The organism is Streptomyces sp. NPDC005931, assembly GCF_042871235.1.
GTDB lineage: Bacteria > Actinomycetota > Actinomycetes > Streptomycetales > Streptomycetaceae > Streptomyces.
The window spans coordinates 1-57,441 of sequence record NZ_JBIAIG010000018.1; the positions used below are offsets into that span (position 1 = coordinate 1).

Below are 57,441 nucleotides of genomic sequence, written 5' to 3' on the forward strand. Positions count from 1 at the left end.
GCTCCTTCATCCCGGTACCCCATGCCGAGCCGGTCACTGATGGGGAGGGCTGGGTGGTCGGCTTCGACGGCGCGCATGGTCTGGTGCCCTTTCTTTCCCACGACGGGGCCGTGGCCTACGCAGGGCGGGACGGTAGGACATCTGCCGGGTCGAGACCGCTGCCGAGGGCAGCGCGATCGTCCTGCGCAACGCGGCAGGCAGCGACGTGTGGCACGCCACTGCCCAGCCGGGACGCGCGAGCCGGCCCTGCCCTTCCTCGCGCCCGAGGCGGCCTATACATCGTCCACGGCCCTGTCTGGGAAGGCGGTGCGGCCGATGTCGCGCAGGGACTGCGCAGCCAACCGGCTCGGCCGTTTCGCCCGCCTTCGCTCGTCTTCGACGCCGTGCAGGACCCTTGCGACCAGCTGCCGGGGGACGACGGTGACGACGAGGCATGACTGGGAGCAATGTACGTCCTGGCCAGCGACCTCATCGACGCCGAGACACGGGCCGAGTATCCGCTTCTTCAGAAGTGGGCCGTCGCCCGCTTCCGCGGCATCGCCGCAACCCTCATCAGCCGCATATCGGGGAGGTTCGGCCGGCCGCTGCCACTCGAGGAGTCCCTGGCTTTGAGTTCCGGTGACAGCGAACGCTCCTCGACCTGGCTCGTGAGCAGCCGCCTCCTTGGCCTCCAGGAGTACGCGCTGCTGGGCGACGCAGACCTGGAGCTTCAACTCCGGCTTGCCGCCGTCGAACTGTCGTGACTGCCCTGCTCCCGCCATCGCATCCCAGCCCGCGGACTACCCGGCAGGCAGGGCTCCGGCTGGAGGCTGCTGGCCCTGCTTCAGCAGAAGATCCCCATAAGGCCGTTTCCTCCCTCCGTAGACGCGAGCGTGCCTGAACAGCACTCCTCCCACCCGATGGGTGCTCCGAGCAGTAGGTCCCGGCAGGACGGACACGACGTCCTGAGCTGGCTGCCCGAACAGGTCAGCGCCGTCCCACACCGCCGGAACCGCTGCCTGCCTGCCCGCACAGGTGCCGACGTCGATGCCGATACGACTGAGGCGGTCCGCACGGCCGAGCCCACCTCTGGCGACGGTCACCACCACGTCATCGAAGGTGGCGATGGTGGCCCACGCGCGATCGAAGAGGAGCCCCGAGAGCCACGCGTCGTGGGCGTGACGGAGTTCTGCGTAGTCGTCGCGTGTCAACGACATGCACTGCATGCCCTGGTGACTCCTGAATGCCGCGGCCAGCAGCACGTGGGCTTCATCAGGCGTCATCCCGAACCGTTCCAGCGCCGGCCGGCAGGGCCGGGCCAATCCCGGCAACAGCTCCAACGATCACCCCAGTGTGCCGCGTTCACTGAACGGCCAGAGGCGGACGGCGCTGCCGGAGTCATGGCGCTCCTACCGGGGCGGCGGTGAACGGCTCCTCATCACGCAGCATGCCCACAACATGTCGACCGACTGGTGGGTAGCCCTTCGGCGCGCCTCCCCGTGCCTGGGCCTGTCGGCTGCGAGCCGTCGACGCCGGCGTGGGGAAGCCAGACGCGCGGGTGCTGTCCGGGCTCCGTCGGGGTAGGTTCCCGCATGTACGTGAATGAGCGACAGACCAGCTGGTGGGTGGGCGATCCCGGGGGCGGCGCCGATGATGTTCGGGTACTCGGACGGATGGTGGCTGTTGCTGCTGTACCCGGCGTTGTTGTGGGTGCCGTTCGGGCCGTTCGCCATGGTCTCTCTGGGGGTGTGGTGCGCCTCCGCGCCCGGTCGTCGGCCTCGGCTGTGGTCCGTGTTGGTCCCGCTGATCCCGGTGGTCACCTCGGCGATCTTCATGGTCTTTCCGCTGAGCCAGTGGGACCGGCCGGTGCGGGTGGACGGCGCCAAAGATCCACCTGCTCAGTTGGACGACTTCCTCGGCTACCTGGCCGTATATGTCGGGGGCATCACCGTGCTGCCCTGGCTGCTCGGTTACGGGGGCACCCGCTTGATGCGCTTCATACGGAACCTCCGACGTGGCCCGGGGAAGGCTCGCCGGGCACGGAACACAGCGACGGAGGCAGACACGGTGTAGCGGCACGCGGCGACGGATGGTTGGGGAGCCGCCTGCGACGCCGCCATCGGGTCGGTCATGGCCGTCGTCGGTCTGGTGCTGGCGATCTGGTCGGCGTCTGACTATGGGGCGGCGTGCATCCGCACCTCCAACGCCGTCCACGACATGCCCGAGGGCCGCCCGGTGTGGAAGGTCCTGCCGGTGCGGATCGCAGTCACGGTGGTGCCTGATGGTGCTGGCCGTGGTCATTGCGCTGACCGTCGTCTTCGCCGGCGGCCTGGCCCGCCAGGCGCTCGACGTCGGGGGCACCGCGCTGACCGAGTGTCGTCCGCCAAGTGGCCGGTGCTCACCTATGTGCGGAGCTCCCCCTGCTTTTGTCCATGACGCGAGGCGGATGTCTGGACCTGAGTCGGAGTGATTCATGCGGCGTGCCGGTTGGCCCTGGCCAGCGTCGGACTGGAGCCCCACCGCATCCGACACGTGGCCGTTCATGCCTGCTTGGCTTGTCATGCGGCTTTTCGTCACTAGAGTCATTGTTGATGATCTCGGCAAGGCGAACACGACTGGCCGCTCTACACGTCATGGTGATCGACAACGGCAGCGATGCCAGCGTCTCGTCGCAGCGGCATCTGTCTGCTGAGCCGACAGGTGACGGTGACAGCAACGGGTGAGCAGGGCTTGAAGGAGGTGTTCGTCCAACCGCCGCAGAGCGTGATCAGAGGCATCCTCTTCCGGGCGTCGGCGGACGCGAGGTGGTGCGTCGAGCCGCACCAGGGGACCCGCACGTGTGCGAGGCCGATCAGACTGGCCTCGATGATCCGGCTTGTCGACTCCTGGCCCCGAAGACCCGCGTCGCCCTTGAAAGGCTGACCGTGCACGGTGACGAGCAGGCTGCCGGACCCGCTTCCGGCCACACCCGGGGCGCCCAAGCCCGTCTTCCCGGGAGCATCACCCAAAAGAAGAACACATGGTGGTGGCTGCTGGCCACCGGCGCTGGCGTGATCGCCGCCTACGTCGCGGTCAATGCTCCCCTGCGCCACTTGTTCTCCCCAGTGCTGGCGGCCTGCGCCACGGTCGCGATCGTGGCCGGTGTCCGGTGGCACCGGCCGCTACCGGGCCGGCCCTGGTATCTGTTCGCTGCCGGCATGGCGCTGTTCGCGGTGGCGGACGTCATCTTCGGCGCCTACCAGTTCGCGGGCACGCTGGTGCCGTTCCCTTCTCCGGCCGATGTCCTGTATCTGGCGGCCTACCCGTGCTTTGCCGCTGGGTTGGTCAGCCTGATGGCTGCATGGGGCAGCGGCGTGCGCTGGGGAGCCGTGCTGGATGCGGGGATCATCACTTTGGGGATGTCCACCCTGGCATGGGCGTTCATCGTCATGCCCTACCTGCGCGGCCATCTGTCGGCGTTGCCGCTGACGGTCTCCCTGGCCTATCCGCTGGCGGATCTACTGGTGCTCGGCGTGGCCGCCAAACTGGTGTTCGTCTCGGGAGTCCGTCTGCCGGCCTTCGGCCTGTTCGTCCTGTGGGTGGGGGCCACGCTGGTCGCCGACGCCCTGTACTACTCCACGCTCGCCGCGACCGGAGCCCCGGTCGGCGCCGATGTCTCCGCTGTCCTGTGGATGACCTCATACCTGTTCCTGGCTGCCGGCGCCCTGCACCCGTCCATGGCCAGGACAACCCGACAGGTGCCGCGCAGCCAGGAAAGGCTGTCACGCGCCCGCATGACCGTCCTGACCCTGCCCGCCCTCCTCGGACCTGCCTTGCTGATCGCAGACGTCGGCGGCCTGCGCCAGCAGCCCATGCACGCCGCCGCCGTCGCCAGCATCGTGGCCGCTTTGACCGTGCTGCTGGTCGTGCGCATCATGCTCCTGGCACGGTTCGCCGAAGCCCAGGCCGACCACGCCCAAGCCCGCGCCCGTACGGCCGAGGACGCCCTGCGCCGGCAGACGACGCTGCAGTCGCAGCTCACCCACCAGGCCTTCCACGACGCACTGACCGGGCTGGCCAACCGGGCACTGATGTTCGAGCAGCTGGAAGACGTCCTCAGCCGCCCCCAAGCGCCCCGGAACACCGCCCTGCTGCTGATCGACCTCGACCATTTCAAGGACATCAACGACAGCCTCGGCCACCCCGTCGGCGACGAGCTCCTCATCACCGTCGGCCACCGGCTCCTGGGTACGGCGCGCCGCAACGACACCGTTGCCCGCCTGGGCGGGGACGAGTTCGCCGTCCTGGCCGAGGACCTCAAAGAAACCTCGGCCGAAACCTACGCACAACGGTTCCTGGACCGTTTCAAGCAGCCATTCGGCGTCTCCGGCCATCGCAGCGTCTTCATCACCGCCAGCATCGGCGTCGTCGCCGTCACCGAACCGGCTACGGCCAACGACGCCCTGCGTGACGCGGACATCGCCCTCTATGCGGCCAAGGAACGCGGCCGCAGCCGTGTGGAGCTCTTCGAACCGGCCATGGGCCTGGCGCAGCAAGCCCGGGCCCGTATCGCGCAGGACTTGCGCTACGCCCTGCCCCGCGACGAACTCACCGTGCACTACCAGCCGGTCATCCACCTACCCACCGGAGAGGTCACCAGCGTCGAGGCCCTGCTGCGCTGGCAGCGCGGCGGCCGCTCCCCCACCCCGCCCGAGGTGTTCGTGCCCGTCGCCGAGGAGACAGACCTGATCCGTCCCATCGGCGCCTGGGTGCTGCGCGAAGCCTGCCGCCACGGTCGGCGCTGGCACGACACCGTTCCGAAGGCCGAGGCCCTTAACGTGGCCGTCAACGTCTCCGGCCGACAGCTCAAGGACCACCGCTTCCCAGACATCATCCAACAAGTCCTGCGGGAAACCGGGTTTCCCCCGACCTCACTGGTCTTGGAGATCACCGAAAGCACCCTCGTCACCGACGCCGAAACCACCTCCACCCACATCCGCGCACTGCGTGACCTCGGCGTACGCATCTCCATCGACGACTTCGGCACCGGATACTCCTCCCTCGCCTACCTGCGCGACCTCCCGGCCGACATCATCAAAATCGACCAGCGCTTCGTCCTGCGAGGCGGCAGCAATGCCGACAACAGCCTCATCCAGGCCATCCTCCACGTCGGACACGCCCTCGACCTGGACGTGATCGCAGAAGGCATCGAAACCCCCCACCAGGCCGAGCGGCTGCGCTCACTCGGCTGCCCCCACGGCCAGGGCTTCTACTACTCACCACCCCTGGCCCCCAAAGCACTGGAGGCCTACCTCACCACCCAAGCCATCCTCACACCCACCAACCCACAGCCATGACCATGGCATACGGCACACACGACCACGGGGCCCGTGTCGACCGAGCGACGTACCGGCACCCGACAGCACGCCAGCCACTACGCCGCATCACGGTTGCCGCTCGGCGGGCGCAAGCGGGGTCGGGCAGGTCACACCTGCCGGGCCGCCGGCCCTCGGCTTCGGCCGCTGCCGTCGGACAGCAGGCTTCCGTCGGCCGGGAAGCGGCCGCCGCTGCCCGGCCGAACAGGCTTCTGGCACACGCCGCCACCGAGGTGTGCGAAGTCGACCACTTTCTACGATCGTGCCGGCCAGACCAGCGCCTGGGCGACGATGACGCTCTCACCGTTGAAGGTGACGGCGGGACCTTCGTGCAGTTCGTAGCCGAGACCAATCGCTTCACTCACGCGCTGGCAGAACGTGGCGTCGTCGGCACCGGTCAGGACTCGGTAGATGGGCAATCCGTCTGGTGGTGTGCTCATGGGGAGAAGGATCGCAGAGGGACCCGCTCATTGAGCCACCTGCTTTGGCGGCACGGACAGAGCGGGATTTGGGCATGCTGGCCGCCAAGGCACGGCTCGCGTGAGGCATACAAGCAGGGCCCGCGGCCCCTGTCGTCGTCCCGGCACGCACCGCGGACACATGATCATACGCCAGACCATCTCGGGCGGCCCGCAGCCGGTTCAGCGAAAGCAACCACGAACCAGACCTCGGCCGGCCAGTGTGGCCTGAGAATGGCCGATGTGGAAGGCGCCCAGATCAGCCAGTTGAAGATCGCATGCGCCGCGAGCTGCCTTTGCGGATCCCCGCCACGATGGGCAGCGCCCCCCGTGCTGGGCCGCCCAAGCGTAGCGGCCCCGGCGCCCCTTCGCGCTCAGCGGTGGAGGTAGATGCGGATCGTGGTGCCGCTTGAGCTGGTGTGCAGGCGTACCAAGTCGGCGAGGTGGTTGACCATCAGCAGGCCGCGCCCGCCTGGCTTCCCGGGCTCGGCGGGGCGCCGCCCTGCCAGCGGATCGGTGAGCTGGCCTGTGTCATGGACCTCGCAGACGATGTGTTCGTCCTCGGTCCAGAGCCTCAGTGTTCCTGATCCGGCGCCGTGGACGACGCTGTTCGTGGTCAGCTCCGCCACCGCCAGCGCCAGATCCTCCAGCAGCAGCCCGGACAGGCCCAGCTGCCGGCCCTGCTCCACCGCGAAGTGCCGCGCCTGCGGCAGCGTTGCGGGGGCGAACTGGTAGTGCGCAGCGCCTGGCGGCTGCGGCAACGGCTGGTTGTAGCGGGCGACGATCTCCTCGGGACGGTAGTACTGGGAGGCGGCCTCGCCGTGCTCGTCGATGACCAGGGGGTGGGTCGCCCACGCGTCGGCGAGCACCCGTTGATCGAGTTTGTCGGCGTCGTACGGGCACAGGATGCTCACCTCGCGCCCTGCGAATGCCTGGTTGATCAGCGCCTCGTGCTGCACGCATGCCGGATACTCCGCAGCTGTGCGGCCCGACCAGATCGGCTCGCCGATGATCCGCACACGCCCGGTGGAACCAGCAGGATGTGCATCGGAGAAGGCGCGCAGCACCCAGGGGATGATCCGCCCGGGGTTGCGGCCGGCCTGGGTCATGTCGGTGAAGTGGACCTTTTCGGCGTGCTCGTCCAGCCCATCGCGGATCAGCTGTAGGCGATCCGGCGGTGCGGCTACCGCGACAGGTTCTCCGGCGGCCAGGCCGTCCAGAAGGAATGGCACCGTGCCGGCGACGTACTGGTCGTCGCCCCGGTAGAACAGTGCCGGGTGAACAAATGGATCGAGGGTGGCTGTGTTTGTCACTGTGCTACCTCGATCGCGTCCAGTCCGGGCCAGAGTGTGCCCAGTATGCGTGGCAGCTGCTGCGGCGCCTGGTGCACCACGATCCGCAGTCCGGTAGGGAGGGCCTGGGCTCACATCAGGCCCGCGTCGCGCAGCGCCGTGAGGTGCTGGGACACCGCGGCAGCCGAGAGCCCCGCACGGCTGGCCAGTTCGGTGGTGAAGGTCGGAGTCCCCAGTCCCGTGCCGCGCGCCGGGTAGGGCAGCTGTGGCGGCTCCGGCGGCGCCACACGGGTGAACGGGCTAGGTCCGGTGAAGACCTAGGGGATCAGCAGCAACCCCGCGCCTGCCGTCTCACGGGACAGGGACCGCGGTCGGCGAGCGAGTCGCAACGCGTTGTCGTCCCAGCTCACAGACGGATGCAGATCGTTGAAGAGGTGACCCGCGCCGTACTCGGCGACTTGCCGGCTCCGGTGGAAGATGTCGGCGTCGAGCGTGGCCCGGATCCGTGCCCAGTAGGGCGCAAGCGCCAGTTCCCAGTAGTTCTCGATCTCCTCCGCGACCCGAGACAGGCGGGCCTGCGGGTCGGAGTACAGGCTCAGCGCCCGGGGGCCGAGACGTCCCTGCTCATGCCTCAGCCGGTCGAGGTCCTGGCGTACCTGGGTGCCGGAAACGGCCTGGATCCTGGCCAGTTCCTCCGGCAGCGTGGGGGCCGGCCGGTCGGGTGCCGGGGTGAGGAAATTGGGAACATAGCCCGTGGGCGGGACGAGTTCCGCGAGCCAGCCCCGCTCAAGCCCGACGGCCGCCAGTCGTGGCTCTACCTGCTCGGCCCAGGTCCGGTGCACGGGATGCGCGGAGCCGGACCGCAGCAGCCGAAAACTCGGCCCGACCTCCCACATCGGCGACACGGCAAACCGCATCCGCGCCAGATCACCTACCGAAAGGGCCAGCTCCGCCCGCACAGCCCCTCCCCCGGGAATTCACGTACGCCTTAATCAATGGCCCGGCAGCCTACTTGGTGGACATCATCCCAGGCATGACTTCTCAGACAATCACCGCAGCCGCTTCAGGTACCTGGACGCTTGGCGACCTGCCGGTGCACCGGATCGGCTTCGGCGCCATGCGCCTGACGCAGAACGGCGAGGCGTTCGCGGCCGACGCCGCCCCGAGCGATTGCGGCCGGGTGATCAGCCTGCTGCGCCGCGCAGTTGAGCTCGGGGTGAATCACATCGACACCGCCGCGTTCTACTTCTCCCGCCTGCGCTCGGCCAACGAACTGATCAACCGTGCACTCTCCCCCTACCCGGACGATCTCGTGATCACCACCAAGGTCGGACCCGGCCGGGACCCGTCCGGTCAGTGGCAGCCGCATGCCACCCCCGGGCAACTGCGCGGGCAAGTCGAGGAGAACCTGCGCCAGCTCGGCCGAGACCACCTCGACGTGGTGAACCTGCGCATCATCGGCACCGGCTCCATCGCCGAGCGGTTCGACGCGCTGGCCCGACTCCGCGACGCCGGGCTCATCCGCCACCTGGGACTCTCCAACATCACCCCCGAACAACTCGCCGAGGCCCAGTCCATCGCACCCGTGGTCTGCGTACAGAACCAGTACGGCATCGGCGTGCGTCCCGAGCAGGACCAGTTCGTAAGCGCCTGCAGGGAGCAGGGCGTCGCCTTCGTGCCGTTCTACGCGATCGCCGGCGCCGGACGCGAAGCGGGCGCAACCGGCACCGACACCGCCGAAGTGCTCGCCGTCGCCCAGGCGCACGGGGCAAGCGCGGCACAAGTGCGGCTGGCGTGGACGCTGCACCGCGGCCCACATGTACTGGCCATCCCCGGAACCGGCAACCCCGACCACCTGGCCGCGAACGTGGCCGCCGGCGCACTGCGCCTTTCCGATGATGACATGGCCGTCCTGAACTCCGTTCATCTGAACGGCGCGTGAGCTGCTCGATCCTCGTTCCCGGCATGACGCCGTCGGTTCCAAGCGCGTGCCCCGTTGTCTTCTTCGCGGTCCTGCAAGAGGGCCGCCGGCCTCCGGGCCTGGCATGACTGTTGCTCCTTGTCGGTTGGACGACCTGAGGGGTGCCACCGGGCACGAAGGTGCCGTCGGAGTCGCTGATCAGAGGTTCGACCACTGCCCGGCCGGGCGCAATGCCCGGCCGTAAGCGGGCGGCAGGTCCGAACGTGGATGCGCGCGAACGGCCCCGACCGCCAGGCCAGCACTGCATCGACGCATGCGGGGGAATGGTGAGCGACATCGACGGGGGGTCTCCCTCTGTTCTGGCACGTCCACCAGCCTGTCGATGCTGGAGGCGAGGGACTGCCGGTAGGTCATCCATTCGAGGAACTGTTGCTGGGGCGGGACTGTTTCGGGGGTGGCCAGGAGCGGGGAGGGCGTGGTGTCGACCGTGCTCCAGTGTCTCAATGGCGGTCAGGACCCTGCCCGGGAGGGCAGCAAGGCGCGGTTGCGTTCAGTCCGGGTGGGTCCGGGCCTGTTGCTCGATCAGTTCGCGGCTGGACGCGCACTTCGTCGCCCCTATCGCCCCCCGATGGGGGTCAGGCAGGTGGAGAGCAGATACGTGAAGATGGCCCGCTGCCGGCTCTCATCGGGCTGCCGATCGCTCGAGGTCCGCCATCGGTCCTTAGGGTCGATGAGGCGACTGGCCTGTTCCAGCGCACCGAACATGCGCTCGCGCACCGTGTCTGCGGCCGTGCGGCCCGTTCGCTCGAGGTGGGTAGGTACGTCACCGACTCCCAAGACGAGCAGGGTGGCGAGGGCTTGCTGGACGGTGCCCACCGGCTCGGGGTCATCGTGGTAGTCACGGTCAAGGCCCAGGAAGCATCTGCGGCACGAGCGCGCCCGCCACGTCCACGTGTGTGAATGCCAGCGCCCGCACGGCGGCTGCGGCCGCACGCCGATCGGTCTCAGACGCTCTTCCTGTCCGGGAGGCGGGCCGCACTCCGGCAGGCACCACAAGCGACTCGGGAGGTGGCCGAGCCGGCAGCCTGCCGGTGAGCACGGCGCCCACGGATTGAGGGGACGCTCCAGCCGCCACACGAAGAGCGCTGGCATCCCCGCTTCCGCCTTCCTGGCCCGAAGCGCCGGATTTGCGGCTCAGCCAGATACACCAGGGACCGGATCACCGTCTCATCAAGCTGGTCTGCGTCGCCGGGAGTCAGCAGGTCGGTCAGGCAGCGACCGGCGTCCTCAAGAGGGCCGTGTTTCAAGGTGTTCACGGCCGCTCGCAGGACATCCGCGGCGCACTCGCTGCGGCTCCGGGCCACATGCCGCAGCGGCGTCAGCAACTCCAAGACGTGCACGTCGGCAACCAGGCCCAGAGCCAGTGCCCAGTGGAGCCGGGACCGGATGTGGGCCCGGCTCCACGGCGTGATCCTCGATGAGCTCGGGGCCCGTGGAGAGCTGGACTGGTCCAGGTGTGCGATCGACTCCGACAGCCTCCGGGCGGCAAAGAGCGGCCGTGGACGGGACCCCGGATCCGACCGATCGCGGCAAGCCGGGATCGGAAATCCAGCTGATCGTCGCCCGGAACGGACTGCCCTGTTACTGGGAATCTCCGGCGCGAACATGCACGACAGTCTTGGCCTGGAACCGCTCGTGCGTGGCATCCCGCCCATCCGGTCCCCCGCGGCCCACGCCGCCGACGGCCCGCCACACTGCACGCAGTCAAAGGCTACGACTACGACCACCTGCGTCGCTTGCTACGCCAGCGCGGCATTCGCCACCGCATCGCCCGCAAGGGTATCGAGTCCTCCACACGGCTGTGCCGCCACCGCTGGGTGGTGGAAAGGACCATGTCCTGGCTCGCTGGCTGCCGACGCCTGCACCGCCGATACGAACGCAAGGCAGAGCACTTCCTCGCCTTTGTCGGCATAGCCGCGGCCCTCATCGGCTTCCGCCAACTCACCAAGTGAAAACAACGTCTTAGCTCCCCGAACCGTCCCGGGTAGGGGCGGCCACCGACTCGACGGCTTCGACGAGAGCATCGGCGCCTTCCCAGTTGATCATGTGGCCCGCGCCGGGCACGGTAACCAACCGCGCACCGCGTATGCCCCCGGCCATCCGTTGCGCGTGGAGGGGCGGAGTCGAACGGTCGTCGGCGCCGACCACGACGACGGTGGGCACGGTGATCTCGCCGAGGCGCGGATAGCGGTCCTCAGAGGCGAAGGCCCGCACCACCGGCAGCAACGGGGGGTGGTCCTGCCGTAGGAAGACATCGCGGTAGACAGAGATCATCGCCGGGGACGGCCGACTGCCGCACTGGGCGGCACCGAAGAGGAGCGCGCCGGTTCGCGTGCGCATCCAGCGCTGGATGATGCCGGCTCTGATCAGCGGGATCTGCAGCCGGTTCTGCGGCGCTCCGTCGTAGATCCGGCCCGCCCAGGTAGCGACGAGCACCAGGCCGCGCAGACGCCGGACGACCTCGCGGTGGTCCAGCACCGCACGGATCGCGAGGAAGCCGCCCATGGAGTGGCCCACCAGCACACCGTCCGTGACGTCGAAGTGCTCCAGCACGGCGGCGTAGTCCGCCGACATGGGCCCGGAGCCAACGCCGTCACGGCCGAGTGTGGACCGCTCGTGGCCCCGCTGGTCGAAGGCTATGACACGGTGGCCGGCCGATCGCAGTTCCTCCCAGATCAGATTCCACTCCAGCAGTGAGGCGCCGTAGCCGTGGGCGAGCACGACCGCTGGTCCCTCCCCGGCCACGAGAGCCCGCAGCACCGTCCCGTCCGGCCGTGGAATGAACACCTCTTCGCCTTCGGGCTCCCGCGCGAGCCGGTCCAGCGCATACGGATCGGGGTTCCGCGCGATCCGATCGGCGGCCGCCCGTGCCGCCGCCACACCGACGGCGCCCAGAACGGCGAGGGCGGTGCCGCCCGCTCGTATGCCCCTCATCCCATGCCCCTCCCCGAGCGGATGACTACGGGGAGTCTACGCAGCGTGCCCTGAAGGGAACCGGGAATCGCCCCCCTTCCATCTTCGTTTCCGTTATCGAGGATCCGCCGGTCCGCCGTATCGACCGGGTGTTCACCGTCATGACGCCGACCACGATCACCGACCTCAGCATCACTCGAGCGGGCGGCCACCATTGGCCCGCGCATCCCCTTGGACCAGGCCGTATCCGCCTGTAACCCCCATGCAGGTCCAGTGCGCGGTGGGGTGCGGTGCGCTACCGGCTGCCCGCCACATCGGCGGAGACACCGGTGCAGCTCGGTGAACAGCACCCGTGTCCCGTCGGCCACCAAAGTGATCCCACCTGTCGACATGAGCATGAAGCGCCCATCGCATCCGGCCCGATAGGGAGCGGTCAGCAGCCCGTGGTGGCGTGAAGCGCCCTCTCGAACCTTGGCAATACCCCTGCGGGAGGACCGCTTACATGTTGCCTCCGATGTTCAGCCAGCAGCGGATGGCCCCACCGTCATAGATGACGAGGTAGTCGGCCCTGCCGTCGCCGCTGATGTCCCGGAATGTTGACTTGCTGCCTGGATAACCCGTCTCATGCACGAAATTGAGATGCTCTTCGAAGCCTCCGGCCCCGCGTCCGCCGTTGTTCATGTAGGCGTGGACGGCCCCCTTGGCACCGACCATCAGATAGTCGGCTCGGCGATCGCCGTTCACGTCGGCAAGGCGGAGCTTGTCCCTGGAACCGTAGGAGACGCCGGGCGCCCAGTTCAGCCACTCGACCCACCGGACCTGATACATGTCGCCCGAAGGCAGATTGAGGTAAGCGTGGACAGCGCCTGCGTCGCTGGTGCGCAGGAAATCGTCGCGGCCGTCACCGTTGACGTCCGCATAGCGGATCGCCTCGCGTGGCACACCGGTGACGGGCAGCTTGACCGGCAGGACATACCAACGCATCCGGCCGTCCTCCACTCCCCGGTTCTCGTAGAAGTACAGCTGTCCGTCGACGGGACCCTCCCGCAGCAGATCATCACGGCCGTCACCGTTCAGGTCCGCGAAGTGTGTGCGCTCGCCTCCCCCGGCCACTCCTGCGGTGATGTCGCTGTCGATGTCGACCCAGTCAGGTCTGCCGGGCTCGCCAGGGGTGTTCAACGCGGCGCGCACCGCGCCATCGGAAGTGATCCGGACGTAGTCGCCGCGGTCGTCACCGTTGAGTTCGACGATGTCAGTGCGGCCGTCCGGCGAGCTCATGCCAGGGGCGATCACGCCGAGAGAACGCCAGCCGGCGCCCGCCCTGCTGACGGTCTCGGCGCCATCGGCACACGATGCCGCGGTGCCCGGGACGGGAGGCTTCAGCCAGCCGTCAGCTGCTGCGCGGGCGATGCCCGCCCGGAAGGAGCGGGCCATCTTGCGGTAGCCCTCGTCGTTGGGATGGGAACCGTCGACGTCGGCCGTGGTCACGGCACTCATATCGACCAGGCGGACCGCTTTGCCCTGGGCTCGGCGCTCCGCGACGACCTGCGGGAGCGCGGCGTTGTAGCGGTCGATCCGCTCCTGAAGACCTTCCTTCGTGGACGGTACGAGCGTGGCGACAAGAACGGTCGCCTCGGGCGCGTCCACGAGGATCTGGTCGATCAGGTCGCCCAACCGCTCGGGTGCGGCGCCAAGGTGGTAGTTCTGGTTGATGTCGTTCGTACCGATGTGGAGCGTCACGATGTTGGGCCGGTAAGCCGGGACCGCGCACTCCACCTTGCGGGCTACCTCATCGATCCGCTTGCCCCGGTAGCCCTCGTGATCGGGGTCGTGCATGTCTCCCGACCGTTGGGACCCGACGATGTCCCTCTTCCACAGCAACGAGTCGTCGAGCAGCAGCTCATGCCACAGTGGTTCGCGGTACCCGTTGTTGGCGGAGCTGTTCTGCCCGTCGGTGATCGAGTCACCCACCGGCATCAGCTTGACGTCCAGGTCCAGGTTCAGGGGTGGCGGCTCGGCGCCTGCCCGCATCGCACCGATCGCGACAGCGTAGTGGTCGGGCGCGGCCCCGTTGAGGCGATTCACCGGATGACCCGGAATTCGTGTCGACGACACGGCGAAGTCCAACTCTCCCCCGCTTTGATGAGTAGGCAAGTGCGTCCGGTAGGTCTGGGTCCCCGGAGGGGTGGCAAAGGTTCCCGGCTCCAGGTTGAAGTCAGCCATCACCGTCCATTGCTCACCCCTGCCTCGCCCGTTCACCCAGTTGGCCACCCGCTGCAACATGTCGGCCGAGTCATTGGGGCGACCACCCATCGACTGCGCATGAAAGGTGAAATACCAGTCATTGCCGAACCGCACACCAAGTGCAGGACGCCCGTTCGGGTTCGGTACGGCGTAGACCTCGTCCGCGGGGCGCTGCGTCACCAGGGCAATGTTGTTACGACCGCCCTCGAACGTACCCCCATTTGCATCGGTCTGCAGGAAGTAGACGTCATATGCCTCGCGCCACGGGGTCCACAGATGGTGCTGAACATAGCCCCGCCGGCCCACCTGGGGCAGTTGCGGCTGCACAATCGTCGCCTGCCGCACCCCGGGCGGCTGAGGGCCCACCTCCTGAAGCGCGACGATCTCGGCCATACGGGCGTATCCGGACACTGTCGTCGACCACTTGCTGTCCGCCCCGGATGTGGCGCCCTGGATGTTCTCCTGCACCAGCGGCGTACTGGACAGTGGAGCAGCCACGGCAGGCACAGCGGCCAGCAAGGCGCCGGCAAGCAGTCCCGCAAGCGTGATCAACGCTAAGAAGGTGGCCTGCAGGCGCCTGATTGCACCACCGCCTTTTCTTCTCATGCCCCGCCTTGCCGGGAAGACGGCTGCCCGGATGCCGTCTCGACGCTGCTTGCTTCTTCGTGGCATAGGGCCGGCGAGCTGGCTGTTCCCGGTCAAAGCAGATCAACTCCTGTTGGTCACGGTGGCATGAATCGAGCGCACAACGGCAGCAACTCGAACGGCAGTTCCGGTATTCCAACCACGCCCTCGGCACCCGTGTCATCTGCTGCGCGGAGTTCACCGAATCGCGCCATCGCACCCGCAACGCATGCGAGCGGTCTTCAGCCCGGGCTGCCAACTGCGCAGCACCTTGAGGCCTTGCCCCCTCCACAGACACAACAGCAGTCCCATGACGGCGGGATCACCGCAGTCCAGCCGCTGCCGCCGAGGATCTGCAGGGCGCGTTCTGTGGTGCGGAGGGCGACCTCGCCGGGCCTTGAGCTTGGCCATCGCGCCCTCGGCACGGGGGAGGGACCTGCCGACGCATCATGATGTGGCTGGCGCACCAGGCAAGCCTCGTCATAGCTCAGAAATGCACTGAGGCCCCGTCAAGCGACGGCTGTTAGCCCGCTCTCCGGGAGCAGCTCGAGCATCCGTTCCACCAGCACCACGACGCCGACCACCTCGCCGGCCTCGGACCGGCCGACCCAGACGGGATAAGTGCCGTCCCCTGTCGTCGCGAACGCCACCAGCTCGCCGCCGGAAGTCCGGTCCCGGGTGCGCAGCAGGTACATGGAGTCGTTGTGGTTGATGTCCTCGTACTCGTCCGGGTCCAGATCCGGGTCTCCCTGGACCAGCCCTCTTTCGAAGAGCTCGAGGAGCGGCTCCCAGGCCCCGGCGTCAGCGAAGCAGCCCGTGGCACCGTCGGTGTCGAAGCCGAAGATCCCGTCCTGCCGGAGGAGGCGGGGGTCGTCGTCGGGCCGGAAGGCCATCTTCCAGGTCAGGGCGGGAGTGTCGCTGACGAGCACGCGGACGGCCATGGTGTCCGTACGCGTGACCTGGCTCCCCGCCCATTCGCAGTGGTAGGTGTGACGGGCTTGTGCCTCCTCCAGTGTGTACTCCCCGGGCGGGACCGGGACCGTGAGGCCCCTTGCCGTCGTTGCTGTCCGGGCCGGAAACGGCCAGCAGCCCGCTGGGCACGCGCAGAGTCCCGCTCCGACGCGGCTCCACGACCGTCATCTCGGGGTGGTACCCGTCGGTCACACGGACGCCGGGCCGGAACAGCTCAGTGATCGGCCCAGCTTGCGCGGGGCGGGGCGGACGCCAGCAGGTGGCAGGTGCGAGCCCGCCACTGTTGTCGGTCGTCTCGGCGATCTCGAAGACCGGCGGTTCCGTGAGCCCGTGGACCTGGGCCGAGAGCAGTGGCCACTTCCCGAAGGCAGGCCGGTCCATCCAGCGCTCGTCGTCGCGGACCCCGGGCACGGTGACGTATGAACCCCCGCCCTTGCCCCGGGACTCTTCCGTCCGCCGGCCCGTCCCGTCGGGGAGGAGCTCCACAATGATGCGCGGACACGCCTCGTCGAACTCCGCCATTTCCGGGCCCGTGTAGCTCCAGCCGACGCTGTACCGACGGAGCAGCCGCGCCGGATCGTCCAGCAGCCGCATGTCGAGCTCATAGGTACGACGGCCCTGAGCGTCGTAGACCCACACCCCCACATAGTTGTCCCGCCAGGAAACGAGCCGTACCTCCAGCGGAACCTCCCGGCCCGCCGCCCGGTACACCACCACGTACGGAAGCCCGGCGGCATCCCGCTCACGCGCCTCCCCCACTGATATCGGCCGCCAGAGCAAGCGGGCTTCCAGATCCCACGCTTGCGCGTACTCCACCTCGACCACCATTGCAGTGCCCCGCTCCCGCTCGCTTGCGTGGTGAGATGCAACGTAGCCGCCTGCTGTGACATCGGGTCCACCGGGCCCGGCGGCAGCGTCCCGGGCGCAGCGGGACGAGCCTGCGGTCGGCTTGCAGCACCGACGCACCGCAGCGCCTGCGAGCGGCGTAAGCCGCGACCTGGCGAGAAGCAATCCAGCCCGACAGCCCAGGGCCGGACGACGACATGCCGGCCTGCTGAATCCCGCGCAGCGGTCCCGTCGAAGATGCCGAAGGCGTGCGACACATCGGCTGGAAGGCCGTCCCCGACGGCCCTCTCCTTACGGATCTCCACGGGCAAGTACGGCGGCCGCGAGACGTCCAACCACTCACCATCCACATGGGTGCGGCATGGCACCAGGAACAGGACCAGATCTCCTGTTCCCGCACCGGCGGCAATCGCCACATCGCCCGTCCACACACATCGCACTCCCCAAGCGGATCATCACACGCCTCCGCGCATCACCCCAATCCCGCCACTGGGCGATTGCCCCGCCAGGACAGAACGCTCTGTCAGGCTGGCCCCCACGACTGGGTCGTTGGTGCGTCAGGTCAGGGTCTGGGTGCCGATGGTGCCGAGCAGGGTGAACTGGTCGGCTGTGGTGGTTGCCGGTGGTGCGGAGCAGATGGCGATGCGCAGGTCGTTGCCGGGGACGGTGAGGGTGTCGCAGTCGACGGTGACGGAGCCGAGGTCGGGGTGGTTCACGGTCTTGGTGTCGGTGGTGTGGAACCCGACGGCGTGCGAGGCCCACAAATCATCAAAGCGCTCGCTGGTGCTGCGCAGGCTGGTGATCAGCGCTGCGAGGTGGGCGTCGTTCGGGTAGCGGGCGGAGGAGGAGCGCAGGTCGCAGACGAAGGCGGTTTCGAGCCGGGTCTGCTGTTCGGGGGTGTGGGTGACGCGGGTGGGCAGGTGGGTGAAGTACCGCCAGGCAATGTTGCGTTCCTTGCCGCGCCAGCCTGAGGGGTCGCCCATGAGGGCGGCCCACAACCGGTTGCAGGCGATGAGGTTCCAGGCGGCGTCGTGCACGCTGAGCGGGTTGCTCTGGAGCTGGTCGAGGAGACGCTGGACGCTGGGCGGGACGTGTCGGGAGACCCGGCCCGTGGTGGGGGGTGCCTGGCCGGCGAGCAGGTAGAGGTGGTCTCGTTCGGTCTCGGTCAGCCGCAGGGCTCGGGCCAGGGAGGCCACGACCTGCGCCGAGGGTGAGGTGGAGCGGCCTCGTTTTAGACGGACGACGTAGTCGACGGAAAGGCCGGCGAGTTGGGCGAGCTCTTCACGCCGCAGCCCGGGAGCCCGGCGGACCCGCCGACAGGCAGGCCCAGGTCTTTGGGGCTGATGCGGTCACGCCATGCGCGCAGAACTCGGCCGAGGGCTACGGAATCGTCGCTCACGCCTCCATTGTCGCCCGGCACGGTGCAAACAGCCTGGTACTGGACGACCCCCCGCTCCACAGGGCTCTCCCTGTCCGCCTTGGGGAACCGCAGGCTGAGTCGCATGACAACAGTCACTGTGATCACCGGGGCCAACAAGGGCCTCGGGTTCGAAGCGGCCCGCCAACTCATCGAGCGGGGCCACACCGTCTACGCCGGTGCCCGCGACGCCCACCGCGGCGAGCAGGCCGCCAAGGCCCTCGGGGCCCGTCCACTACTGATCGACATCACCGACGAGGTGTCGGTGACCGCCGCCGCACAGACGGTGCGCGCCGAGGCCGGCTCCGTGGACGTGCTGATCAACAATGCGGGTATCGCCGAGCCGGCGGTGCCGGCCGCTGAGCTGACCGCCGTCCAGATGCAGCAGGTCTTCGACACCAACGTCTTTGGGGCTGTGCGCACCATCCGAGCCTTCCTGCCCCTGCTGCAGGCCGCGTCCCGTCCCGCGATCGTGAACGTCTCCAGCAGTCTGGGCTCGCTGACGATCAACGCCGATCCGGCGGCCCACACCGACATCCTTGCGGCCTGGGCGCCGCTGCTGGCCTACAACTCCTCCAAGGCCGCACTAAGACGTCATCTCATTTGGATCGGTAGCCTGTTGGTCGTGGTTTCGATCGTTGAGCGGCTGGTGCCGGATGAGTTGTGGGAGCTGTTCCAGCGGGTGGTCCCGGAGGCTCCGTCGCGGCCTCAGGGCGGCGGCCGGCGCAGGCATGGTGACCGGGAGGTGCTGGCGGCAATCGTGTTCGTGGCCACGTCGGGCTGCACGTGGCAGCAGCTGCCGTCCGCGTCGTTCGGGCCGTCGGGAGCGACGGCTCACCGGCGCTTTGCCGAGTGGTCGAAGGCTCGAGTTTGGGCAAAGCTCCACCGCCTGGTCCTCGACGAGCTCGGCGCCCGCGGCGAGCTGGACTGGTCCCGCTGCGCGATCGACTCGGTGAACATGCGGGCCCTGAAAAGGGGGAGCTGACAGGCCCGAACCCTGTCGACCGGGGCAAGTACGGCTCGAAGGTCCACCTGATCACCGAGCGGACCGGTCTGCCCCTGTCCGTCGGAATCTCGGGAGCGAACCTGCACGACAGTCAGGCGCTGATCCCGCTGGTGAAGGGGATACCGCCGATCCGCTCCCGGCGCGGACGCCGGCGGCGCAGACCGGGAAAGCTCCACGCCGACAAGGGGTACGACTACGACCACCTGCGGCGATGGTTACGCGGCCGCGGCATCAGGCACCGCATCGCCCGCAAGGGCATCGAGTCCTCGACTCGCCTGGGCCGCCACCGCTGGACCATAGAACGCACGATGTCCTGGCTCGCCGGATGTCGCAGACTGCACCGCCGCTACGAGCGCAAAGCCGAGCACTTCCTGGCCTTCACCAGCATCGCCTGCACCCTCATCTGTTACCGCCGACTCACCAAATGAGATGACGTCTAAACATGCTGACCGCCGTCTACGCGCAGGCGCTCCCGCACATCGGCGTGGTCTCGGTCGACCCCGGCTTCACCGCGACCGACCTCAACGGCCACCGCGGCACCCAGAGCGTCGGGGAAGGCGCGGCGGTGATCGTCGCAGCCGCCACGACCTGCCCCGTCGCGCCCGGCCCCGCCTTCCTCGGAGCCACCGGCCCTGTGCCCTGGTAGCCCCTGCCGCCCTGCTCATGCTGTACGGAACAGGTGTCGCCGACGAACTGCCGGCCCGCAGGCGGAGTTGGTCGACGGCCTCGGCCTGGACCTTCTCACCGTCCAGGACCACCCCTACCAGAAGTCGTTCCACGACTCCCGGATGCTGCTGTCCTGACCGCACGGACGAGGCACGTCAGCCTGATCCCGACGGTCAGCTCATTGCCCCTGTGGCCACCCGCCATGCTGGCCGAGGCCGCCGCGACCCCGAATCGGCTGTCTGCGGCCCGTGTCCGGCTCGGGCTCGGGCACCGGCACTTTCTGGGAGCCATCGAAGCCGTGGGCGACCCCCGCCGCAGTCCGAAAGGGGCCGTCGACGCCTTGGAGGAGGCCCTCACGTCGGGTGGGCGATTGGAGCGGTGAGCCCAGCGCCCGTGTGCGCGGCACACACTCTCGGCTCAGCAGCGTCCGGCCCGGCCACGCACCGAGCCCGCATGGGGTAGTCCGGCTGGGCGTCCACGGTGCGAGGACGCTGTTCCTGATGGGGGCCAGGGCCGACGGCGGGCCCCCTCCCAGGCCCACCTCGGACTCGACGCGATGCCCCGCTGCGGTGAGCCGCATCGACGTCGCCGCCACGGCGCCGGATGCGGTCCAGTGGCGATCCACAAGGTCACAGCATCGCGGGCATGATCCCGCCCGGCTCGGACGGCCCGTTCCGCGGACCCGCCACCCAGTCGACCGAGCACCGCGCAGGCTCAGGTGCACACCGTGGGCATGAAGGTTTCGTCCTGCGGCCCGAACACAACACGAACGGCCCCGCGCCTTCGCCATCGAGGTCGTCCGCGCGGCGCTGGGCTGACTCGGCCACGCAATACTTGGCTAGCCACAGAATGAGTGATAGCTTTTATGTGTCCAGCCACATAAAGAGTGGCGGCACGAGAGGAGTCGTCATGAAGGCGATTGTGTTCGACCGTTTCGGCGGCACTGAAGTCCTGCACGAGGCGGATGTCGAGGTCCCTCAGCCCCGCCCAGGGCAGGTCCGCGTCCGCGTCAGGGCTTCCGGGGTGAACGCGTTGGACGGCAAGATCCGCTCCGGGGCGCTGGAGCACGTGTTCCCGACCCCGCTGCCCGCCGTCCCAGGTCTTGAGGTCGCCGGCGTGATCGACGCCTTGGGCGAGGGCGTGACGGACCTGCAGGTGGGTGATGAGGTGCTGGGCTGGTCGGACACCGGCTCCTACGCCGAGTACGCGCTGGCTACCACCGTGGCCGCCAAGCCCGCGGGTCTCGCTTGGGAGAACGCGGTTGCGCTGCCGGTGGCGGGTGAGACGGCCGAGCGGGCCTTGAACCTGCTGGGCGTCGCCGCCGGGGAAACCCTACTGATCCACGGAGCGGCCGGAGCGGTCGGGACCCTGGCCGTCCAGCTGGCCACCGCCCGCGGAGCACACGTCATCGGCACCGCTGGCGAGGCCAATCAGGAGTACCTCGCCTCGCTGGGGGCCACCGCCACCCGCTACGGCGAGGGCCTGATCGAGCGGGTCCGGGCGCTGGCGCCCGCCGGCGTGGACGCCGTGCTCGACGTCGCCGGCAAGGGTGCCCTGGAAGACTCCATAACCTTGCGCGGCGGCACCGAACGCATCGTCACGCTCGCCGACTTCCACGCCCATCAGCTCGGCATCACGTTCGCCGACGGTCCCCAGGAGCGCTCGGCCGACCGTCTGGCAGCCCTGGCCCAGGCCGCCGCCACCGGGAAGATCGTCACCGCCGTGGCCGCAGCCCACCCGCTCAGCCGGGCCGCCACGGCCCAACAAGTCAGCGACGGCGGGCACGTGCGCGGCAAGCTCGTCCTCACCCTCGACTGACGGTGCCCGCACTCCACGCGACACGCATCTTTCCGATCACCACCCCTCCAACACCGCACCGAAAGACCAACCATGCTGAATTCCCTGTGGACGCCCACCATTCTCGGTGGCACCTCTCTGCCGCATCGCCTGGTCATGGCCCCCATGACCCGGGACCGCTCCACACCCGAAGGCGTGCCCACCGAGCTCAACGCCGAGTACTACGCCCAGCGGGCCTCGCACGCGCTGATCATCACGGAGGGCACCCAGCCATCCCCCGACGGGCAGGGCTACCTTCTCACCCCGGGCATCCACAACGACGAGCAGATCGCCGGCTGGCGCAAGGTCACGGACGCCGTTCACGCGGCCGACGGCCGGATCTTCATCCAGCTGATGCACGTGGGCCGCATCGCCCACCCCGACAACACCCCCCACGGGCGCCAGCCGGTCGCCCCGTCGGCGATCCTGCCCGAGGGCACGATGTTCACCGCGTCCGGCCCCCGAGAGATGCCCACCCCACGCGCACTGTCCACGCAGGAAGTCGCGGCCACCGTCGACGACTTCCGCCGTGCCGCTGCGGCCGCCGTGGCCGCCGGCGCCGACGGCGTGGAGATCCACGCCGCCAACGGCTACCTGATCCACCAGTTCCTGTCCGACAACACCAACCAGCGCACCGACCGCTACGGCGGGTCGATCGACAACCGCATCCGTTTCGCCTTCGAGGTCGCCGCGGCAGTGGCCGACGAGATCGGCGCCCACCGCACCGGACTGCGCATCTCCCCCGGCAATCCGTTCAACGGCATCGCCGAGTCCGACACTGCAGAGCTGTACCCGGCCCTCGTCCGCGCCCTCGCCCCACTCGACCTCGCCTACCTGCACATCATGCACGCGGGCGACGAAGGTCTGTTGCACGCGCTGCGCGCGCTGTGGCCCACCGCGCTGATACTCAACCGCGCCGGCACCGACATGCCCACCCGCGCCAAGGACGTCGACCACGGCACCGCCGACCTCGTGTCCGTCGGAGCCCTCGCACTCGCCAACCCTGACCTGGTCGCTCGGCTACGCTCCAACGCGCCGCTCAACACCCCCGACCCGGCGACCTTCTACGGAGGGGGTGCGGCCGGCTACACCGACTACCCGACCCACACCATCTGAGGAACTGCACCATGCCCGGGCCCACTCCCCATGTTCCCACCACCGCCAGCGGAGGGCAGATGAGTTACGCCATCTTCCAGCTCGCCCGCGCCCACCGCGGCTACGCCGCCGCCATGCTCCGCGAGATGGGCCTGCACCCCGGGCAGGAATTGCTGCTGATGCAGCTGCTCGACCGGGACGGCCAGACCCAGTCCGAACTCCTCGAGAGCGTCGGGCTGGACCACTCCACCGTGTCCAAGTCCCTACGCCGCATGCAGGACGCAGGCCTGCTCACCCGCGAGCCGGCCGCATACGACCGGCGCGTCATGGTCGTCCGCCTCACCGACAAAGGTCGTGCCATGCGCGCACCGATCCGGGCCATGTGGCAGGACCTGGAGAAGACGTCCGCGCGTAACCTGTCGGCGCAGCAGGCCGAGGACTTCGTCCGCACCGCGTACGCCATCGCCGAGGCGATCAACTCCCGTGGCCTCTCCCCCATCGACGACAGCAAGTAGGCACCTGCCCACTTTCGTGCCCCCGGACCCCTGGCCGGGGGCACGCACCCGCCTCCAGTCGGCCATGTGAGGCAGACGGGAACGGCCCCGTCGGTGTCGTTCCGGCGGCTCAGCCACGCCCTCTCTGGTCAAAATACTCGTAACGGTCGGCTCCACACGACGCGAGCCCTGACGTCCTACCGAACATAGGCGTTGAAGCTGGCGTCTTGGGTGCCCGTGGGGGTCTCGCGCCCGTCGTCAAGGACGGCAGCACTGTCCACACCTTCCTGCGCGGGAGCCTTGGCTGGTTCACGCCACTTCCCAGGCTTCTGCCTCAAGGCGCTCCCTTCCCGCCTTAAGGACGCCACGGGAGACGCTGCCGTATAAGCAGGCGCGTTTAAAGCATATGTTCGTCTTCATGACACCACTAGCGTGAGCGCCAGGCGAGGCGCTGCCCGCCGTTCCATCACCTTGTCAGGGGAAGTATTCATGGCGCAGACCATCACGCTGGGCGATGTGACCATCACTCGAATCGTCGAGTGGGAGGGTGACATTGCTCCCGCGCTCGACGTGGTGCCCGACAGCACGCCGGAGCTGTGGGAAGAGAACCGGTCCTGGCTGGCACCCGACTTCTGGGACCCCGAGACCGGTCTGTACCGCGCCCACATGCAGACCTGGGTGGTGCGCAGCGAGGGCAAGACCGTCCTCGTCGACACGGGCGCCGGCAACGACAAGGAGCGCCCCTACCTCCCGATCCTCAGCAGGCTCAACACCGGATTCCTCGACGACCTCGCCCAGGCAGGGGTGCGTCCGGAGGACGTGGACTACGTCATCAACACGCACGTCCACGCCGACCACGTCGGTTGGAACACCGTACTGGCCGACCGGGAATGGGTGCCGACCTTCCCCAACGCCAAGTACCTGATCAACAAGACCGACTTCGACTTCTGGAACCCGATCAACGGCACCGACCGCAAGGCCGTCGCCTTCGGTCTGCCCGCCCATCTGGGAAACCAGAACATGTTCGAGGACAGCGTCGCGCCGGTCCACCAGGCCGGCCAGGCGGTGCTCTGGGAGGACAGCTACGTCATCGACGCGAACCTGCGCCTGGACATGGCGTCCGGCCACACGCCCGGCTCGGGGATCGTCACGCTGCGGTCGGGCACCGACTCGGCGGTCTTCGTCGGCGACGTGATGCACAGCCCGGTACAGATCCTCGACTCGGACCTGCACACCTGCTTCGACGAAGAGCCGAAGGAGGCCAGCGCCACCCGGCGCCGCGTCCTGGAGTGGGCGGCCGACCACAACGCCCTGATCCTGCCTGCCCACTTTCCCGGTTCCGGCGCCGCCGAGGTGCAGCGCACGGGCAGCCGCTTCGAGATCAAGGAATGGGCTGCCTTCAGTCCGGAGGCGAATGCGGCCGTCTGAGCGGCTGCTGCCCCTCCGGGGAACTGGGGCCGGTGTCCTGGCCTGATCACCCGGCGGTCTGTTCGGTGCCGGTCAGTTGCAGTTCGTCGCGTCGGCCCTTGCGGTAACCCCCCGGCGCCTGACCGAATTGGCGTTTGAAGGCGTTGGCGAAGGCGAACTGTGACGAATAGCCCACGCGCGATGCGATGACGGCGAGAGGTGCCTCGCTCTCGCGCAGCATGCGGGCCGCCGTGGCCAGCCGCCACCACGTCAGGTAAGCCAGAGGCGGTTGCCCCACCATTGAGGTGAACCGGCGGGCGAAGGCCGCGCGCGAAAGCCCCGCCTGGGCGCCGAGTTCCTGGACCGTCCAGGGTCTGGCGGGGTCCTGGTGCATGCTGTGCAGCACGGTGGCGATTCCCGTGTCGGCCAGCGCGACCGGCCAGCCCCAACCTCCCGGCCGGTCGGCACTGTCCTCGGTGTAAGCGCGCATGATGTAGATCAGAAGAAGGTCGAGCAGGGCGGTGAGAGCGGCGCTGCTCCCGGGACGGGCCTGTTCCAGATCCGCGCCGAGGAGGTCGACTGCGCTGCGCAGCCCAGGCCGGCTGCCCACCGTGGCCGGCAGGTGCACGATGTCGGGCATCTCGGCCAGGAGCGGATGGGTACGGTCCTGGTCGAGCTGGTAGGCGCCGCACAGCAGGTCCACCGACACGCCGTCCGTTCGCCCGAGTGGCACCACCTCGGCATCGGCCCGTGGCGAAACCTCCAGCGGAGCGTGGTCAGCCCGGGGGATACCGGCGTAGGGCAGGTCCGGGGAGTAGGCCAGGGCATGCTCCGTCCCCCGGGGGAGCAGTACGACATCCCCCGTGCCGAGCGCGATGGGCCCTCCCTCGTGCGGAATCAACCAGCATCCGCCCCGCAGGACGACATGGAAGCCGGCGCCGGGAAAGGGGCCGTGCCGCTCACTCCACGGGCCGCACTTGCGCTCCCGAGCGGTCAGCGGCCGCCCGGTGCGCATCAAAGTGATCACATCGCTCAGCACGTCCATGGACGTATACCACCTCCGCGACAGTCGAGACGCCTGAGTATAGAGGCACGCTTCCCAAGCATGGATCGTCCAACGTTCCGAGCTCTACGGTCAGACGGAAGCGGCCATTCGACTGGTTCCGGTCCGTGACATCGATACATCGAGGGAGACGACAACCCCATGCGCCACCACGCACAGGTCACCACAGCGCAGGGCACGGTCTGCGGCGTGCAGCACGACCGCGTCCATGTCTTCCGGGGCATTCCCTACGCAGCGCCGCTCACCGGGGCCTCGAGGTTCGCAGCTCCTGAGCCGCCCCGATCGTGGAGCGGTGTGCGCAAGGCGGCCGTCGGCCCCACCGCACCGACGCCGCCGGGCAGCCGCGTCAACGGGCTGGACCTGACCGCCCTTACCGGCGATGCATGGATCGAGGGAGCGGAGTACTTGACCCTGAACGTCTGGACACCCGAACCGGCCGCCGCAGGCCTGCCAGTGATGCTGTTCGTCCACGGCGGCGGCTTCCTGGCCGGGACCGGGCAGGCGCCCCTGTACGACGGCATGAGCTTCGCGCGCAACGGTGTCGTCCTCGCGACGTGCAACTACCGGCTGGGCGCTCCCGGTTGGCTCCATCTGCCTGGCCAGCCGGACAACCGCGGGACGCTGGATGTCATCGCCGCACTGTCCTGGATCCAGGACAACATCGGCGCCTTTGGCGGCGATCCCGGCAACGTGACCGTCTTCGGCCAGTCCGCCGGGGCCACGCTCATCGCCACGGTCCTGGCCCATCGGAGTGCACCCACCCTGCTGCGCCGCGCGATCAGCCAGAGCGGTAACGCCATGGGCGCCCTCACCCCCGAGCAGGCAACCCGGGTCACCCACGCCGTCGCCCGCCACCTGGGGGTGCGTCCCACGATCGAGGACTTCGCCGACATCCCCGACGTCCGTCTTGTCTCCGCCCTCACCGGCATCGCCGGCCTCGACCTGACGACCGAGGAGCAACCGGACCCGTTGCTGGGACTGACTCCTCTCGCACCCGTTCTGACAGCCGGAACGCTGGAGCAGCAGCCCGCCGAAGCAGTGGCCTCCGGAACCGCCGCCGACATCGACCTGCTGGTCGGCACCAACACCGACGAGGCCGCCCTGTACCTTGCGCCCACCGGTGCACTGGCCGTCACCAGCGAACAGGACCTGCTTGCGCTCGCCGCCCGCATCCACCCCGAACCGCACAGCCTGCTGCACGCCTACCGGTCGCAGCACCCGCAGGCCTCCACGGCGCAACTGCGCATGGCGATCATGACGGACCACCTGTTCGCCTCCGGCAGCCGGCGCCTGGCCCACGCCCACTCCCAGCACTCGGGCTCCCGTACCTACCGCTACGAGTTCTCCTGGCGGTCGGCCGCCTTCGACGGAAGCCTCGGAGCCTGCCACTGCATTGAACTGCCCTTCGTCTTCAACCGCGCGGACCTGCCCTCCCTGTCGGGCCCTCAGGCACTGCTCGGCCCCGACCCAGCCCCCCTGGAGGAGGCTGCGGGCGTGCACGCCGCATGGGTGCGCTTCGCCTCCACCGGCGATCTCGACGACCACGACAGCGACGGCTCCACGCACGCGCTGCGCATCGAGCCGCTGACAGCCACGGCAGTCGCCCCCGTCGCCCCCTGGCAGCCGTACCGGCGGCGCACCCACGCCGGTGCGCGGTGACGTCCGCGCTCCGTCGGTCCCCGCGCCGCCTGAAACCGGCTCGCAAGCCAACCCGCGCAGGACTGTGGCGTTTTTCCGGCGTCGAGGTTGCCCGGTGTGGTCAGGGCCCTGCGCTGCCTCCGTCAGCAGTCACCGGCACGGCCCTTGCGGCTGAGCTCGTTGGCACGGTCGATCTCGGCCATGTGCTGCTCGGCCCATTCCCGGATCATGGCGAGCGGGACCTCGAGCGACAGGCCCAGTTCGGTGAGCCCGTAGTGCACGCGAGGCGGCACCGTCGGCTCCACCCGGCGGGCGACGAGGCCGTCTCGGGCAAGGCTCTGCAGCGTCGCGGACAGCATCTTGTGCGAGATGCCGGGCATCCGGCGCTGGAGATCCCCGAAGCGCACTTCCCCCGGAAACGCCTCGGCCAATACCTTGACCGCCATCGACGTCCACTTCGTACCGATACGGTCCAGAAGCCGACGCGTCGGGCACTGTGGATCGAACAGGTCGCCACGGGTGCTCCTCGCTCTGCGGTAGGTCACCTGGAGCTCACCACCTTTGGGGAAAGTGCGGTCTTGGAGCCACGACTCTAGTCTCCTACGGTTCCCTCGTAACTAATCGTTACTGCTCCGGGAGATCCGCGTGTCCGTCACCGAAAACATGCCCTCCGCCCGTCATCCCGCCGACGTCGAACTACGCCGTGTCGCAACCAACGGTGTGGAGCTCAACGTGGCAACAGCCGGCAAGGGTCCGGCCGTTCTGTTGCTGCACGGATTCCCGCACACTTGGCAGCTCTGGACCCACGTGATGGACGAGCTTGCCGGGCGCCACCGGGTGATCGCACCGGACCTTCGAGGGCTCGGCGCCAGTTCACGGGCGGCGGACGGTTACGACGCCGGCCACCTCGCCGCCGACGTCGAAGGCCTTCTGAGTGCGCTCGGGGAGACGTCCACTGCGGTGGTCGGCATCGACGCGGGCACGCCGCCCGCCTTCCTGCTCGCCATGCGACGGCCCAGCCTCGTCCGACGACTAGTGGTCATGGAGTCGTTGCTGGGCAGACTCCCCGGCGCCGAAGAATTCCTTGAGGGCGGGGCGCCGTGGTGGTTCGAATTCCATGCCGAGCCTGGCCTCGCCGAGTCGGTACTGACCGGACACGAGGCGCAGTACATCGGCTGGTTCCTCACCTCCGGCACGTCAGGCCGCAGCATGCGCCCCGACATCCGCGAGGCCTTCGTTCGGGCATACACCGGAAGCGAAGCCCTGCGCTGCGCCTTCTCCTATTACCGCGCCCTGCCAACCAGCGCACAGCAGATCCAGGACGCCGTCCGCTCCGGGCGGCTCACGGTGCCCACGATGGCGGTCGGTGCCCATCCCGTCGGCACCGCACTCGAACGGCAGCTGCGACCTGTCGCCGATGACCTCGTCGGCCACGTCATCGAGGACTGCGGCCACATCATCCCCCTCGACCGTCCCGAGGCACTGCTCGCTCTGCTCAGGCCGTTCCTCGCCGCGGATCTGCCCGCGTGACCGGAGCGGGAGGGAAGCCGAATGCCGTCGCGGTCCGAGAACCACCGCCGACCGCGGTGACGACCACGACAAGTTCCGGCGACTGCTCCGGCGCCGAGGCATCCGCCCCGTCATGCCACCTCGGTCAGGGTGCCACCGAGCTGCAGCCGCTGCCGCCGGACTGAGCCGCGCAGTTCCTCAGGCGGCCTGGTGAGCCTGCGTCTGAGTGAGCGCGGACAGGTACGACTGCACGCCTATGGCCATGGTGGGGACGTGTTCGCGCATCAGCCGCTGGAAGTGTGGCGCGGTGGGGCGGCGGTGGTCGACCTGGAACTCGCCGGCCAAGGAGAACCAGGTGACCGGGACGGCGCCTGCCTGGACCATGCGCTGCACAGCGACAGCGTGGGTCTCGACCGTGACACTGGCCGAGGCATCGACGACCACGTACACCTCGTAGTCCTCGCGCAGTGCGCCGAGCACGGTCTGGAGCACGCAGCCTTCGGTCGACACTCCCGCGATGGCGAGCTTGCGCCGTCCGGTGTCCCGGACGGCTCGGGCAAAGCCCTCGTCGAGGAAGCCGTTGAAGTTGCCGGCCCGCTCGATCACCGGGTGATCACCGAGGACCTCCTGGAGTTGCGTGTACAGCGGCCCCGACGGCTTGTCGGGCAGACCATTGGTCACGACCAGGCCGCTCTCGTACCAGAGGGCGGTCTTTGCCAGCCCTACGACGTTGCTGACGTGCTGGGCGGTGTCGTGCGAACGCAAGACGTTGGCGAAGCCGACGGCATGGTCCACCAGGACGATCGTCGTGTTCAACGGGGTCAGCGGTTCGAGCGTCACGGTGCCCTCCGAAATCACTAATGACCAGTTGGTCATTAGTGACAATAGCATTCCTAATGACCAGGCGTACACTTACGTGCGTGCCCAGCGAGACCAGAAAGAAGCGCAGGCGCGACCCGGAGGCCAGCCGGGCCGCGATCCTCGAAGCCGCCCGCGCGGCCTTCGCCGAACGCGGCTACGCTCGCGCGACCATCCGGGACATCGCCCAGCGCGCCGGCATCACCCACGGCCTCGTCATGCGGCACTTCGCGTCGAAGGAGCAGCTCTTCGTGGCGGCGATGCCTGGAGCTCAGGACCTGAGTGACGTGGTGCCAGGCACCCCGGAGACCCTCCCCGAACGCATCGCCCAGGCCTTCGTCGACCGCATGGAACGCGCCGACGGCAACGACCCGTTCATCGCCGTCCTGCGCAGCGCAGCCTCCGACGAGCAGACCGCGACCAGCCTCTATCTCGCGATGCGCCAGCGGAGCACTGACTTCTACCGCACGATCGTCACAGGAGACGACGCCGAGGAACGCATCGACCTCCTCGGCGCCCACCTGATCGGCATCACGTTCAGCCGCTACGTCATCAAGCACGGCCCCCTGGCCGAGATGAGCCCCGCAGCCCTCGTGCGCCACCTGACGCGGTCACTGCGCGCCATCCTCCTCACCGAATCCTGAAGTACGCCCATTCGGGACGCGCGGCTGAACGGGGCGCTGGGCATGATCCGCCCACCCACAGAACGGGTGGCTGCCGCGCACGGACCACTGGCCCCTGGCGCCCGTGCATGGCCGACGCCGTCCCCTGCCGCCCCGGCCGACCAGGGCTACGGCACGGGGCCGAGGCTGCCCTCCAGGGTGGTGCGGGTGATCAGGGGGGGTTCCAGCGGGCGAGGATCTCGTTGGCGAGGTCCGCGACCGCCAGGGGCCGACGTCGTTGCGCACCTCGATGCCGGCGGCCAGCAGGCTGTGCGGGACAGCGTCGGCGTCCAGGAGCACGCGCCAGTCCTGCGGGCAGAGCTCCAGGAACTCCAGGCCGGTGAGCCGGGAGATCTCCAACGGGTCGGCGACCCCGACCCCCTGGTCCGCAGCACCGCCGACCACTCGCTCCGGCGCAGGTCCCAGAAGTCGAACTCGGGGAGCCCGGTGACATCGCGCCGTGTACGGGGACCGTCCCTGCAGGGCGAGTCTTCGATCGATCCAAAAGTCGGCGAAACCGTCCCGTGCCCAGGCGAAATCCCTAGCATCTGACAATGCGCACAACTCCTACGCTGCTGCGGGCCTTTCGTCCTTCTGTCCAAGAGCGTCTCTACGACTTCTACGACGAACTGCGAAGTGCCGACGAACTCTTCTTCGACCGCCATCTGGACGCCTGGATCGCGACCTCGCACGCGCTGGTCGGCAGCGCCGCGGCCGATCCGAGGCTGTCGTCGGTGCGCTACCCTGACATCGGTTCCGTCTGCGAGGAACTGCGACCGCTGGTGAGAGTCCTGAGCCGGCAGATGCTCTACAGCGACGCTCCCGACCACACCCGGCTGCGCTCCCTGATCGGCAAGTCGTTCACAGCCCGGGCGGTGGCGTCGCTGCGCCCCCGGATCGAGGAAGCAGTCGACCGGCTCCTCCTGCAGGCCGCGCCCACCGGCCGGATGGACGTCATGGCAGACCTGGCCCGCCCTCTGCCTCTCACCGTGATCTGCGACCTGATCGGCGTGCCTGAGCAGGACCGCCCCGCCCTCGCCGCGTGGTCGGCCCCGATCGCCGAGGCCATCGGCAACTCCCGCCTCGACGCCGACGCCCATCGCACGGCCTCGCAGAGCATGGCGTCCACACTCGACTACCTCCGCACCCTCCTCACACACCAGGACACCTCCACTCCGCACACCCTGGGCCAACTGCTGACCGCACAGGCGCAGCACACCGACCAGGACCTCGACGAGCTCCTCGCCAACTGCGCCCTGCTCCTCATCGCAGGCCATGAGACCACCACCCACTTCATCGGCAACTCGACCCTCGCTCTGCTGCGCCACCCGCACGCCGCCGACCGGTTGCGCACGCGCCCCGACCTGATGCCCGCCGCCGTCGAGGAACTTCTGCGCTACGACGCCCCCGTGCATCTGCTGCTCCGACGGGCACGCCATGACCTCGAGCTGGCGGGACGCACCATCGCTGCGGGGCAGACCGTGCTCCTTGTGTGCGGCGCCGCCAACCGCGACCCCGCCGCCTTTCCGGACCCTCACGTACTGGATCTCGAACGGTCCGGCACACGGCACATCGCGTTCGGACACGGCCCTCACTTCTGCCTCGGCGCGGCGCTGGCCCGGCTCGAAGGTGAGGTCGCTCTCGGCGCACTGCTCACCCGGTTCCCCGACCTGCGCCTCGACGGCCCGGAACCGCAGTGGCAGCGCAGTCTCAACTTCCGTGGCCTCACGCGCCTGGACGTCAGCTTCACCCCGGCAGGTGGATGAGCGCAGCACCGGCCGCACGACCGGCCCGCCGAGGCGCCTGCGCACGTCCCGTGACCACGCGGCGCAATCCAGCAGCCGTCCCGCCGGGACCCAGCTGCCCCTGCCGTCCGCCGCAGCGCTGGGTTGTCCAGCCTCTGCCTCCCTCCGGCGTGCCTGGAGGCGCAGCGGCCCACGTGCAGCCTTCGGCGGCGGTGCGCCGGTCGGCGGGAGGGGCACCACACCAATGATCACCGGAGTCACCAGGGGACCGCAGCATGACCGGCGCCCACGGAGGCCCTCAGCGGGTCGGCTGCCGTCGACCATGCAGCACGGGGTGTCACGCGCTCGTTCCACGTGTGCGCGGTGCTCTCCAACTCGCTTTTTCAGCGCGGCGTGTTCGTCATCTTCCGTCAGCAGCGAGGCTTCTACGCCGGGCAGGTGGCCCTGCTGCAGACACTGCTCTACCTGGTGAGCGGGCTCGCTGAGGTCGCGACGGGAGTCATCGCCGACCGGATCGACAGGCGTGCGAGCATCGTGATCGGCCAGGGCTGGAACTAGCTGGTCGTCGTTCTGCCGCTTCCCATGATTGTCGTGCGCATGAACGCAAAGGAGGTACAAAATCAACATGATCGGGCCCAAACGGGCAAAAAGTGGGCTAAAGTGGGCGTCGATCGGAAGTCCCGAGGCCAGGAGAACCAGCATGTTCGATGGAGCGACCGCCACTCCCGGTCCCGCCCCCCGCGCCAACGCCGCTTTGGCTGCCGACTGCGAGGAATGCAATGGTTGGGGAACCGTGATCACCCGGGGTCGCCACATACTCTGCCGCGTATGTCAGTCCGACGCTGACCGAAAAGACCGTGCCGGTGAGGACGACGGATAACGTTCCGTCGTCCCCCCGGCTGGTGCCCGGATCAGGCGATCGGATACGAGGCGGTGACCGTGATGATCTCCGACTCGGTAGCCCCCAAGCGGGCCTGCGCAGCGGATCTCTGCCGTCAGCGAGGCAATCGACGGCCACCTCAGCGAGCTCCCGATAGACGAGCAGCTCGGTGACCGGCTTGCCATGTCCGGAGGACGAGCAGGATGTCGACAATTTCCGCCCTGGGAGCCCAGGCCAGGCACATGTGCCCTTGACGCTGATGCGTAGCAGCCATGGCCAGAGCTGCACTCGCACATGCCGCAGGCTGTCTGAAAGGAGCAGGTGGGCGCCGACGCTCATCGCCTGGCGCAGTAGCTGGGACGTTGATGATCTGGATCAAGGCCCCACCAGAATGACCCGATGATCACGACTCGATATGCCCCCAGGTGACGCGCTGAGGTGCCGGACGCCAAGGGCGGGCAGGAGTTGAGTCAACGGTCAACCAGCCGTGGACGCGGGGCCTCACCCGTGGATTCCGCGTCGGTGTCGTCGGTGCCGACCGGGCCACGGGGAAGCATCCAGTCCAGCCACTTCGGCAGCCACCAGTTGGACCGGCCGAGGAGTGTCATGGTCGCCGGTACCAGCATCATGCGTACGACCGTGGCGTCGATGAAGATCGCGGTGGCCAGGCCGAGCCCGAACATTTTGGTGGAGGGGTCCTCGGAGACGGCGAAGGACAGGAAGACCGCCACCATGATGAGGGCGGCCGAGGTGATGATCCGGGCGGTGCGCGAGACGCCCTCAACAATCGCCGTGCCGTTGTCGCCGGTGCGCAGGTACTCCTCGCGTACGCGGGAGAGGAGGAACACCTCGTAGTCCATCGACAGGCCGAACAGGATGGCGAAGAGGAACATCGGGATGAACGACACGATCGGAACCGTCGCTTCCAGCCCGATGAGTGCGCCTCCCCAGCCCCACTGGAAGACCGCGACCATGATGCCGTAGGCCGCGCCGATGCTCAGCAGATTCAACAGGACCGCCTTGAGCGGTACGAGTATCGAGCGGAAGACCAGCATCAGCAGCAGGAACGACATCGCCAGCACGGCGGCGACGAACACCGGCAGGCGTTGGCTGGTGCGTTGGCCCACATCGGACAGGCTCGCGGCGGCGCCGCCGACGTGGGCCCTGGCCGGGCCGTGCCCGATCGCCGTGGGCAGCACGTCGGTGCGCAGCCGGGCGATGGTGTCGGCCGTGGCCTTGTCCTGAGGGCTGGTGGTCGGGAACACCACGAGGGTCGCGATGCCGGTGGCCCGATCGATGTGCGTCGGCGCGACGGATGCGATGCCCGGATCCGCCGCGACCGCCCCGACGAGCCGGTCCAGCACTCCCGGATCACCGGTGGGCTCCGCGGCGATGACGAGGGGACCGTTGGTGCCCGGGCCGAACCCCTCGGCGACGAGGTCGTAGGCTCGGCGCTCGGTACGGCTGTGGGGCAGTGAGCCGTCGTCGGGCAGGCCGACGCGCAGGCCGAGCACGGGCAGCGTCGCCGTCAGCAGCAGCCCCGCCGCGCCGACCGCGTACGGCACCGGGTGCCGGCTGACGTGCCCGATCCAGCGACGCCACCCGGCGGCGTGGGCGGCGCCTGCCGCCGGATCCCGCCGCCGTGCGAGTCGGCCCAGCTTCCTGGTCTGCAGAGCCCGGCCGATCCGGCCGACCCGGGCCAGGCGCGGGCCCGCCGCGCCGAGGAAGGCCGGCAGCAGCGTCACCGACGCGAGCACCATCGTCAGGACGACGATCGAGACGGCAACCCCGCCCACCGTCATGAACGGCACGTTCGCGACCGCCAGGCCGAGGATCGACACGACGACGGTGCCGCCGGCGAAGACCACCGGCCGCCCCGCCGTTGCCACCGCTCGTCCGGCTGCCGCCTGCGGATCGAGCCCGCACCCTAGGTACTCCCGGTGCCTGGCGAGCACGAACAGCGCGTAGTCGATTCCCACTCCGAGCCCGACCATGCTGCCCAGGACCGGTGCGAAGGTGGGGACCTCTGTCACCCCCGCCAGTACCGTCATCGTGGCGACCCCGACGGTCAGCCCGAAGACCGCCATGCCGATCGGCAGCGCGGCGGCGACGAGCGAGCCGAACGCCAGGAACAGGATCGCGGCCGCGGCGAGGAGGCCGATCAGCTCGCTCGCGCCGCCGTCGGGGTCGGAGAAGACGTAGAAGAGGTTCCCGCCCATCTCGATGCGCAGCGGCAGCTCCGCGCGCAGCCGGTCGCCGAGATCGACGAGGGCGTCGAGGTCTTCGGCCGACAGCCGGCTCTGGTCGGGGTACTGCACCCGGACGACCGCGATCCGCCCGTCGGCCGAAACGAGGCCGTCGCGCACGGCGGTGTCCCCGCCCCCGTCGAGCGCCCCCGCCGGGTCGCTCGTGCCGAGCACGTGCGGCAGCCGCTTCACCTCGGCCCGCAGCCGCGTGAGAGCGGTGCGCGCGCCGTCGTCGTCGAAGAACGTCGCACCGTCGTCGAGGGGGGTGACGACCACTTGGGCGGTCATCCCCTCCTGGCCGGTGCCTGCCCGCTCGATCAGTTCCGCGGCCTGTTGGGAGTCCAGTCCCGGAGCGGTCATCGAGTCCGCGGTCCGCCCGCCGAAGGCGACGGCGGCGAGGACGGCGAGCGTGGTGGTGATCAGCCATGCCGCGGTCACCCGCCAGGGATGGCGGGCGGCGCTTGCGCCCAGGCGCAACAGGGCTTTCGAGAGCATCGGGTCCTCCAACCATCTCGTCGGCCGTCCTTGTACGGCCGCCGATGCCGAGGCTGGTCGCCACGGCGCTCCGCGGCATCGGCCCGCGGGTCGCGGATCCATCGGCCCCGGGGCGGAGTGACGACCCGTCCTTTCGGCTGATGCGCGGCACACCGCGGTCCCTAGGCTGAGAACCATGCTCCGAGACGACTTGCGAACCCTGTGGACCGAACCCCGGCCGCCCGACGCGCCCGCCCGGGTGCGGCGGGACTGGGCGCTGCTCGCCGCGGGCCTTGCCGGTGTGGCGCTGGAGGCCACCCTGCGCGAGAACGTCGTGTGGCGGCCGGTGGCGGTGGTGTTCGCCGTATGGCTGTGCCTGCTCCCCCTGTGGCGCCGGATCCGCCCGCTGACGACGGTGACGCTGGCGTTCGGCTCGGTGATCCTGCTTCAGGTGGCCTCGCTCGTCGCCGAACCGCGCGAGCCCGTCGGCCTGTACACCGGCGCGGTCGTGCTCGTGCTGGTGTACGCGCTGCCCCGGTGGGGATCGGGACGCGAGATCGTGCTGGGCGGCGCGGTGATCCTCGCGGCCGGCGCGCTGTGTTCCGTCACGGACGAGACCCCGGTCGTCGAAAATGTCGTGGGCTTCGTCTTCCTGCTGATGCCCGGCGTGGTCGGGGCCGCCGTGCGGTTCCGGGTGACCGCTCGCGAGCGGCAGTTGGAGCAGGTGCGCTCCCGCGAGCGCGAGCAGCTCGCCCGGGAACTGCACGACACGGTGGCCCACCACGTGTCGGCCATGGTGATCATCGCCCAGGCGGGCCGGGTGCTCGCGGGCACCGACCCGTCCGCCGCCGCCGAGGCGCTGGAGGGGGTCGAGGAGGAAGGGGCGCGCACGCTGGAGGAAATGCGTGCCATGGTCGCCGCGCTGCGCGACCGCGGGGTCGGCGCCGAGCTGGCGCCCCCTGCCGGAGTCGCGGATCTGGAGCGCCTGGTGCGCACCCCGGGTGGTCGCCTCAGGGTCGACCTGGGGCTCGACGGCGAACTTGGCGCGCTGCCCCCGGCCGTGGACGCGGCCGTCTACCGGATCGTGCAGGAGTCGGTGACCAACGCGCTGCGCCATGCGGTCGACGCGACCGAGCTCGTCGTTCGGGTCGCCGCGGAACGGCACACGGTACGGGTGAGCGTGCGCGACAACGGCCGGCGCACCGGGCGGGGTCGCGACGGATACGGACTTACCGGACTGCGCGAGCGCGCGACTCTGCTCGGCGGCACACTACGAGCCGGCCCGGGTACCGACCGGGGCTGGCATGTCGCAGCCGAACTGCCGAGAGCGAGGAGCGAGAGCGGTGTCCATTCGCGTCCTCGTCGCTGACGACCAGACGATCATCCGCACCGGGTTGCGGATCATGCTGAACGCCCAGCCCGCCATCGAGGTGGTCGGCGAGGCCGCCGACGGGCGGGAAGCCGTACGTCTGGCCCGCGAACTACGCCCCGACGTCTGCCTGTTCGACATCCGCATGCCCGTACTCGACGGGCTCGAGGCCACCCGGCTGGTCGCCGGCCCGGGCGTCGCCGACCCGCTGGCCGTGGTCGTCATCACCACGTTCGACCTCGACGAGTACGTCTACGGCTCACTGCGTGCCGGCGCCCGCGGATTCCTCCTCAAGGACACGGGACCGGACCTTCTGGCGCAGGCCGTACGGTCGGCGTCCGACGGTGAGGCGCTCATCGCGCCCAGCGTCACCGTCCGCCTGCTCCAGGCATTCGCGGACCTGCCCGCCGGCCGGCCCGCGGCCCAGCCGGTCTCACCCGTCACCGCCCGCGAGGAGCAGGTGCTCCTCGCCGTCGCCCGCGGGCTGACCAACACCGAGATCGCCGACGCGCTGCACATCAGCCTCAGCACGGTGAAGACGCATCTGGCCAGCCTGATGGCCAAACTCGGCGCCCGCAACCGGGTCGAGATCGCGATGTGGGCCTACGAAACGCGCCGTATCCTCCCCGGAACCTGAGCCGGGTGCCGGGCTGTCCCATGAGTCCCCGCCCGGACATCAGTGCACCGGTCGGCTCACGTCGGCTCCACGTGCCTCACTTGCCCCAGAGCGAGACGTACCAGGAGGCCGAAACCGGGACGGAGCCGAGCGGCGTGGCGCCCAGCAGGACTCCGACTCCGGGGCAGGTCCCGGGTCCACCGGTTCGGGTTCGGGCTCCGGCTCGTCGTCTGGCTCCGACTCCGACGAGACCGTCGTCGGGGGCATCAAACAAGGGCAAGGGTGTCAACGGAACCTGGTTCGGCAACGCCTCCTGGGCGCCGGGCGGGTACACGGTCTCCGACATGAAGGACGTCGAGCAGCAGTTCCTCATCGCTGAGGACACCGAGATCCGGGGCTACGGTGACATCTGCGGTGACACGAACACGGGTGAAGGCCGTCAAGGCGGCACCGAGTGCACCGAGGCCGAACTGGAGGCGGCCGCCACGAAGGGCTTCAGCGCCGAGGTCGTGATCAGCAACGGCATCGCGACCACCATTCGCGACGACCACTGAGCCGCACCCCCATGGCGAGCCGGTGGATGGCGCCTGTGCCTTGATGGGCCCCACCGTCTCGGGGGTGACCCGGACGCGGGCCGACCGGCTACGCGGTGCCGGAGAGGACAGCGCCTCTTGAGTTGAGCACTTGCTGACCTATGCTCCCGAGCTGTGAGCCGGGCACCGCTCGGAGCGCTTTCGGGACGTTCCGTGAGGCTGTGACGGCTGGGTCCAGGTCCGTACCGGCGGTCGTCAGCCCGTGAGAGTGTGGATGGTCCCTCCGGCCGGGGCTGCTCCGGCGGATGGTGGCTCGTGCACTGCCTGTGGTCTGGTGAGGGCTGCGGCCTGGCCGAAGCAGCGGTGGGCCTCTCCGTCACGCCCGAGTGCTCGCAAGGCCTTGCCGCACACGGTGAGCAGCAGTGCTCGGCGCTCATCCGACTGTTGGTGCGGGGCGAGCGCAAGTCCTCGTCGGCACCTGGACAGGGCTTCGTCGGGGCGGCCGACGGCGAGGAGGTGGCTCGCCAGGTGATACAGGGCCAGGGTCTCCGTGTGCGGATGGGCCAGGGAGCGGGCCATCTGTGCTGCCTCCTCGCGCCGGATCCCGGCGCCGGCCAGGTCCCCGGTGCGTTCCAGTGCGGCGGCCCAGTTGATCAAAGCGATCACCCGCCCCCGTTGGTCTCCGGCCCGGACGGCCAGGTCAGGTGCGCGTCGGAGGTGTTCCAGCGCCGCGGTGTGGTTCCCGTTCTCGGTGAGGACCCATCCCAGCAACGAGCACAACCGCGACTCGGCGTCGATATCGCCGAGTGTGGCGGCTGCGGCGAGGCCGAGTTCGAGAGTTGGCTCCCAGCCCTCGTGGACCTGCCGCACGATCAGCGGCCACATCTGCACGGCGATGCGCCAGGCCAGCTCCGGATGCCCGGCATCGGACGCCGCGGCCACCGCGGCGGTGAGGTTCGGACGCTCCGTGACGTACCACGCCATCGCTGCAGCGCGGTCGGCGAATGCCGGGGGCGGACCGGGCGGGGACGTCTCCGAGGGCAGGGCGCAACACGGCTGGCTGCCGGGTTCGGCCGTCACCGCTGCGGCCTGGGCGGCCGCCAGGTAGTGCACCAGAAGCCGCTTCAGGCCCGTCGCGTCGGCCTGCGACACCAGGGAACGTGCGTAGAGCCGCACCAAGTCGTGCATCATGTAACGGCCGCTCGCTCGTTCCTCGACGAGGTGGGCCGCGGCGAGTTCGTCCAGGGCGGCGCTCGCGGCGGCGGGCGGCAGGCTGCTGAGTGCCGCCGCGGCGGCACCGTCGAGCTCCGAGCCGACGTGCAGGGCCAGTTGGCGAAAGAGCAACGCCCCGGCCGGAGGCAGTTGCTGTGCGCTGAGTCGCAGTGTCGCTTCGACGCCGAGGTCCTCGGTCGACAGCAGGGCGAGCCGCTGGTGTTCGTCGACCAGGTCGTCGGCCATTGCGCGCACTGTGAGCCGGGGCCGTGCCACGAGCCGGGCGGCGGCCAGCCGCAGCGCCAGGGGCAGGCCGTCGCAGAGTGCGGCCAACTTCTCGGCGGCGGCGGGTTCGGCGGCCACGCGCAGGTCGCCGATGACGCTCCGCAGGACGCGTACTCCGTCCGGTGGCGCGAGCCGCTCCAGTGGCAGCAACCGGGCGCAGTCGGTGGCTACCAGTCCCTCGAGCCGGTTGCGGCTGGTCACCAGCACCGTGCACCCGGGCGAGCCGGGTAGGAGAGGGCGTACCTGCGCCGAGTCGCGGGCGTTGTCGAGCAGGACCAGAGCGCGGCGGCCGACAACCAACGAGCGGTAGAGGTTGCCCGCGGCGTGTCCGTTCCGCGGCAGGCGTTCCTCGAGTACGCCGAGGGAGAGGAGGAGGTCGTGCAGTGCGCCGGCGTGCTGGGAGCCTCCGGTGCTGTCCGGCTCCATCGCGTGCAGGTCGACGTAGAGGATGCCGTCGGGGAAGTCGTCGACGTGAGCGTAGGCCCAGTGCACCGCCAGGGAGGTCTTGCCGACCCCGGCCGGGCCGGTCACGACGGTCAACGTCGAGTGGCCCGCTCGCACCATTCCGGTGAGGCGGGCGAGGTCGTCCGTGCGGCCCACGAACCCGGCCGGGGCGCGTGGCAGGAGGCAGGGACTCGGCAGCGGGGTGTCTGCGGCGGTGATCGGGCGTGCGGCGGTCCGAGGCCCGGGCACGGACGGTGTGGGTACGGTCGGTCTGGGCTCGTCGAGGGGGCGTCGGTGTCGTGGCCGGGAATGGAGAACGGCGAGATACGCCTGGGAGAGCGCGGATCCGGGGTCGACACCCAACTCCTGGGCGAGCAGCCGCCGGGTGCGGCGGTAGAGCGTGATGGCGTCAGACTGGCGGTCTGCTGCGTGCAGCGAACGGATCATGGCCGCGACCAGGGATTCGCGCAGCGGGTGGCTCTCGACTGCGGCTCCCAGTAGGGCGAGGGCTTCCGCGCTTTCGCCGCATGCGTGCAGGGCATCGGCGAACCGCTCCAGAGCGACGAGGCGTTCTTCCGCCAGCCGGTCGGCGGCCGCGGACAGGAGGGGTGTGTCGCCGACTCCGCCGAGCGCCAGGCCCCGCCACAGGCCCAGGGCCTCCCTCAGCAGCACAACCCGCCGATCCACTGAAGCCGCCACGGCACGCCGCACCAGTTCTTGAAAGCGCCACACGTCCGCCGCGTCCGGCGCTGCGCGCAGCGCGTAGCCCCCGACGCCGGTGACGAGATCGGCTTCGGGGGCCGCGCGCATCAGCCCGCGAAGAGCGGAGACATGGCCGTAGACGACCGTCCGGGCGTGCGTGGGTGGCCGGGTGTCCCACAGAGCGTCGATGATCCGTCCAGCGCTGACGGGTGTGCCGTCGGCGAGCAGGAGCAGCGCCAGCACGGCTCGGCGCTTGGGAGGGCCGAGCGGTACCTCCCCGTCACCCGCGAAAGCCGAAACCGGCCCGAGGAGCCGGAATTCCATCAGTGATGCCTCCTTGACCGGATTGTCCTGGTGGATATTCCGGAAGGTTAGACGAGCCCGCTCACACCCAATGGGGCGGAGTGCGGAAATTGGACATTCGATGCTCCAAGTCCGGCTGGAAATCGCCCTCATATCCGATCCGTCATTGTGATCCCCGCCACCGGTTGCGGGGAGCCGACAGGGAATACCCTAGCGATTTTCCGGGGCTACGGGAGCTGATGAAGTGTACGAAATTCAAGTATGCGCTCATGGAGCGATTCCTTGTCCGCAGGCCGCCGCCGAGCGCTTGGCCCGCGGCCGAGGACACGACGTCTGCAGAGACCTCACGACGAACTAGCGGCCGGACGTCCTCCCCCTCATGATCCGCGTTACATCACTGTTAGGCCCTCCCGGCAGGCTCTTCCCGAAAAGCCAGAACGAGGAACAGGAGGCGCAATGTCGGACAGCGAAGGATCTCGTCGGGGCACGGTGCACTGGGCCCTTGCGGCGCGCGGCGCCACTACGGCGACCGCCTTGGCCGCCTTGGCCACCGTGGCAGTGTTGACCTCGGGCGGCAGTTCGTCCGCCGCGACAGGTCACGACACCGCGCGCGAATCGACGCCGTCGGTGCAGTCGGCCCGCAGTACCCGGGTGCACGTCGTCAACGGGACAACCACGACGATGTACCGCAACTACTCGTCGCTGTCGCACGGAGTCTGGGACGACGCGACGCCACCCGAGGTCATCGACGGCGGAACCGAGGTCGTCTGGGGGTCCCACTCCTCCGGCGTGATGACGGGGACGGAGGGTGACGCTCTTTACTCCATCGGAAACGCCGGTGAGCTCTCCATCCACTGGAACAACCCCTACGTGGGCAGCAACACCTACAGCTGCACGGCGCCCGCCGGTTACACCTGCACGCGGTCCGGCGGCAGCGGCAACAACGCCGAAGTCTGGTTCACCATCAGCGGAAGTGGCCGCACCGCCGCTCCGCACCGTGGGGAGCGGGCCGCGGCCGCGGCCCGCAGCACGCACGTCACGCTGCAAAATCGTACGCCCAACGAAATGGTTCGGACGTCATCGAGTCTGACGCACGGCACGTGGAGCGAGAACCTGCTCCCGCCGGACCGCGTGTACCCGATGTCCAACGCGATCTGGCAGTCGGAGTCGAACGGCTTCATGACGGGCACGGAAGGACAGGCGGTGTACAACATGTTCAATGTCGGCACCGTCGGCATTTCCTGGAACAACCCCTACGTGGGCGACAACACATACTCCTGCTCGGTTCCCCCCGGATACACCTGTCGGCAGGACGGCGGCCGTGGTGACAATGCCGCCGTCACCTTCACCGTGATGAAGCGGTGACGGTTCGTTCCTGTCGCCGGCCCGTCGATCGCCTCAATTCCCCACAGCGTCTCCTGTCGCACAGGAGAGAAGGGACGATGATGTCTCGATACACCGTGGCACTCGCATGCGCTGCCGCCCTGACCGTCCTCATGGCGGGCTCGGCCGCTGCGGCCCCCGACGACACGGAGCAAGCGGGCCCCGCGCGCACGGCCGTTACCGCGCAGGCGGGCAACACGTATGTACTGGCTCCTCAGGACAAGCCCGATCTGTGGCTCGGTGACGCCGACTACTACGGGACGGTGGTCTGCAGGGCCAGCCGGCTGTGGTACGGAGGCGGGCGCGACGACGCCATATGGCGAATGAGCAGCAACAGCGACGGCTCCGTATCACTGCTGAACATGGACGCCGAGCAGTACGGGCAGAGTCTGAGGGCCGCAGGCGACGCCATCCTCGTCTCGCAGGGTTATGGCGACGCCTTCCACTGGTACACGGTGGCCGGCCCTTCGGGGAGCGTCGCGCTGCGGAACAAGGTGACGGGCCGTTACCTGGCGGCCACGGCCGCCGGCGTGGTCGTGTCGGCCGCCCAGGCCTATTGGTGGTACATGGTCAACACGCTTCCCTAGCCTCCATCGGCGGTGAGGTGTTCCGGCCGCGTCGGCGGGATCCCCTGCGGAGGCGGCCGGTTCACTTCGGGCCGGGGCAGGACTGAGCGGACCTCAGTCGCTCACGGTCGGCGCCGGCCGGGCAAGCCGGCTGTCAAAAGGATTCTGGGGCTCGGACTTCCCCAGCCGGCGTTCCGAGGACGTGGCACCGAACATGAAGCCCACCTCGCCGAGGAGAGTTGGTCGCCGAGTGAGCACTTGGCCCCCGAAGCAGATGGCCGACAGCAGCCGAAGTCGACCGGCGCCCCTGGTTCCCCAAGCGAGATCACGGCCCGCCCCGGCGACGTGGTGCTCGCCGAAAGGAGTCAGCAGCACGGACGGAATGTCCTTGGCGGTGGGGCTGTCGGTGGTCGTCGTGGTGGCGTCGGGAGATCCTCGCCGCGCCCGAGAGCTACGGCGATCGCGGCAGCCGAGGCGGCTTCCGCACGGAGGGTTAAAAGACCGTCATGTACTGCTCGCCCTTGACGATGAGCCGAACGGCGTCGAGGTCGGCATCCTGGCCGGTGATGGGAGCAAGCTTCTGCTGGAACCTCACACCCCGTCGAAGCCCTGACGACGCCCGGCCCACGGGCTCACCCGCCACGCACACGCCTCTCCAGGCCCGGCGCGACAACCCTGCCCTGTGAGCGCAGCGGCCTCTGCTCAGTGACGTAGCACCGGATAGCGCACGAACAGGACTGCTTCGACATCACCGGAGGGTGCTCCGTACACGTGGGGGACGTCGGCGACCCACTCGGTCTGCCCGCCGGCGTGCACCAGGAGTGGAGATGAGGCCGGACCCACCCGTGCGGCGCCGGTCAGGACGACGATGCGTTCCTCGGTGCCCGGGGCGTGCGCGGCCGATTCCTGGAACGTGTCGGCCCGGATCCGTATCCGGAACACCTCCGTGACGGCGTGGGCGTCTTCGACCTTGTCCGTCAGGACCGCGTCCACGGCGTCACCCGAGATCCTGGCCGGATCGGCGGCGCTCAGGACGCCGCTCAGAGGGACTCCGAGAGCGCGGGTGAGCGCGTACAGGGTCTCCAGAGTCGGGTTGCGCCGACCGCTCTCCAGCTCGGACAACGTGCCTTTGCCGATCGCGGAGCGTCGCGCCAACTCTGAGAGGGACACTCCCCGGTCCCTTCGGAGCTCCCTCAAACGGTGCCCTACCTGGTCCGCCAGCCCCACGACTCTTCTCCGATCCTCGTTCGGCGTTGACTGTGGCCACGCCCACGACCTAACGTTTCACGAACATGGCGTTCTGTATATGGAACGCACTGGTGATGCTCTAGGAGTGATATGACCTCCCCCCGCAGTGCTCCCCTGCCCGCCCGCAGCCAAGAGGTGGCCCGTTGCCTCGCCGAAGCCGGAGTGCCGGGACAGGTGCGCGAACTGGCGGAGTCCACGCGTACCGCGGCCGAGGCCGCCGCCGCCCTCGGCTGCGAGATCGGCGCGATCGCCAACAGCCTCGTCTTTCTCTCCAATGCCGAGCCGGTCCTGGTGCTGACCAGCGGCCGCCACAAGGTCGACACGGCCGCGCTCGCGGCGCGCTGGGGGCGCGGCCCGCTCCTGCGGGCCACGGCGGACCAGGTCCGCGAAGCCACCGGGCAGGCCATCGGCGGCGTCGCCCCCGTCGGTCACCCCCGGCGGCTTCCCACAGTGGTCGATGAAGCACTCACCGAATACTCCGAGATCTGGGCGGCGGCGGGCACCCCCCGGACCGTTTTCCCGACGACCGCCGCTGAACTGCTGCGCCTGACCGATGGAACCCTTCTTGCTGTCACTTCGTAACCGCTCGCAGGAGGCCCCGCCCGGCGAGCGCTCGCGCGCGAGCGCTCACGCGTTACGTCGGGCCGCGCCGCCTTCCGCGGTCTCCGCCGGTCTGATCGCGGTACTGGTCGGAGTCGCCAGCTCCGCCGCGATCGTCTTCACCGCCGCGCAGACGGCGGGGGCGGGTCCGAAGGAGACCACTTCATGGATGCTGGCCCTCGGCGTCGGCATGGGGGTCACCTGCATCGGGCTGTCGCTGCGCTACAGAGCGCCGGTGGTCACGGCCTGGTCCACCCCCGGCGCCGCACTCCTGGTGGCCGGGCTCGACGGGGTGACAATGCCTCAGGCGGTCGGCGCCTTCCTCGTCTCGGCCGGGCTGATCCTGCTCAGCGGGCTGACGGGCTGGTTCGAGCGGGTCATGGACCGGATACCGGTCCCCCTGGCGGCGGGACTACTGGCCGGGATCCTCGTACAGTTCGGCACCGGGCTGTTCGCCCGGATGGACGGCGATTTCGTCGTCGTCTTCTCCATGTTCGCGGTCTATCTGGCGGGCCGACGGTTCGCGCCCCGATACACGATCGTCGGAGCGCTCGCCGTGGGCGTCGCCGTCGCCGCCGCGCAAGGCTCGCTGCGTCCCGCAGGGATCCGCTTCGACATCGCCGAACCGGTCTTCACCGCGCCGGTGTTCTCCTGGCAAGTGATCATCAGTGTCGCGCTGCCACTGTTCGTCGTGACGATGGCCTCGCAGAATCTGCCGGGCGTGGCGGTACTGCGGGGCGACGGCTACGGCCGGGTGCCGGTCTCGCCGCTGATCGGCTGGACGGGTGCCACCAACGTGCTCCTGGCGCCCTTCGGTTGTTTCGGGCTGAACCTCGCGGCCATCACGGCCGCCATCTGCACCGGGCGCGAGGCACACGACGACCCCGACCGGCGCTATCTGGCCGGTGTCTGGGCCGGCGTGTTCTACCTCTTGGTGGGCGTGTTCGGCGGCGCCGTGAGCTCGCTGCTGACCGCGCTGCCCACCGCCCTCGTCCTGGGCATAGCCGGACTCGGGCTGCTCGGCGCCATAGGCAACTCGCTGTCCTCCGCGCTGGCCGACGAGGGGGCGCGGGAGGCTGCCGTCATCACCTTCCTGGCCACGGCGTCGGGAGTGACCCTGCTCGGCATCGGCTCCGCGTTCTGGGGCGTGCTGGCCGGGGCGCTGACTTGGGCGGTGATGCGCGGCCACCTGCCGCGCAGGCCGCCCGAACAGCCTGCCGGCCCGCCCGTCGTCCCCGTCGCCGGTTCCACCGTCGACTCGGACACCCTGACTCCGCGTCTCAGCATGGGAGATGACACGCAAAAGGCCGGTCCCCCGGAGAAACGCACTTGTAGGGTGCATTGACATGCGCGACGTACACCACACTCGCCTCCCCCTTATCTGCCGCGCCGAGGGCCTCTAGGGCTCGACCTCCTCGGCGCGGGAGTTCGGCCATGCGCCACACAGTCGGCCCGCCGCCGCGACGAATCCACAGGGGAACTGTCCCGATGAATGCCACACCTTCCGTCCAGCCGACACCCGCGTTCCCGATCCAGACCGCTTCGGGGATGCCGTACGGGCGGTACCAGCCTTTCCGGGCGGTCGATCTGCCCGACCGCACCTGGCCCGGCAAGACCGTCACCAAGGCGCCCCAGTGGTGCGCCGTCGATCTGCGTGACGGCAACCAGGCCCTGATCGACCCGATGGGCGCCGACCGCAAGCTGCTCATGTTCGAACTGCTGGTCTCCATGGGCTACAAGGAGATCGAGGTCGGCTTCCCGTCGGCCAGCCAGACGGACTTCGACTTCATCCGCCGGCTCATCGAAGAGGACCGGATTCCCGACGACGTCGCGATCCAGGTGCTGGTGCCCTCCCGCGGCGCCCTCATCGAGCGCACCTTCGAGGCGGTACGCGGCGCCGACCACGCCATCATCCACCTCTACAACTCCACCTCCACGCTCCAGCGGCGCGTGGTGTTCGGCATGGACCGCGACGAGATCACCGGACTGGCGGTGACCGGCGCACGCCTGTGCGCCGACCTCGCCGAGCGGATGACGGACACCGGGATCGGTTTCCAGTACTCACCGGAGTCCTACACCGGCACCGAGCTCGACTACGCCGCCGAGATCTGCAACGCGGTCATCGACGTCTGGCAGCCGGCGGCCGACCGCAAGGTCATCGTGAACCTGCCGGCCACCGTCGAGATGGCCATGCCCAACGTGTACGCCGACTCCATCGAGTGGATGCACCGCCACCTGGACCGGCGTGAGGCGGTCGTCCTGTCCGTCCACCCGCACAACGACCGTGGCACGGCCGTGGCGGCCGCCGAGCTGGGCTACCTGGCCGGCGCCGACCGCATCGAGGGCTGCCTGTTCGGCAACGGCGAGCGGACCGGCAACGTATGCCTGGTGACCTTGGGCCTGAACCTGTTCTCCCAGGGCATCGACCCGATGATCGACTTCTCCGACATCGACGAGATCCGCCGCACGGTCGAGTTCTGCAACCAGCTGCCGGTGCACCCGCGCCACCCGTACGGCGGCGACATGGTCTACACGGCGTTCTCCGGTTCGCACCAGGACGCCATCAAGAAGGGCCTGGAGGCGCTGGAGCGCTCGGCGGCCGCCGCGGACACCCCGGTGGACGCCTTCGACTGGGCCGTACCGTACCTGCCGATCGACCCCAAGGACGTGGGCCGGACATACGAGGCGGTCATCCGGGTCAACTCGCAGTCCGGCAAGGGCGGCATCGCTCACATCATGAAGAGCGAGCACAAGCTGAACCTGCCGCGCGGGCTGCAGATCGAGTTCTCGCAGGTGGTTCAGAACCGTACGGACGCCCAGGGCGGCGAGGTCTCCCCTGCGGAGATGTGGGCGGCCTTCGTCGAGGAGTACCTGCCTGTCGACGCTCCCGAGGCGGGCGCCGTGGGCCGGGGCGGCGAGGTCACGCCATGGGGCCGGATCGCTCTGCTGTCGCACCAGTCCGCCACCGTCATCGACGACAAGAACTCCTTCTCGGTGGAGGTGCTGTTCGACGGTGAGAAGCGGACGCTGGACGGCGTCGGCAACGGCCCCATCGACGCCTTCGTGTCGGCCCTCGCCGAGCTGGGGATCGACGTACGGGTCGGGGACTACCAGGAGCACGCGATGTCCACGGGCGGTGACGCCCGCGCCGCCGCCTACGTGGAGGCCACCGTCGACGGGCGCACCTTCTGGGGCGTGGGCCTCGACTCCAGCATCGTCACGGCTTCCCTCAAGGCGGTCGTCTCGGCGGTCAACCGAAGCCTGCGCGCACGGTCCTGACCCGCTGCCGCAGGAAGGCCGGCAGGCCTGACTTGGCGGCGCCCCATGCACAGAGCGGGGCTGTCCCTCCGGGACGGCCCCGTGCCATGCCCCCCTCCGGAGAGGGAGAGGACACAGGAGGACTGATGGATCTGCGGATACTCACCGAGCCTCAGCGGGGGGCCGACTATCCGACCCTGTTACGCGTCGCTCGCGCTGCCGAGGGCCTCGGTTTCGACGGCTTCTTCCGATCCGACCACTATGTCAAGGTGGCCCCGGGCGACGCTCTGCCCGGCCCTACCGATGCCTGGATCACCCTGGCCGGACTAGCCCGCGAGACCAACCGCATCACCCTCGGCACGATGATGACGGCGAGCACCTTCCGCCTCCCAGGAGTGCTTGCCGTACAGGTCGCCCAGGTGGACCAGATGTCCGGCGGCCGTATCGAACTGGGCCTGGGAACCGGCTGGTTCGAGCGCGAGCACCTGGCGTACGGGATCCCCTTCCCGGCCGCCCGGTTCGCCCGGCTGGAGGAGCAGCTGGAGATCCTCACCGGCATGTGGGACACGCCCGTGGCCGAGACGTTCAGCCACGAGGGTCCGCATTACCGGCTGGTGGACTGCCCGGCGCTGCCCAAGCCCGTACGGGGACGGGTGCCGGTGCTGATCGGCGGCCGCGGAGCGGTGCGCACCCCGGCTCTGGCCGCCCGGTTCGCCGACGAGTTCAACGTGCCCTTTGCCGCCCCGGGTGACACGGAGAGTCAGTTCAGGCGGGTCCGGGAGGCGGCCGAGGCAGCCGGACGGGATCCGGATGCGCTGGTGTACTCGGCGGCGCTGACCGTGTGCGTGGGCCGTGACGAGGCCGAGGTCGGGCTGCGGGCCGCGGCCATCGGCCGCGACCCCCAGGAACTGCGGGCGACCGGCCTCGCCGGCACGCCCGACGAGGTCCTCAAGACACTGGACCGCTACCAGGCGGCCGGCGCGACCCGGATCTACCTCCAACTCCTCGACCTGGCCGATCTCGACGAGCTGGACCTCATCGCCGAAGAGATCGCCACCCGGCTGCCCTGACCCGGTGGCGGGCCGGAGGGTCAGCGCGCGGCACGCGCCCGCCGCAGTCCGACGGCGATGGCCAGCGCGGCGGCCATCACCAGCGCCGCGTCCACCCCCAGACCCAGCCGGGTACCCGCGCGCAGGGCGGCCGCCACGTCCTCGCCCGTCCGTTCCAGGGCGCTCGCGCGGCCGGCCGCGAGGGCACTCAGCACCGGGATGCCGACGGTGATCCCGATCTGCTGCGCGCTGGTGACCAGGCCGGTGGCCAGGCCTTGCTCATGGTCGGTCAGCCCCGACGTGGCGTTGATGCCGTAGGAGACCACCGCGGACATGTGCCCGACGGATGCCAGGAGCAGCGCGGTGACGGCCAGCGGGACACCGCCGCGGGCCGGCAGGAACACCAGGGCCGCCGTGCCCGCCGCCTGCACGGCGAGGCCGGTGACCAACGTCGCCCGGGCTCCGATGGCGGCGACGATCCGGGAGGCCACCATCCCGGTGACGGCCAGCACGACGCCCTGCGCGCCGAAGACCAGGCTGGTCTCGAAGCCCGAGAGACCGAGCACCTGCTGGAGGTAGAGGGTGAGGAGGAAGATGACCGAGCTCATCATCGAGAACGTGGTCAGCCCGCCGAGATTGCCGAAGGCCACGCCGGGGCGGCGCAGCATCTGGAGGGAGACCAGCGGCTGGGCCGCACGGAACTCCACGGCCACGAACGCAGCAAGCAGCAACAGACCGAGGACGAGGGCGACGATCACTTCGACCTCGCCGAAGCCTTGGTCGGCGGCGGTGGAGAGCGCGTAGATGACGCTCAGCAGACCGCCGGTGACGGTCACCGCGCCGGGGACGTCGAGACGGGGTCGTTCGGCGGGCCGGCTCTCGGCGAGCAGCGCGGGCGCGACGAGCGCGACGATCGCCCCTGCTCCGGCCAGCATGGCCATGGTGGAACGCCAGCCCAGCTGGTCGGTCATCATGCCGCCCAGCAGGATGCCGACGGTGAAACCCAGTGACAGGACCGTTCCGTTCACGGCCAGTGCCTTGTTGCGCTGCGGACCCTCCGGGAAGGTCGTGGTCAGCAGCGACATGCCGGTCGGCACGACGGCGGCGGCGCCGAGCCCCTGCAAGGCGCGCGCGGTGAGGAACGACGCCGGGTCCCACGCCGCCGCCGCCAGCACGGACGCCAGCGTGAAGGCGGCGAGACCGGCGAGGAACAGCAGGCGACGGCCGAACAGATCGGAGATTCGCCCGAAAAGCAGCAGGAAACCGCCGGACGGCAGGGCGAAGGCGGTCATCGCCCATTGGAGGTCGGCCTGCCCCATGCCCAGGTCCTCGCCGAGCACGGGCAGCGCGACGCTCAGAATGGAGAAGTCGAGCGCGATGATGAACTGCGCGGCGCACAGGAGGAGCAGAGTGAGCCGGGCACGGGCGGTCAGCCTGTCGTCGGTGGCGGAGGCGGACACTGGTGCGCCCGACGCCTGCGATTCGGTTGAAGTGCTTGTCATGGCCCAAGACTTCACCGTCCCGGAAGCCCGAGGAAGTGCCTGTCAATGCCGGTGGTCCCACCACCAGCCACACCGACACCGCTGCTGCGCGGCGGTGGTGACGAGGGGAAGGACGAGATGACTACGACGGACCGCGCGCCGGTGCACCGACCGGAGCTGAGGGACTTCTTGCGTAACCGGCGCGCCCGGGTCACCCCCGCGGACGCCGGGCTCCCGACGGGCGGGCGACGACGCACCCCCGGATTGCGTCGGGAGGAGGTAGCGGTGCTCGCCGGTGTCGGGCTGTCCTGGTACCAGTGGCTGGAGCAGGGCCGGGACATCGCCGTCTCGCCACGAGTGCTGGACTCGGTGGCCCGCGTCCTGAGGCTGGACGACACCGAGCGGCGGCACCTGTACGCGTTGGCCGGGGTGAATCCCCCGCTGCCCGACGCAGCGCCGAGGGTCGCGTACTGCGCAGGGCTGCAACGGCTCATCGAAGCGTGGGCGCCCCGCCCGGCGACGATGCTGGACCGCTACTGGAACCACGTGGCGTGGAACGAGTCGGCGAGCCTCGCCCTAGGCATGCCGGGCGCCGACCGGAATTGCCTGGTGGGCTTCTTCCGCCACGACAGGTTCCGTCAGGGAGGGGCCCGGGCCCGGGCCTGGGAGCGGATCGCGCCGACCGTTGTCGCCGCCTTCCGTGCCTCGGCCGCGGAGCGCCCCGACGACGAGGGGTTCCGCGAGGTGATCGACGAACTGCTGCGGACGAGCCCGGAGTTCGCCCAGCTATGGAAGCGACAGGACGTCAAGGAGTTGGGCGTGGTCGTCAACGAGGTCCAGCATCCCCTCGTCGGCATGCTCAGTTTCGAGAGCACCCAGTTGCGGCTGCCTGCGCGGCCGGACCTCACCGTGGTGCTCTACAACCCCGTGGACGGCACCGGGACTTCGGAGAAGGTGGAATGGCTCCTCTCCGGGCAGGCGGAGTGATCTTCGTCGCAGAGTCCGCGTGCGTCGTGGCGGCTTTGGTGCGTGTTCGTCAGTCACGCCAGGGAGGTGTCCACCCCTTGGACATTCCGAGCGGCTCACATTACGGCCCTGAACTGGGTAGATGAGAGAACTTCGGCGCTCCACCAAAATGTCTCTTGATCTGCTCGGCCGTAGGTGCAAGTGTGAATGCACCGCCTGGCACGGGCTAACCAAACTCGTTCAGCCCGCGGATTCCTGAGGCTAAACCTGGCCTTCACTGCACAGGGTGCGGTACCCCGCACTGTCGAACGACGTGTTTTGTTCACCGGGGGATGCTGATGCATGACTTAGATATGTTCACGCCAGGGCCCACTCATGTTCCGCTGGGCATCCGGATGGCGTCGATCGCCCAACTGACGCACCATCGTACAGCGCACTTCAAGAAGCTTTACGAAAGAATTCACGGCGGCCTGCAGAATCTTTTCCGTACCAGCGGCCAAGTGCTCATGCTTCCGGCCTCCGGCACCGGCGCGATGGAAGCCGTCGTCGCCAATGTCGTAGAGCCCGGCGACACCGTCATGGTCCTCGCCGCGGGGAAGTACGGGCGCCGCTGGGCAGAGCTCAGCCAGACCTATCGGGCCGACGTCCGGCTCCACGAGGCGCCCGACGGAGAGACCTTCGACCTCGCAGCCGTGGAGCGCGAGCTGGCGGCGCTGAGGCCGCGCCATCTGATGCTGACGCACTGCGAGACCTCGACCGGAGTCGCGCACGATGTGGAGCGCCTCGCCGCACTGGGACGGCGCTACGGCGCCACCGTGGTGGCGGACACGATGACCTCGATCGGCGTCGAACCGTTCCACATGGACGAGTGGGGCGTGGATTTCGCCCTCACTGCGTCGCACAAGGGCCTGATGAGCCCGCCGGGGGCCGCCTTCGTCGCCGTCGGTGAGAGTGGCTGGGACGTGGTGCGTCCGTCCCAGGGGTACTCGTACTGGAACTTCCACCTGCTGCGGGAGGCCGCGCGGGAGAGCACCGTCCCCAACACTCCACCGAACGCCACGCTGTTCGCCGTCGCCGCAGGCCTCGACCGGATCGAGGCCGAAGGGCTGGAGAGCGTCTGGCAGAGGCATGTACACAGCGCTGACCTGTGCCGGGCCGGCCTGGAGGCCATGGGACTGCCGCTCCTCGCACGGAGCCGGCCCTCGAACTCCCTGACCGCCGCGGTGCTTCCCGCCGACGGCAGCGCCGACGGCCTCGTGGAGTCGCTCCACGACCGCTTCGGCATCCGTATCGCCGGAGGCCAGGGCGACCTCAAGAAGAAGATCATCAGGATCGGACACATCGGTTCGGTCTCCCCGCTCGACTTGCTCCCCGTGCTGACCGCCTTGGAGATCCTCTTGGTAGAGCGCGGCATCAGCCACGAACCCGGCCGGGCCCCTGCCGCCATGGCAGCCGTCCTGTGCGGGCAACAGGAGCTGCGGACCGCCTGAGGCGCGCCCCTCCCACTCGACGCGACGGCCGCCTTCCCGGCTGCCCGGTCCCCGCCGTTGCCTCGCTCCCTCGTCACCGTCACCCCCGTCTCTCCTTCCGCACTCCCTCACCGCCGCCGTACGGCGCCGCACAGGGACCCCTCCGCGCCACCCCCTGCCGCCACGCGCTCACCCGGGGTCGCCCCGTGACGCGCGCCGATCCGAACCCCGGCATGGCCGGACCATGCGTCCCAGCCCGCCGTCCGCAGGGGGCGGCACCGTCCTGCCCTCTTCCGTAGGGCCCATGCAACCCACTTGGAGATCACGTGCTGAGCACCCGGACCCGCCGCTTCGTCGGCGCGTACACCACCCTTCTCACCCCCTTCACCGCATCCGGGGCCCTCGACGAGGACGCGCTGCGCCGCCTGGTCGACTTCCAGATCGACAACGGCGTCACGCGGCTGTGCCCGAACGGCGTCACCGGCGAGGCAGCCGCTCTCACCGACGAGGAGAAGCTGCGCGTCACCGCCATCTGCGTCGAGCAGGCCGCCGGGCGTGCCATGGTCATCCCCGACATCGGCACCGAGAACCTGACCCGCACCCTGGAGCTGGCCAAGGAGGCCGAGAAGCTCGGAGCCGACGCCGTACTCGCCTTCACGCCCTACCTGGACCCGCCCACCGAGCGCGGCCTGGTGGCGTACTTCCGCACGGTCGCGGACTCCGTCGGCATCCCGCTGATGATGCACAACCTGCCGGGCCGTACGACCGTCGACATCTCGCCGAACCAGGTCGCCGAGCTGGCGAGCCACCCCAACATCAGGGGAATGAAGGAGGGCAATCAGGACATCGTGCGGCTGCGCCGGGTGCTCCACCTGGTCCGCGACGCCGACTTCGTGGTGCTCGCAGGCAACGACTTCACGGCGCTGCCCGCGCTGCTGCTGGGCGGGCACGGCCACATCTCGGTGGCGGCCAACGTCATGCCCCGCCAGAGCCGCTCGATCGTCGAGGCCGCCCTCACGGGCGACTTCGCCACCGCGCGCGACCTGTACCTGAAGTTCGCCGAGTTCTACCGGGGCATCTACTTCGCCACCAACCCCATCGCCCTGAAAAAGGCCTTCTCACTGGCCCACTTCGAGGTCGGCGACCCGCGACTGCCGCTGACCCCGCTGCCCGAGGACCGTATCGGCGAACTCGAAACGATCATGAAGGACTGCGAGCTTCTCTGAACCGGCGCACAGCGCCACTCCCGCAGTCACCCGAACCCGTGAAGGGAAGCACAGGATGAACCCGTTCCTCGATGTCGACGCCATGACCGAAGGCGTGTACGGCGGCGACGTCGTGCGCTCGCTGCTCTACGCCGCCGCCGACGACCCCGGCAGCCGGGTCGTGCGGGTGGCCATGGCCAGCACCGAGCCGGGCAAGGGGGGTCAGCTCCACCACCACCCGAAGACCGACGAGACCTACTTCATCATCGCCGGCAACGCCGAACTGGAGTTCGACGGAGAGCTGTTCCAGCTCTCCCCGGCCTCCTGCGTCCGCATCCCGCGCGGCACCAAGCACCGGATCTCCAACACCGGCACGGAGACGCTGCGATACCTCGCCTTCCACATCGGCGACGCGGACTTCGGCGGCGCGGTCGAGCACGTCAAGGCGGGTTGACCGCTCGTGAACCTTGTCATCGTCGGCGCGGGAAAGGCAGGGTCCCTCCACTACCGCGCGTACTCCCACCTCGCCCGATCCGGTCTCCTGGACCGCGGCCGCATCCAGTTCCTCGACCCCGCCCGCCGGGCCGGGCTCGAGCTGGCGGCCCTGCTGCGGCGCGACCGGATCGTGGAACGCGTGGTGGCCGAACGTGAGGAACTGGCGCCCACCGCACCGGAGTCGACCATCGTCGACCTCTGCCTGCCCAGCCGCACCCTCGCCGCCTCCCTGCTCGAGTGGTGGCGTGCCGGCTACCGCAAGTTCGTCATCGAGAAGCCGTTCACCGTCCCCCCGGAGCTGGTCGACGACGTCCGCCGCGTCCTGGCGACGTCCCAGGCCGTCCTGGTGCGCAACTACCTGCACTCCCAGGTGCACGGGGCGGTCCGGGAGCTGATCGACCTGTACGACCTCGACCCGGTCCTGTGCGTCACCAACTTCTCCAAGGACCGGCGCGCGGACAACCTGCGCGGACGCGGCGCCTCCGGGGCGGACTCGCCCACCGTCTTCGAGGTCGAGATGCCGCACCAGCTCTACATCGGCACAGACCTGCTCGGAGAACCGGCAGGGGTGGAGTACGCCGAGGACCGCGACCCGACGACCGCACGCGACGGCACGCCGCTGCGGCTCGGCGAAGGCGTCCTCGTGGGCCGCGCGGCCCGCGGCGCGGCCTTCGTCCACTACTCCAACCTGCACCACCCGACCATCGTGCGCAGCCTCGACCTGTTCAGCCGGGGCGGCCTGTCGATCCACGCCACCTACGCGCCGATCTGCGAGGAACTGTCCGACATCAAGGCCGGTGTGATGCTCTGCCGGGGCAGCACCCTCATCGGCAAGAAGCTCTTCACCTCCGACGACAACATGCTGGGGATGATCTCCAGCGCCTTCACGACGTTGTCCTCGGCCGCCCCGGCCCAGGTCGACCTCGACGAAGTGCTGCGCAACTCGGCCCTCATCCGGTCGGCCGTGGCCGACCCGCCGGGCCACCGGCCGGGGTCCGGCGCCCAGGCCCGCGGCGACGTCCTCCAGGGCTGGGTCGCCGACTCCTTCAAGCTGGGGCTCGGCGCGGGCGTCGGACAGGCCTTCCTGTCCTTCCTGGAGCAGCGTCAGCGGGCTCGCATCGCCGGTGTCCTGCCCGCCCTCGACCCCGCCTTCCACACCGCTGCCCCCGGCCCGGGCGGAACCCCGGCCACCGCGGGCTCAGCGCCCAGCCGAGAGGTACTCGTCCCATGACGATCACAGTCCACGGGCTGCTCCACGTGGCCGTGGTGACCGAGGACATCGACCGACTGACCGCCTTCTACGTCGGTCTCCTCGGAGCCGAGGTCGCCAAGCGGCTGGAGCTGACCTCCCCCCGGTTCGCCGAGGGCGTGGGCGTGCCGGGCGCCAAGGCCACCACCGTCCATCTGAGGATCCCCGGTGCGCACACCGTCCTGGAGCTAACCCAGTACGAACGGTCCGTCCTGCCCGACCCCGCCGCCGCCCCGTCCAACACGACAGGGCTGCGCCACATCGCCCTGGCGGTGCCCGACATCGCCGCAGCCGCCGCCGAACTGCGGGACCGGCGGATCGAGGTGGTCGGCGGCGCCGTCGAGATGGACGCGCCAGCCGAGGCCCGCGGCGTCAGGTTCCTCTACTTCCGCGACCCCGACGGCAACCTCGTGGAACTCATCCAGTCGCCCACCGCCCCCACCGCCTGACACGGGACCCCAGCCCGCCACCCGGCCTCTCAGAAGGAGCAATCGAGCATGAGGATCGCGCCAGTCCAGCGCACCGAGACCGACGGCCGCATGGAGCTCTCCGTCGACGTGTCCCACCAGGACGGCGTCACGACCGACCGCCTGTGGTTCCGCGTCGACCCGCGGCACGTCCCGTACCTGACCGACACCATGGACCCCTTCCTGCTGGCCACACTCTTCCTGGCCATGCGCAAGGGTGAGAACCTGCACGTGGAAGGAGCGGTCTCCGCGACGCTGCTGGAGAACCTGGAGGAGTTCCAGGCCGCATGGGTGCAGTGGCGTCCCGAGCGCTACAGCGTGGTGGAGCTCACGGCCGACCGCGAGGTGCCGGACCGGGAAGGCCCCGACACGCGCTCCGCCGTGCAGACCTTCTCCGGTGGCGTGGACAGCGCCTTCACCACCATCCGTCACGTCAAGAAGGCTGCCGGCCGCGGTTCGCTCGACCTGACCGCCGCGGTCATGGTGCACGGCTACGACATTCCGCTCGAGGAACTCGACGCCTACCAGGCGCTGTACACCCGAAGCGTTCCCCTGCTGCAGGGCGTCGGCGTGGAACTGCTGCCGGTGACCACCAACTTCCGCAAGCTGTGGCACAGCGACCTCAGCCACTGGGAGGACGCCTTCGCCACCGGTATGACCTCCGTACTGACCCTGTTCAGCGGCCGGTTCCAGCACGGCGTCATCGCCAGCTCGGAGCCGTACGGCTCCCTGGTGCTGCCCTGGGGCTCCAACCCGATGACCGACTGGATGCTCTCCGGCGGACGGATGCGAATACACCACGACGCGACCGGCGTCGAGCGCAGCGACAAGGTCGCCGGCCTCGCCCGGCTGTGGCCCGATGGTGCGGCCAACCTCCGGGTG

The 57,441-nt window shown here is 69.4% G+C and carries 48 protein-coding genes and 4 pseudogenes (1 of these 52 only partly in view); 35 read left to right on the forward strand and 17 right to left on the reverse strand.

Features of this window, described 5'->3' with window-relative positions:
• Positions 1-446 precede the first annotated feature (446 nt).
• Positions 447-743 carry a hypothetical protein gene (locus ACFYOV_RS29590; RefSeq protein ID WP_389092816.1) on the forward strand — a complete coding sequence of 99 codons (297 nt, stop codon included), beginning with the start codon at positions 447-449 and terminating at the stop codon, positions 741-743.
• Between the two features lie 36 nt (positions 744-779).
• Here the strand turns inward: ACFYOV_RS29590 and ACFYOV_RS29595 are convergent, their stop codons facing one another.
• Positions 780-1,319: a hypothetical protein gene (locus ACFYOV_RS29595; RefSeq protein ID WP_389092818.1), complete on the reverse strand. Its 540-nt coding sequence runs from the start codon at positions 1,317-1,319 to the stop codon at positions 780-782.
• A 262-nt stretch (positions 1,320-1,581) separates the two neighbouring features.
• Here ACFYOV_RS29595 and ACFYOV_RS29600 point away from each other — a divergent pair, with 262 nt between their 5' ends.
• From ACFYOV_RS29600 to ACFYOV_RS29610, 3 genes and pseudogenes are all read left to right on the forward strand, one after another.
• The gene (locus ACFYOV_RS29600) at positions 1,582-2,052 is read left to right on the forward strand and encodes a hypothetical protein (protein ID WP_389092820.1); all 471 of its coding nucleotides are present in this window, start codon (positions 1,582-1,584) and stop codon (positions 2,050-2,052) included.
• A 36-nt stretch (positions 2,053-2,088) separates the two neighbouring features.
• Positions 2,089-2,379, forward strand: a pseudogene (locus ACFYOV_RS29605) (YhjD/YihY/BrkB family envelope integrity protein); the annotation flags it as partial.
• 437 nt (positions 2,380-2,816) lie between these two features.
• Positions 2,817-5,315, forward strand: a complete 2,499-nt coding sequence (locus tag ACFYOV_RS29610) for an EAL domain-containing protein (protein ID WP_389092822.1) — start codon at positions 2,817-2,819, stop codon at positions 5,313-5,315.
• A gap of 272 nt (positions 5,316-5,587) precedes the next feature.
• Here the strand turns inward: ACFYOV_RS29610 and ACFYOV_RS29615 are convergent, their stop codons facing one another.
• From ACFYOV_RS29615 to ACFYOV_RS29630, 4 genes are all read right to left on the reverse strand, one after another.
• On the reverse strand, positions 5,588-5,773 hold the full coding sequence (locus ACFYOV_RS29615; RefSeq protein WP_389092825.1) for a DUF1737 domain-containing protein: 186 nt from the start codon (positions 5,771-5,773) through the stop codon (positions 5,588-5,590).
• Positions 5,774-6,165: 392 nt separating this feature from the next.
• The gene (locus tag ACFYOV_RS29620; RefSeq protein ID WP_389092826.1) at positions 6,166-7,104 is read right to left on the reverse strand and encodes an anti-sigma factor RsbA family regulatory protein; all 939 of its coding nucleotides are present in this window, start codon (positions 7,102-7,104) and stop codon (positions 6,166-6,168) included.
• 110 nt (positions 7,105-7,214) lie between these two features.
• Positions 7,215-7,370, reverse strand: a complete 156-nt coding sequence (locus tag ACFYOV_RS29625; RefSeq protein ID WP_389092829.1) for an ArsR family transcriptional regulator — start codon at positions 7,368-7,370, stop codon at positions 7,215-7,217.
• 30 nt (positions 7,371-7,400) lie between these two features.
• A complete protein-coding gene (locus ACFYOV_RS29630; RefSeq protein ID WP_389092831.1) occupies positions 7,401-8,000 on the reverse strand; it encodes a hypothetical protein in 600 nt (199 codons plus the stop codon).
• A gap of 116 nt (positions 8,001-8,116) precedes the next feature.
• Between ACFYOV_RS29630 and ACFYOV_RS29635 the strand changes: the two genes are divergently transcribed.
• Both ACFYOV_RS29635 and ACFYOV_RS29640 read left to right on the forward strand, forming a co-directional pair.
• Positions 8,117-9,025 carry an oxidoreductase gene (locus ACFYOV_RS29635; RefSeq protein WP_389093022.1) on the forward strand — a complete coding sequence of 303 codons (909 nt, stop codon included), beginning with the start codon at positions 8,117-8,119 and terminating at the stop codon, positions 9,023-9,025.
• A gap of 1,410 nt (positions 9,026-10,435) precedes the next feature.
• Positions 10,436-11,016, forward strand: a pseudogene (locus ACFYOV_RS29640) (IS5 family transposase); the annotation flags it as partial.
• 10 nt (positions 11,017-11,026) lie between these two features.
• Here ACFYOV_RS29640 and ACFYOV_RS29645 read toward each other — a convergent pair.
• The 5 genes and pseudogenes from ACFYOV_RS29645 to ACFYOV_RS29665 form a co-directional block, all read right to left on the reverse strand.
• The gene (locus ACFYOV_RS29645) at positions 11,027-11,998 is read right to left on the reverse strand and encodes an alpha/beta fold hydrolase (RefSeq protein ID WP_389092833.1); all 972 of its coding nucleotides are present in this window, start codon (positions 11,996-11,998) and stop codon (positions 11,027-11,029) included.
• A gap of 477 nt (positions 11,999-12,475) precedes the next feature.
• The gene (locus ACFYOV_RS29650) at positions 12,476-14,773 is read right to left on the reverse strand and encodes a GDSL-type esterase/lipase family protein (protein ID WP_389092834.1); all 2,298 of its coding nucleotides are present in this window, start codon (positions 14,771-14,773) and stop codon (positions 12,476-12,478) included.
• Positions 14,774-15,354: 581 nt separating this feature from the next.
• Positions 15,355-15,858 carry a DUF4241 domain-containing protein gene (locus ACFYOV_RS29655; RefSeq protein WP_389093024.1) on the reverse strand — a complete coding sequence of 168 codons (504 nt, stop codon included), beginning with the start codon at positions 15,856-15,858 and terminating at the stop codon, positions 15,355-15,357.
• A 1,362-nt stretch (positions 15,859-17,220) separates the two neighbouring features.
• Entirely contained in the window at positions 17,221-17,859 is a 639-nt protein-coding gene (locus ACFYOV_RS29660) for a transcriptional regulator (protein ID WP_389092837.1), read from the reverse strand.
• Between the two features lie 6 nt (positions 17,860-17,865).
• A pseudogene (locus ACFYOV_RS29665) lies at positions 17,866-17,955 on the reverse strand (transcriptional regulator); the annotation flags it as partial.
• A 210-nt stretch (positions 17,956-18,165) separates the two neighbouring features.
• Between ACFYOV_RS29665 and ACFYOV_RS29670 the strand changes: the two are divergent.
• The 8 genes and pseudogenes from ACFYOV_RS29670 to ACFYOV_RS29705 all read left to right on the forward strand — a co-directional run.
• A pseudogene (locus ACFYOV_RS29670) lies at positions 18,166-18,576 on the forward strand (SDR family NAD(P)-dependent oxidoreductase); the annotation flags it as partial.
• Between the two features lie 138 nt (positions 18,577-18,714).
• Positions 18,715-19,514 (forward strand): IS5 family transposase gene (locus ACFYOV_RS29675; RefSeq protein WP_389093026.1). Its coding sequence is split into 2 segments (ribosomal slippage): positions 18,715-19,063 and positions 19,063-19,514, totalling 801 coding nucleotides; the frame shifts between segments, so codons are not numbered across the junction.
• 14 nt (positions 19,515-19,528) lie between these two features.
• Positions 19,529-19,732 (forward strand): hypothetical protein, encoded by a 204-nt coding sequence (locus ACFYOV_RS29680; protein WP_389092839.1) that lies wholly within the window; start codon positions 19,529-19,531, stop codon positions 19,730-19,732.
• 201 nt (positions 19,733-19,933) lie between these two features.
• Complete coding sequence (locus ACFYOV_RS29685; protein ID WP_389092842.1) at positions 19,934-20,134, forward strand: hypothetical protein; 201 nt, start codon at positions 19,934-19,936, stop codon at positions 20,132-20,134.
• Positions 20,135-20,661: 527 nt separating this feature from the next.
• Positions 20,662-21,570 carry an NADP-dependent oxidoreductase gene (locus tag ACFYOV_RS29690; protein ID WP_389092844.1) on the forward strand — a complete coding sequence of 303 codons (909 nt, stop codon included), beginning with the start codon at positions 20,662-20,664 and terminating at the stop codon, positions 21,568-21,570.
• Between the two features lie 72 nt (positions 21,571-21,642).
• On the forward strand, positions 21,643-22,704 hold the full coding sequence (locus ACFYOV_RS29695) for an alkene reductase (RefSeq protein WP_389092846.1): 1,062 nt from the start codon (positions 21,643-21,645) through the stop codon (positions 22,702-22,704).
• 11 nt (positions 22,705-22,715) lie between these two features.
• The gene (locus ACFYOV_RS29700) at positions 22,716-23,198 is read left to right on the forward strand and encodes a MarR family winged helix-turn-helix transcriptional regulator (protein ID WP_389092849.1); all 483 of its coding nucleotides are present in this window, start codon (positions 22,716-22,718) and stop codon (positions 23,196-23,198) included.
• Between the two features lie 468 nt (positions 23,199-23,666).
• The gene (locus ACFYOV_RS29705; protein ID WP_389092850.1) at positions 23,667-24,605 is read left to right on the forward strand and encodes an MBL fold metallo-hydrolase; all 939 of its coding nucleotides are present in this window, start codon (positions 23,667-23,669) and stop codon (positions 24,603-24,605) included.
• Between the two features lie 46 nt (positions 24,606-24,651).
• Here the strand turns inward: ACFYOV_RS29705 and ACFYOV_RS29710 are convergent, their stop codons facing one another.
• A complete protein-coding gene (locus ACFYOV_RS29710) occupies positions 24,652-25,629 on the reverse strand; it encodes an AraC family transcriptional regulator (RefSeq protein WP_389092853.1) in 978 nt (325 codons plus the stop codon).
• Positions 25,630-25,788: 159 nt separating this feature from the next.
• On the opposite strand from ACFYOV_RS29710, the gene ACFYOV_RS29715 reads away from it, so the two are divergent.
• On the forward strand, positions 25,789-27,306 hold the full coding sequence (locus ACFYOV_RS29715; RefSeq protein WP_389092856.1) for a carboxylesterase/lipase family protein: 1,518 nt from the start codon (positions 25,789-25,791) through the stop codon (positions 27,304-27,306).
• Positions 27,307-27,428: 122 nt separating this feature from the next.
• Here the strand turns inward: ACFYOV_RS29715 and ACFYOV_RS29720 are convergent, their stop codons facing one another.
• Complete coding sequence (locus ACFYOV_RS29720; RefSeq protein WP_389092857.1) at positions 27,429-27,830, reverse strand: winged helix-turn-helix transcriptional regulator; 402 nt, start codon at positions 27,828-27,830, stop codon at positions 27,429-27,431.
• Positions 27,831-27,948: 118 nt separating this feature from the next.
• On the opposite strand from ACFYOV_RS29720, the gene ACFYOV_RS29725 reads away from it, so the two are divergent.
• On the forward strand, positions 27,949-28,815 hold the full coding sequence (locus ACFYOV_RS29725) for an alpha/beta fold hydrolase (RefSeq protein ID WP_389093028.1): 867 nt from the start codon (positions 27,949-27,951) through the stop codon (positions 28,813-28,815).
• A 177-nt stretch (positions 28,816-28,992) separates the two neighbouring features.
• Here ACFYOV_RS29725 and ACFYOV_RS29730 read toward each other — a convergent pair whose 3' ends face one another.
• Complete coding sequence (locus ACFYOV_RS29730) at positions 28,993-29,634, reverse strand: isochorismatase family protein (RefSeq protein WP_389092860.1); 642 nt, start codon at positions 29,632-29,634, stop codon at positions 28,993-28,995.
• Between the two features lie 80 nt (positions 29,635-29,714).
• Here ACFYOV_RS29730 and ACFYOV_RS29735 point away from each other — a divergent pair, with 80 nt between their 5' ends.
• The 3 genes from ACFYOV_RS29735 (at position 29,715) to ACFYOV_RS29745 (ending at position 32,617) form a co-directional block, all read left to right on the forward strand.
• Positions 29,715-30,296, forward strand: a complete 582-nt coding sequence (locus ACFYOV_RS29735; RefSeq protein ID WP_389092862.1) for a TetR family transcriptional regulator — start codon at positions 29,715-29,717, stop codon at positions 30,294-30,296.
• A 572-nt stretch (positions 30,297-30,868) separates the two neighbouring features.
• Positions 30,869-32,080, forward strand: coding sequence for a cytochrome P450 (locus ACFYOV_RS29740; RefSeq protein ID WP_389092865.1), 1,212 nt, complete (start codon positions 30,869-30,871; stop codon positions 32,078-32,080).
• Between the two features lie 372 nt (positions 32,081-32,452).
• Positions 32,453-32,617 carry a hypothetical protein gene (locus ACFYOV_RS29745; RefSeq protein WP_389092867.1) on the forward strand — a complete coding sequence of 55 codons (165 nt, stop codon included), beginning with the start codon at positions 32,453-32,455 and terminating at the stop codon, positions 32,615-32,617.
• 792 nt (positions 32,618-33,409) lie between these two features.
• Here ACFYOV_RS29745 and ACFYOV_RS29750 read toward each other — a convergent pair.
• Positions 33,410-35,680: an MMPL family transporter gene (locus ACFYOV_RS29750; RefSeq protein WP_389092870.1), complete on the reverse strand. Its 2,271-nt coding sequence runs from the start codon at positions 35,678-35,680 to the stop codon at positions 33,410-33,412.
• Between the two features lie 175 nt (positions 35,681-35,855).
• Here ACFYOV_RS29750 and ACFYOV_RS29755 point away from each other — a divergent pair, with 175 nt between their 5' ends.
• The 3 genes from ACFYOV_RS29755 to ACFYOV_RS29765 all read left to right on the forward strand — a co-directional run bounded on the left by ACFYOV_RS29755 (position 35,856) and on the right by ACFYOV_RS29765 (position 38,198).
• Positions 35,856-37,028, forward strand: a complete 1,173-nt coding sequence (locus ACFYOV_RS29755; protein ID WP_389092872.1) for a sensor histidine kinase — start codon at positions 35,856-35,858, stop codon at positions 37,026-37,028.
• Positions 37,003-37,665 (forward strand): response regulator, encoded by a 663-nt coding sequence (locus tag ACFYOV_RS29760; protein WP_389092875.1) that lies wholly within the window; start codon positions 37,003-37,005, stop codon positions 37,663-37,665. The genes ACFYOV_RS29755 and ACFYOV_RS29760 overlap by 26 nt, the downstream gene beginning before the upstream one ends.
• Before the next feature lie 323 nt (positions 37,666-37,988).
• The gene (locus ACFYOV_RS29765) at positions 37,989-38,198 is read left to right on the forward strand and encodes a hypothetical protein (RefSeq protein ID WP_389092876.1); all 210 of its coding nucleotides are present in this window, start codon (positions 37,989-37,991) and stop codon (positions 38,196-38,198) included.
• Positions 38,199-38,432: 234 nt separating this feature from the next.
• Here ACFYOV_RS29765 and ACFYOV_RS29770 read toward each other — a convergent pair whose 3' ends face one another.
• Positions 38,433-41,144, reverse strand: a complete 2,712-nt coding sequence (locus ACFYOV_RS29770; RefSeq protein ID WP_389092878.1) for a BTAD domain-containing putative transcriptional regulator — start codon at positions 41,142-41,144, stop codon at positions 38,433-38,435.
• Between the two features lie 531 nt (positions 41,145-41,675).
• On the opposite strand from ACFYOV_RS29770, the gene ACFYOV_RS29775 reads away from it, so the two are divergent.
• Both ACFYOV_RS29775 and ACFYOV_RS29780 read left to right on the forward strand, forming a co-directional pair.
• Complete coding sequence (locus ACFYOV_RS29775; RefSeq protein WP_389092880.1) at positions 41,676-42,488, forward strand: Crystal protein ET79; 813 nt, start codon at positions 41,676-41,678, stop codon at positions 42,486-42,488.
• Positions 42,489-42,565: 77 nt separating this feature from the next.
• Positions 42,566-43,093, forward strand: a complete 528-nt coding sequence (locus tag ACFYOV_RS29780; protein WP_389092882.1) for a hypothetical protein — start codon at positions 42,566-42,568, stop codon at positions 43,091-43,093.
• Positions 43,094-43,774: 681 nt separating this feature from the next.
• Here the strand turns inward: ACFYOV_RS29780 and ACFYOV_RS29785 are convergent.
• Positions 43,775-44,299 (reverse strand): helix-turn-helix domain-containing protein, encoded by a 525-nt coding sequence (locus ACFYOV_RS29785; RefSeq protein WP_389092883.1) that lies wholly within the window; start codon positions 44,297-44,299, stop codon positions 43,775-43,777.
• A gap of 111 nt (positions 44,300-44,410) precedes the next feature.
• Between ACFYOV_RS29785 and ACFYOV_RS29790 the strand changes: the two genes are divergently transcribed.
• From ACFYOV_RS29790 to ACFYOV_RS29805, 4 genes are all read left to right on the forward strand, one after another.
• Positions 44,411-44,902: a YbaK/EbsC family protein gene (locus ACFYOV_RS29790; protein ID WP_389092886.1), complete on the forward strand. Its 492-nt coding sequence runs from the start codon at positions 44,411-44,413 to the stop codon at positions 44,900-44,902.
• A complete protein-coding gene (locus tag ACFYOV_RS29795; RefSeq protein WP_389092888.1) occupies positions 44,886-46,265 on the forward strand; it encodes a benzoate/H(+) symporter BenE family transporter in 1,380 nt (459 codons plus the stop codon). The genes ACFYOV_RS29790 and ACFYOV_RS29795 overlap by 17 nt, the downstream gene beginning before the upstream one ends.
• A 143-nt stretch (positions 46,266-46,408) precedes the next feature.
• Positions 46,409-48,199 (forward strand): 2-isopropylmalate synthase, encoded by a 1,791-nt coding sequence (gene leuA / locus ACFYOV_RS29800; protein WP_389092891.1) that lies wholly within the window; start codon positions 46,409-46,411, stop codon positions 48,197-48,199.
• 125 nt (positions 48,200-48,324) lie between these two features.
• Entirely contained in the window at positions 48,325-49,248 is a 924-nt protein-coding gene (locus ACFYOV_RS29805) for an LLM class F420-dependent oxidoreductase (protein ID WP_389092894.1), read from the forward strand.
• Between the two features lie 20 nt (positions 49,249-49,268).
• Here ACFYOV_RS29805 and ACFYOV_RS29810 read toward each other — a convergent pair whose 3' ends face one another.
• On the reverse strand, positions 49,269-50,729 hold the full coding sequence (locus ACFYOV_RS29810) for an MFS transporter (protein WP_389092896.1): 1,461 nt from the start codon (positions 50,727-50,729) through the stop codon (positions 49,269-49,271).
• Between the two features lie 117 nt (positions 50,730-50,846).
• Between ACFYOV_RS29810 and ACFYOV_RS29815 the strand changes: the two genes are divergently transcribed.
• The 7 genes from ACFYOV_RS29815 to ACFYOV_RS29845 form a co-directional block, all read left to right on the forward strand.
• On the forward strand, positions 50,847-51,695 hold the full coding sequence (locus tag ACFYOV_RS29815; protein ID WP_389092899.1) for a helix-turn-helix transcriptional regulator: 849 nt from the start codon (positions 50,847-50,849) through the stop codon (positions 51,693-51,695).
• Between the two features lie 374 nt (positions 51,696-52,069).
• Positions 52,070-53,164 carry a pyridoxal-phosphate-dependent aminotransferase family protein gene (locus ACFYOV_RS29820; RefSeq protein WP_389092901.1) on the forward strand — a complete coding sequence of 365 codons (1,095 nt, stop codon included), beginning with the start codon at positions 52,070-52,072 and terminating at the stop codon, positions 53,162-53,164.
• Positions 53,165-53,469: 305 nt separating this feature from the next.
• Complete coding sequence (gene dapA / locus ACFYOV_RS29825; RefSeq protein ID WP_389092904.1) at positions 53,470-54,369, forward strand: 4-hydroxy-tetrahydrodipicolinate synthase; 900 nt, start codon at positions 53,470-53,472, stop codon at positions 54,367-54,369.
• 55 nt (positions 54,370-54,424) lie between these two features.
• Entirely contained in the window at positions 54,425-54,802 is a 378-nt protein-coding gene (locus tag ACFYOV_RS29830; RefSeq protein ID WP_389092906.1) for a cupin domain-containing protein, read from the forward strand.
• A 6-nt stretch (positions 54,803-54,808) separates the two neighbouring features.
• Positions 54,809-56,074 carry a hypothetical protein gene (locus tag ACFYOV_RS29835; RefSeq protein WP_389092908.1) on the forward strand — a complete coding sequence of 422 codons (1,266 nt, stop codon included), beginning with the start codon at positions 54,809-54,811 and terminating at the stop codon, positions 56,072-56,074.
• A complete protein-coding gene (locus ACFYOV_RS29840) occupies positions 56,071-56,541 on the forward strand; it encodes a VOC family protein (RefSeq protein WP_389092911.1) in 471 nt (156 codons plus the stop codon). Before ACFYOV_RS29835 ends, ACFYOV_RS29840 begins: the two co-directional genes overlap by 4 nt.
• 48 nt (positions 56,542-56,589) lie before the next feature.
• A protein-coding gene (locus ACFYOV_RS29845) for a hypothetical protein (protein WP_389092913.1) crosses the window boundary here: on the forward strand, positions 56,590-57,441 show its 5' portion. It continues 330 nt past the right edge of the window; 852 of the gene's 1,182 nt are visible here — the first part of the coding sequence; the start codon lies at positions 56,590-56,592; the stop codon falls past the right edge of the window.

What these genes read in the sequence shown, in the direction of transcription:
- ACFYOV_RS29830 (WP_389092906.1), top strand. Translation starts at nt 54,425, where the DNA reads ATGAACCCGTTCCTCGATGTCGACGCCATGACCGAAGGCGTGTACGGC.
- ACFYOV_RS29810 (WP_389092896.1), bottom strand. Translation starts at nt 50,729, where the DNA reads ATGACAAGCACTTCAACCGAATCGCAGGCGTCGGGCGCACCAGTGTCC.
- ACFYOV_RS29635 (WP_389093022.1), top strand. Translation starts at nt 8,117, where the DNA reads ATGACTTCTCAGACAATCACCGCAGCCGCTTCAGGTACCTGGACGCTT.
- ACFYOV_RS29615 (WP_389092825.1), bottom strand. Translation starts at nt 5,773, where the DNA reads ATGAGCACACCACCAGACGGATTGCCCATCTACCGAGTCCTGACCGGT.
- ACFYOV_RS29765 (WP_389092876.1), top strand. Translation starts at nt 37,989, where the DNA reads ATGAAGGACGTCGAGCAGCAGTTCCTCATCGCTGAGGACACCGAGATC.
- ACFYOV_RS29630 (WP_389092831.1), bottom strand. Translation starts at nt 8,000, where the DNA reads ATGCGGTTTGCCGTGTCGCCGATGTGGGAGGTCGGGCCGAGTTTTCGG.
- ACFYOV_RS29755 (WP_389092872.1), top strand. Translation starts at nt 35,856, where the DNA reads ATGCTCCGAGACGACTTGCGAACCCTGTGGACCGAACCCCGGCCGCCC.
- ACFYOV_RS29700 (WP_389092849.1), top strand. Translation starts at nt 22,716, where the DNA reads ATGCCCGGGCCCACTCCCCATGTTCCCACCACCGCCAGCGGAGGGCAG.
- ACFYOV_RS29770 (WP_389092878.1), bottom strand. Translation starts at nt 41,144, where the DNA reads ATGGAATTCCGGCTCCTCGGGCCGGTTTCGGCTTTCGCGGGTGACGGG.
- ACFYOV_RS29590 (WP_389092816.1), top strand. Translation starts at nt 447, where the DNA reads ATGTACGTCCTGGCCAGCGACCTCATCGACGCCGAGACACGGGCCGAG.
- ACFYOV_RS29695 (WP_389092846.1), top strand. Translation starts at nt 21,643, where the DNA reads ATGCTGAATTCCCTGTGGACGCCCACCATTCTCGGTGGCACCTCTCTG.
- ACFYOV_RS29725 (WP_389093028.1), top strand. Translation starts at nt 27,949, where the DNA reads ATGCCCTCCGCCCGTCATCCCGCCGACGTCGAACTACGCCGTGTCGCA.
- leuA (WP_389092891.1), top strand. Translation starts at nt 46,409, where the DNA reads ATGAATGCCACACCTTCCGTCCAGCCGACACCCGCGTTCCCGATCCAG.
- ACFYOV_RS29750 (WP_389092870.1), bottom strand. Translation starts at nt 35,680, where the DNA reads ATGCTCTCGAAAGCCCTGTTGCGCCTGGGCGCAAGCGCCGCCCGCCAT.
- ACFYOV_RS29690 (WP_389092844.1), top strand. Translation starts at nt 20,662, where the DNA reads ATGAAGGCGATTGTGTTCGACCGTTTCGGCGGCACTGAAGTCCTGCAC.
- ACFYOV_RS29805 (WP_389092894.1), top strand. Translation starts at nt 48,325, where the DNA reads ATGGATCTGCGGATACTCACCGAGCCTCAGCGGGGGGCCGACTATCCG.
- ACFYOV_RS29820 (WP_389092901.1), top strand. Translation starts at nt 52,070, where the DNA reads ATGGCGTCGATCGCCCAACTGACGCACCATCGTACAGCGCACTTCAAG.
- ACFYOV_RS29815 (WP_389092899.1), top strand. Translation starts at nt 50,847, where the DNA reads ATGACTACGACGGACCGCGCGCCGGTGCACCGACCGGAGCTGAGGGAC.
- ACFYOV_RS29710 (WP_389092853.1), bottom strand. Translation starts at nt 25,629, where the DNA reads ATGGACGTGCTGAGCGATGTGATCACTTTGATGCGCACCGGGCGGCCG.
- ACFYOV_RS29645 (WP_389092833.1), bottom strand. Translation starts at nt 11,998, where the DNA reads ATGAGGGGCATACGAGCGGGCGGCACCGCCCTCGCCGTTCTGGGCGCC.
- ACFYOV_RS29840 (WP_389092911.1), top strand. Translation starts at nt 56,071, where the DNA reads ATGACGATCACAGTCCACGGGCTGCTCCACGTGGCCGTGGTGACCGAG.
- ACFYOV_RS29740 (WP_389092865.1), top strand. Translation starts at nt 30,869, where the DNA reads ATGCGCACAACTCCTACGCTGCTGCGGGCCTTTCGTCCTTCTGTCCAA.
- ACFYOV_RS29680 (WP_389092839.1), top strand. Translation starts at nt 19,529, where the DNA reads ATGCTGACCGCCGTCTACGCGCAGGCGCTCCCGCACATCGGCGTGGTC.
- ACFYOV_RS29600 (WP_389092820.1), top strand. Translation starts at nt 1,582, where the DNA reads ATGAGCGACAGACCAGCTGGTGGGTGGGCGATCCCGGGGGCGGCGCCG.
- ACFYOV_RS29705 (WP_389092850.1), top strand. Translation starts at nt 23,667, where the DNA reads ATGGCGCAGACCATCACGCTGGGCGATGTGACCATCACTCGAATCGTC.
- ACFYOV_RS29780 (WP_389092882.1), top strand. Translation starts at nt 42,566, where the DNA reads ATGATGTCTCGATACACCGTGGCACTCGCATGCGCTGCCGCCCTGACC.
- ACFYOV_RS29790 (WP_389092886.1), top strand. Translation starts at nt 44,411, where the DNA reads ATGACCTCCCCCCGCAGTGCTCCCCTGCCCGCCCGCAGCCAAGAGGTG.
- ACFYOV_RS29715 (WP_389092856.1), top strand. Translation starts at nt 25,789, where the DNA reads ATGCGCCACCACGCACAGGTCACCACAGCGCAGGGCACGGTCTGCGGC.